Origin of the sequence: Paraburkholderia sp. 22099 (genome assembly GCF_052045835.1) — a bacterium.
Classification (GTDB): Bacteria; Pseudomonadota; Gammaproteobacteria; order Burkholderiales; family Burkholderiaceae; genus Paraburkholderia; species Paraburkholderia terricola.
Genome location: NZ_JBQEPU010000010.1, coordinates 1 through 55,690 on the forward strand (window position 1 = coordinate 1; position 55,690 = coordinate 55,690).

Annotated in this window: 55 protein-coding genes and 2 pseudogenes (1 of these 57 cut by a window edge); 27 read left to right on the forward strand and 30 right to left on the reverse strand. The window is 64.2% G+C overall.

Annotation, left to right across the window (positions count from 1 at the left end):
- The first annotated feature begins 467 nt into the window (after positions 1-467).
- A complete protein-coding gene (locus ACTJLC_RS11705; RefSeq protein WP_114164487.1) occupies positions 468-2,747 on the forward strand; it encodes an amylo-alpha-1,6-glucosidase in 2,280 nt (759 codons plus the stop codon).
- A 51-nt stretch (positions 2,748-2,798) separates the two neighbouring features.
- On the opposite strand, the gene ACTJLC_RS11710 is transcribed toward ACTJLC_RS11705, so the two are convergent.
- Positions 2,799-3,047: a hypothetical protein gene (locus tag ACTJLC_RS11710; protein ID WP_073430007.1), complete on the reverse strand. Its 249-nt coding sequence runs from the start codon at positions 3,045-3,047 to the stop codon at positions 2,799-2,801.
- A gap of 452 nt (positions 3,048-3,499) precedes the next feature.
- A complete protein-coding gene (locus tag ACTJLC_RS11715; RefSeq protein ID WP_244220073.1) occupies positions 3,500-4,900 on the reverse strand; it encodes a glycoside hydrolase family 28 protein in 1,401 nt (466 codons plus the stop codon).
- On the opposite strand from ACTJLC_RS11715, the gene ACTJLC_RS11720 reads away from it, so the two are divergent.
- The 3 genes from ACTJLC_RS11720 to ACTJLC_RS11730 all read left to right on the forward strand — a co-directional run bounded on the left by ACTJLC_RS11720 (position 4,899) and on the right by ACTJLC_RS11730 (position 7,566).
- Positions 4,899-5,213, forward strand: coding sequence for a hypothetical protein (locus ACTJLC_RS11720; protein ID WP_310135260.1), 315 nt, complete (start codon positions 4,899-4,901; stop codon positions 5,211-5,213). The two genes, ACTJLC_RS11715 and ACTJLC_RS11720, sit on opposite strands and share 2 nt — an antisense overlap.
- Positions 5,214-5,750: 537 nt before the next feature.
- A complete protein-coding gene (locus ACTJLC_RS11725) occupies positions 5,751-6,377 on the forward strand; it encodes a hypothetical protein (protein WP_114164489.1) in 627 nt (208 codons plus the stop codon).
- Positions 6,378-6,519: 142 nt separating this feature from the next.
- Complete coding sequence (locus ACTJLC_RS11730) at positions 6,520-7,566, forward strand: sulfonate ABC transporter substrate-binding protein (protein ID WP_440844047.1); 1,047 nt, start codon at positions 6,520-6,522, stop codon at positions 7,564-7,566.
- Between the two features lie 50 nt (positions 7,567-7,616).
- Here ACTJLC_RS11730 and ACTJLC_RS11735 read toward each other — a convergent pair whose 3' ends face one another.
- From ACTJLC_RS11735 to ACTJLC_RS11755, 5 genes are all read right to left on the reverse strand, one after another.
- Positions 7,617-7,913: a DUF971 domain-containing protein gene (locus tag ACTJLC_RS11735; protein WP_073430004.1), complete on the reverse strand. Its 297-nt coding sequence runs from the start codon at positions 7,911-7,913 to the stop codon at positions 7,617-7,619.
- The gene (locus tag ACTJLC_RS11740; protein WP_114164490.1) at positions 7,913-8,911 is read right to left on the reverse strand and encodes a HEAT repeat domain-containing protein; all 999 of its coding nucleotides are present in this window, start codon (positions 8,909-8,911) and stop codon (positions 7,913-7,915) included. Before ACTJLC_RS11740 ends, ACTJLC_RS11735 begins: the two co-directional genes overlap by 1 nt.
- A 103-nt stretch (positions 8,912-9,014) precedes the next feature.
- A complete protein-coding gene (locus ACTJLC_RS11745) occupies positions 9,015-9,260 on the reverse strand; it encodes a 4Fe-4S dicluster domain-containing protein (RefSeq protein ID WP_073430002.1) in 246 nt (81 codons plus the stop codon).
- A gap of 9 nt (positions 9,261-9,269) precedes the next feature.
- Positions 9,270-11,003 carry a fumarate reductase/succinate dehydrogenase flavoprotein subunit gene (locus ACTJLC_RS11750; RefSeq protein ID WP_310135256.1) on the reverse strand — a complete coding sequence of 578 codons (1,734 nt, stop codon included), beginning with the start codon at positions 11,001-11,003 and terminating at the stop codon, positions 9,270-9,272.
- Positions 11,000-11,779 (reverse strand): GntR family transcriptional regulator, encoded by a 780-nt coding sequence (locus tag ACTJLC_RS11755; RefSeq protein WP_310135254.1) that lies wholly within the window; start codon positions 11,777-11,779, stop codon positions 11,000-11,002. Before ACTJLC_RS11755 ends, ACTJLC_RS11750 begins: the two co-directional genes overlap by 4 nt.
- Positions 11,780-11,986: 207 nt before the next feature.
- On the opposite strand from ACTJLC_RS11755, the gene ACTJLC_RS11760 reads away from it, so the two are divergent.
- On the forward strand, positions 11,987-12,901 hold the full coding sequence (locus ACTJLC_RS11760; RefSeq protein ID WP_310135252.1) for a LysR substrate-binding domain-containing protein: 915 nt from the start codon (positions 11,987-11,989) through the stop codon (positions 12,899-12,901).
- Here the strand turns inward: ACTJLC_RS11760 and ACTJLC_RS11765 are convergent.
- A complete protein-coding gene (locus ACTJLC_RS11765) occupies positions 12,868-13,080 on the reverse strand; it encodes a hypothetical protein (RefSeq protein WP_310135250.1) in 213 nt (70 codons plus the stop codon). The two genes, ACTJLC_RS11760 and ACTJLC_RS11765, sit on opposite strands and share 34 nt — an antisense overlap.
- Between ACTJLC_RS11765 and ACTJLC_RS11770 the strand changes: the two genes are divergently transcribed.
- From ACTJLC_RS11770 to ACTJLC_RS11800, 7 genes and pseudogenes are all read left to right on the forward strand, one after another.
- Positions 13,079-14,356: a dicarboxylate/amino acid:cation symporter gene (locus ACTJLC_RS11770; protein ID WP_440844052.1), complete on the forward strand. Its 1,278-nt coding sequence runs from the start codon at positions 13,079-13,081 to the stop codon at positions 14,354-14,356. The genes ACTJLC_RS11765 and ACTJLC_RS11770 overlap by 2 nt on opposite strands.
- Positions 14,353-15,810: an aspartate/glutamate racemase family protein gene (locus tag ACTJLC_RS11775; RefSeq protein WP_440844054.1), complete on the forward strand. Its 1,458-nt coding sequence runs from the start codon at positions 14,353-14,355 to the stop codon at positions 15,808-15,810. The genes ACTJLC_RS11770 and ACTJLC_RS11775 overlap by 4 nt, the downstream gene beginning before the upstream one ends.
- A gap of 103 nt (positions 15,811-15,913) precedes the next feature.
- Positions 15,914-17,332, forward strand: a complete 1,419-nt coding sequence (aspA, locus tag ACTJLC_RS11780) for an aspartate ammonia-lyase (protein WP_083086341.1) — start codon at positions 15,914-15,916, stop codon at positions 17,330-17,332.
- Between the two features lie 156 nt (positions 17,333-17,488).
- Positions 17,489-18,343 carry a MurR/RpiR family transcriptional regulator gene (locus ACTJLC_RS11785; RefSeq protein WP_073429995.1) on the forward strand — a complete coding sequence of 285 codons (855 nt, stop codon included), beginning with the start codon at positions 17,489-17,491 and terminating at the stop codon, positions 18,341-18,343.
- A 109-nt stretch (positions 18,344-18,452) separates the two neighbouring features.
- Positions 18,453-18,909: pseudogene (locus ACTJLC_RS11790) on the forward strand (carboxymuconolactone decarboxylase family protein).
- A gap of 198 nt (positions 18,910-19,107) precedes the next feature.
- Positions 19,108-19,533, forward strand: coding sequence for an OsmC family protein (locus ACTJLC_RS11795; RefSeq protein ID WP_073429993.1), 426 nt, complete (start codon positions 19,108-19,110; stop codon positions 19,531-19,533).
- Positions 19,534-19,718: 185 nt separating this feature from the next.
- Positions 19,719-20,567: an isocitrate lyase/PEP mutase family protein gene (locus ACTJLC_RS11800; RefSeq protein ID WP_310135246.1), complete on the forward strand. Its 849-nt coding sequence runs from the start codon at positions 19,719-19,721 to the stop codon at positions 20,565-20,567.
- Positions 20,568-20,609: 42 nt separating this feature from the next.
- On the opposite strand, the gene ACTJLC_RS11805 is transcribed toward ACTJLC_RS11800, so the two are convergent.
- Positions 20,610-21,383 (reverse strand): SDR family oxidoreductase, encoded by a 774-nt coding sequence (locus ACTJLC_RS11805; protein ID WP_073429991.1) that lies wholly within the window; start codon positions 21,381-21,383, stop codon positions 20,610-20,612.
- Positions 21,384-21,633: 250 nt separating this feature from the next.
- Between ACTJLC_RS11805 and ACTJLC_RS11810 the strand changes: the two genes are divergently transcribed.
- Positions 21,634-22,554, forward strand: coding sequence for a LysR family transcriptional regulator (locus ACTJLC_RS11810; protein ID WP_073430022.1), 921 nt, complete (start codon positions 21,634-21,636; stop codon positions 22,552-22,554).
- A 116-nt stretch (positions 22,555-22,670) separates the two neighbouring features.
- On the opposite strand, the gene ACTJLC_RS11815 is transcribed toward ACTJLC_RS11810, so the two are convergent.
- The 12 genes from ACTJLC_RS11815 to ACTJLC_RS11870 all read right to left on the reverse strand — a co-directional run bounded on the left by ACTJLC_RS11815 (position 22,671) and on the right by ACTJLC_RS11870 (position 33,112).
- A complete protein-coding gene (locus ACTJLC_RS11815; RefSeq protein WP_161553737.1) occupies positions 22,671-23,666 on the reverse strand; it encodes an isopenicillin N synthase family dioxygenase in 996 nt (331 codons plus the stop codon).
- Positions 23,659-24,741, reverse strand: coding sequence for an MxaL protein (locus ACTJLC_RS11820; RefSeq protein WP_227470941.1), 1,083 nt, complete (start codon positions 24,739-24,741; stop codon positions 23,659-23,661). The genes ACTJLC_RS11815 and ACTJLC_RS11820 overlap by 8 nt, the downstream gene beginning before the upstream one ends.
- A gap of 8 nt (positions 24,742-24,749) precedes the next feature.
- Complete coding sequence (locus tag ACTJLC_RS11825) at positions 24,750-25,307, reverse strand: hypothetical protein (protein WP_073429989.1); 558 nt, start codon at positions 25,305-25,307, stop codon at positions 24,750-24,752.
- Positions 25,304-26,302: a vWA domain-containing protein gene (locus tag ACTJLC_RS11830; protein ID WP_440844059.1), complete on the reverse strand. Its 999-nt coding sequence runs from the start codon at positions 26,300-26,302 to the stop codon at positions 25,304-25,306. The genes ACTJLC_RS11825 and ACTJLC_RS11830 overlap by 4 nt, the downstream gene beginning before the upstream one ends.
- Positions 26,299-27,240 (reverse strand): calcium incorporation protein MxaA, encoded by a 942-nt coding sequence (locus ACTJLC_RS11835; RefSeq protein WP_143031982.1) that lies wholly within the window; start codon positions 27,238-27,240, stop codon positions 26,299-26,301. Before ACTJLC_RS11835 ends, ACTJLC_RS11830 begins: the two co-directional genes overlap by 4 nt.
- Positions 27,237-28,106, reverse strand: a complete 870-nt coding sequence (locus ACTJLC_RS11840) for a DUF58 domain-containing protein (RefSeq protein WP_310135243.1) — start codon at positions 28,104-28,106, stop codon at positions 27,237-27,239. The genes ACTJLC_RS11835 and ACTJLC_RS11840 overlap by 4 nt, the downstream gene beginning before the upstream one ends.
- A 28-nt stretch (positions 28,107-28,134) precedes the next feature.
- Positions 28,135-29,154, reverse strand: coding sequence for an AAA family ATPase (locus ACTJLC_RS11845; RefSeq protein WP_073429986.1), 1,020 nt, complete (start codon positions 29,152-29,154; stop codon positions 28,135-28,137).
- A 94-nt stretch (positions 29,155-29,248) separates the two neighbouring features.
- Positions 29,249-29,533 (reverse strand): hypothetical protein, encoded by a 285-nt coding sequence (locus tag ACTJLC_RS11850; RefSeq protein ID WP_440844062.1) that lies wholly within the window; start codon positions 29,531-29,533, stop codon positions 29,249-29,251.
- An 18-nt stretch (positions 29,534-29,551) separates the two neighbouring features.
- On the reverse strand, positions 29,552-30,436 hold the full coding sequence (locus ACTJLC_RS11855) for an NAD(P)-binding domain-containing protein (protein WP_440844064.1): 885 nt from the start codon (positions 30,434-30,436) through the stop codon (positions 29,552-29,554).
- A gap of 3 nt (positions 30,437-30,439) precedes the next feature.
- Positions 30,440-31,717: a hypothetical protein gene (locus ACTJLC_RS11860; RefSeq protein WP_073429984.1), complete on the reverse strand. Its 1,278-nt coding sequence runs from the start codon at positions 31,715-31,717 to the stop codon at positions 30,440-30,442.
- Positions 31,714-32,235 carry a GNAT family N-acetyltransferase gene (locus ACTJLC_RS11865; protein ID WP_159442575.1) on the reverse strand — a complete coding sequence of 174 codons (522 nt, stop codon included), beginning with the start codon at positions 32,233-32,235 and terminating at the stop codon, positions 31,714-31,716. The genes ACTJLC_RS11860 and ACTJLC_RS11865 overlap by 4 nt, the downstream gene beginning before the upstream one ends.
- Positions 32,236-32,278: 43 nt before the next feature.
- Positions 32,279-33,112, reverse strand: coding sequence for a HalD/BesD family halogenase (locus tag ACTJLC_RS11870; protein ID WP_310135240.1), 834 nt, complete (start codon positions 33,110-33,112; stop codon positions 32,279-32,281).
- Positions 33,113-33,668: 556 nt separating this feature from the next.
- On the opposite strand from ACTJLC_RS11870, the gene ACTJLC_RS11875 reads away from it, so the two are divergent.
- The 4 genes and pseudogenes from ACTJLC_RS11875 to ACTJLC_RS11890 all read left to right on the forward strand — a co-directional run bounded on the left by ACTJLC_RS11875 (position 33,669) and on the right by ACTJLC_RS11890 (position 35,375).
- Complete coding sequence (locus tag ACTJLC_RS11875; RefSeq protein ID WP_073429983.1) at positions 33,669-34,151, forward strand: cupin domain-containing protein; 483 nt, start codon at positions 33,669-33,671, stop codon at positions 34,149-34,151.
- Positions 34,152-34,222: 71 nt separating this feature from the next.
- Positions 34,223-34,429 (forward strand): annotated as a pseudogene (locus ACTJLC_RS11880) (TetR/AcrR family transcriptional regulator); the annotation flags it as partial.
- On the forward strand, positions 34,419-34,619 hold the full coding sequence (locus ACTJLC_RS11885; RefSeq protein WP_073429982.1) for a hypothetical protein: 201 nt from the start codon (positions 34,419-34,421) through the stop codon (positions 34,617-34,619). The pseudogene ACTJLC_RS11880 and the gene ACTJLC_RS11885, both read left to right, overlap by 11 nt.
- Before the next feature lie 483 nt (positions 34,620-35,102).
- The gene (locus ACTJLC_RS11890; RefSeq protein WP_440844067.1) at positions 35,103-35,375 is read left to right on the forward strand and encodes a YodC family protein; all 273 of its coding nucleotides are present in this window, start codon (positions 35,103-35,105) and stop codon (positions 35,373-35,375) included.
- A 73-nt stretch (positions 35,376-35,448) separates the two neighbouring features.
- Here the strand turns inward: ACTJLC_RS11890 and ACTJLC_RS11895 are convergent, their stop codons facing one another.
- Positions 35,449-35,760: a superinfection immunity protein gene (locus ACTJLC_RS11895; RefSeq protein ID WP_073429980.1), complete on the reverse strand. Its 312-nt coding sequence runs from the start codon at positions 35,758-35,760 to the stop codon at positions 35,449-35,451.
- 192 nt (positions 35,761-35,952) lie between these two features.
- Here ACTJLC_RS11895 and ACTJLC_RS11900 point away from each other — a divergent pair, with 192 nt between their 5' ends.
- The 3 genes from ACTJLC_RS11900 to ACTJLC_RS11910 all read left to right on the forward strand — a co-directional run bounded on the left by ACTJLC_RS11900 (position 35,953) and on the right by ACTJLC_RS11910 (position 39,897).
- On the forward strand, positions 35,953-37,416 hold the full coding sequence (locus ACTJLC_RS11900; RefSeq protein WP_310135239.1) for a M20 family metallopeptidase: 1,464 nt from the start codon (positions 35,953-35,955) through the stop codon (positions 37,414-37,416).
- 73 nt (positions 37,417-37,489) lie between these two features.
- Positions 37,490-38,593 carry a malate/lactate/ureidoglycolate dehydrogenase gene (locus ACTJLC_RS11905; RefSeq protein WP_310135238.1) on the forward strand — a complete coding sequence of 368 codons (1,104 nt, stop codon included), beginning with the start codon at positions 37,490-37,492 and terminating at the stop codon, positions 38,591-38,593.
- Positions 38,594-39,012: 419 nt separating this feature from the next.
- A complete protein-coding gene (locus ACTJLC_RS11910; RefSeq protein WP_073429977.1) occupies positions 39,013-39,897 on the forward strand; it encodes a crotonase/enoyl-CoA hydratase family protein in 885 nt (294 codons plus the stop codon).
- Positions 39,898-39,951: 54 nt separating this feature from the next.
- Here ACTJLC_RS11910 and pdeR read toward each other — a convergent pair whose 3' ends face one another.
- From pdeR to ACTJLC_RS11945, 7 genes are all read right to left on the reverse strand, one after another.
- Positions 39,952-41,955, reverse strand: coding sequence for a cyclic di-GMP phosphodiesterase (gene pdeR / locus ACTJLC_RS11915; protein WP_073429976.1), 2,004 nt, complete (start codon positions 41,953-41,955; stop codon positions 39,952-39,954).
- Positions 41,956-42,175: 220 nt separating this feature from the next.
- Complete coding sequence (locus ACTJLC_RS11920) at positions 42,176-46,879, reverse strand: DEAD/DEAH box helicase (RefSeq protein WP_374710321.1); 4,704 nt, start codon at positions 46,877-46,879, stop codon at positions 42,176-42,178.
- A gap of 97 nt (positions 46,880-46,976) precedes the next feature.
- Positions 46,977-47,555, reverse strand: coding sequence for an FUSC family protein (locus tag ACTJLC_RS11925; protein WP_073429974.1), 579 nt, complete (start codon positions 47,553-47,555; stop codon positions 46,977-46,979).
- Between the two features lie 87 nt (positions 47,556-47,642).
- Positions 47,643-48,962 carry a cation:proton antiporter gene (locus ACTJLC_RS11930; protein ID WP_073429973.1) on the reverse strand — a complete coding sequence of 440 codons (1,320 nt, stop codon included), beginning with the start codon at positions 48,960-48,962 and terminating at the stop codon, positions 47,643-47,645.
- Positions 48,963-49,128: 166 nt separating this feature from the next.
- Positions 49,129-49,539, reverse strand: a complete 411-nt coding sequence (locus ACTJLC_RS11935; RefSeq protein WP_073429972.1) for a DUF3175 domain-containing protein — start codon at positions 49,537-49,539, stop codon at positions 49,129-49,131.
- A gap of 178 nt (positions 49,540-49,717) precedes the next feature.
- Positions 49,718-50,245: a PRC-barrel domain-containing protein gene (locus ACTJLC_RS11940; protein ID WP_073429971.1), complete on the reverse strand. Its 528-nt coding sequence runs from the start codon at positions 50,243-50,245 to the stop codon at positions 49,718-49,720.
- Between the two features lie 264 nt (positions 50,246-50,509).
- Complete coding sequence (locus ACTJLC_RS11945) at positions 50,510-50,647, reverse strand: hypothetical protein (RefSeq protein WP_167363305.1); 138 nt, start codon at positions 50,645-50,647, stop codon at positions 50,510-50,512.
- A 290-nt stretch (positions 50,648-50,937) separates the two neighbouring features.
- Between ACTJLC_RS11945 and ACTJLC_RS11950 the strand changes: the two genes are divergently transcribed.
- Positions 50,938-51,234, forward strand: coding sequence for a hypothetical protein (locus ACTJLC_RS11950; RefSeq protein WP_073429969.1), 297 nt, complete (start codon positions 50,938-50,940; stop codon positions 51,232-51,234).
- Here ACTJLC_RS11950 and ACTJLC_RS11955 read toward each other — a convergent pair.
- Positions 51,177-52,472 (reverse strand): DNA topoisomerase IB, encoded by a 1,296-nt coding sequence (locus ACTJLC_RS11955; RefSeq protein WP_310319069.1) that lies wholly within the window; start codon positions 52,470-52,472, stop codon positions 51,177-51,179. The two genes, ACTJLC_RS11950 and ACTJLC_RS11955, sit on opposite strands and share 58 nt — an antisense overlap.
- A 160-nt stretch (positions 52,473-52,632) precedes the next feature.
- Here ACTJLC_RS11955 and ACTJLC_RS11960 point away from each other — a divergent pair, with 160 nt between their 5' ends.
- From ACTJLC_RS11960 to ACTJLC_RS11985, 6 genes are all read left to right on the forward strand, one after another.
- The gene (locus tag ACTJLC_RS11960) at positions 52,633-52,983 is read left to right on the forward strand and encodes a chemotaxis protein (protein WP_310135233.1); all 351 of its coding nucleotides are present in this window, start codon (positions 52,633-52,635) and stop codon (positions 52,981-52,983) included.
- A gap of 222 nt (positions 52,984-53,205) precedes the next feature.
- Complete coding sequence (locus ACTJLC_RS11965) at positions 53,206-53,757, forward strand: type 1 glutamine amidotransferase domain-containing protein (RefSeq protein WP_154873160.1); 552 nt, start codon at positions 53,206-53,208, stop codon at positions 53,755-53,757.
- A gap of 96 nt (positions 53,758-53,853) precedes the next feature.
- Positions 53,854-54,417, forward strand: coding sequence for a DUF4142 domain-containing protein (locus ACTJLC_RS11970; RefSeq protein WP_310135232.1), 564 nt, complete (start codon positions 53,854-53,856; stop codon positions 54,415-54,417).
- Positions 54,414-54,758 carry a DUF1488 domain-containing protein gene (locus tag ACTJLC_RS11975; protein ID WP_310135231.1) on the forward strand — a complete coding sequence of 115 codons (345 nt, stop codon included), beginning with the start codon at positions 54,414-54,416 and terminating at the stop codon, positions 54,756-54,758. Before ACTJLC_RS11970 ends, ACTJLC_RS11975 begins: the two co-directional genes overlap by 4 nt.
- 89 nt (positions 54,759-54,847) lie before the next feature.
- Complete coding sequence (locus tag ACTJLC_RS11980; RefSeq protein WP_073429963.1) at positions 54,848-55,429, forward strand: hypothetical protein; 582 nt, start codon at positions 54,848-54,850, stop codon at positions 55,427-55,429.
- A gap of 147 nt (positions 55,430-55,576) precedes the next feature.
- Positions 55,577-55,690, forward strand: partial view of a PA2169 family four-helix-bundle protein gene (locus ACTJLC_RS11985; protein ID WP_073429962.1) — the beginning only. 339 nt of this gene lie beyond the right edge of the window; 114 of the gene's 453 nt are visible here — the first part of the coding sequence; the start codon lies at positions 55,577-55,579; its stop codon lies off the right edge, out of view.

The following is a 55,690-nucleotide window of genomic DNA, read 5'->3' on the forward strand; positions in this document are numbered from 1 at the left end:
GGCCCTGAATTCGTCGGTTATGTTCCGTCTGCTCATTTCTCACCTCGGTTGGAGATTATCCCCTTTAGAGGTGTCCAGAGTCATTGGACCACTACAGTGCCGCCCCGCACAGGGGCAACACTAATAGACCACTAACAAATCAAGGAAAGGCCAAAGCCCAAAGCCCAAAGCCCAAAGCCCAAAGCCCAAAGCCCAAAGCCCAAAGCCCAAAGCCCAAAGCCCAAAGCCCAAAGCCCAAAGCCCAGCAACAAAAACCCAACCCCCTAACACCACAAAAAAAAACCGCGCCGCCAGGCAAAAAAACCAAAACCGCACATCCCGTGCCACAAAAAACCCGAAACTCCGCCCTGATAACGTCGTCTGACGCGAACGGACCCTCTACAATCGGAAGCGACCGCACCACGCCTCATCACCGGCAGTAAAAAGTGAAAGCGAACCGCGCAAGCGAACCCATAGGAGCGACCCTGATGCAGCAGCCAGAAGCCCTCGGCGGCCTATCCCACTCGGGCGGAATCGACCACCGCGAACCCGAGCCCGACGGCGCATTCATCCCGACGGAAAACCTCAACGTCGCCGCGGCCACCCAGCACGTGCTGAAGTCGGGCGACACTTTCATCGTCAACGATCCCCTCGGCGATATCACCGGCCGCGACGACGGCCTGTTCGTCAACGACACCCGCGTCCTCTCGCAACTCCGCCTCACCTTCGGCGGCCGTGCGCCGTCGCTGCTGTCGGGCAGCGTCAGCAGCGACAACACCTCGTTCACCGCGCACCTGACCAACCGTCCGTTGCCGCCGCTCGGCGGCGACAGCACGCCGGAAGGCGTGATCCACGTCGAGCGCATACGCGTGCTCTCGGGCACCGTGCTCAACGAAGCCATCGAACTCACCAACTACGGCACGAGCGATGCCGTGGTGCCGCTGTCCATCTCCTTCGCCAGCGACTTCCGCGACATGTTCGAAGTGCGCGGCCTGACGCGCGACAAGCAGGGCCGCATCCAGCCGGCGCGGGTCGAGAACCGCGAGGTGCTGCTCGGCTATCTCGGCCTCGACGACGTGGCGCGCAACGTCCAGATCGCCTTCTCGCCGGAGCCGGACAAGCTCTTTGCCGATCGCGCCGACTACACGGTGAAACTGCCGGCGCAGGCGTGCGTGTCGATTTATCTGTCGGTTGCCGTGCAGGTCGTCGCGAAGTCGGACAGGCCGAGCGCCGATGTCTCCCAACCCTTGCATCCGTTGAGCGAGGCCCATCTGTCGCAAATCGACGCGGAGCGTCCACGCGTGGGCCGCGCCGCGGTGCGCGCGGCGCTGGTCGACGCCCACCTCGTCATGCGCGAACGGCGCCGCGTCACCGCGCGCGTGCGTTCGAGCAATCCGCTCTTCAACGCATGGATCGACCGCTCGTTCGCCGACCTCGGCCTCCTGACCACCGACCTAGCCACCGGCCCGTATCCGTACGCCGGCATCCCGTGGTTCTCGACGCCGTTCGGCCGCGACGCGGTCATCACGTCGCTGCAGACACTGTGGCTTCAACCGCAGCTGGCGGCCGGCGTGCTGCGCTTTCTCGCCGAGCATCAGGCGCGTGAGAATTCGCCGTTTCGCGACGCCGCGCCGGGCAAGATCATGCACGAGATGCGCAAGGGCGAAATGGCCGCCACCGGCGAGGTGCCGTTCGCGCTCTACTACGGCGGCGTCGACAGCACGCCGCTCTTTATCGTGCTGGCCGGCGCCTACGCGGCGCGCACCGGCGACCTCGCGCTGGTCGACGAGTTGTGGCCGGCGCTGGAGCGCGCGGCGCATTGGGTCGCGGGCGTGTGCGACAAGAACCGCCATGGCTTGCTGGACTACCAGCGCGAGTCGGCCGGCGGGCTCGCGAATCAGGGCTGGAAGGACAGCCACGATTCGGTGTTTCACGCCGACGGCCGTTTTCCCGACGGCCCCATTGCGCTCGTCGAAGTGCAGGCGTATGCGAGCGCCGCGTTCGACACGATGGCGCACTTCGCGAAGCTGCGCGGCCTGCATGAACCGGCAAAGCACTATAAGGCGCGCGCCACGCGCATCCGCGAGTGCGTCGAGCAAAAGTACTGGATGGAGGAATCGGGTTTTTACGGCATCGCGCTCGACGGCCACGGCGAACTGTGCCGCGTGATGGGCTCGAACGCGGGGCACCTGCTCGCCTTCGGTCTGCCGACGCGCGAGCGCGGCGAGTCGGTGGTGCGCGCGCTCGACTCCGCGCTGTTCCACACCGGCTGGGGCGTGCGCACGCTGGCCGCCAGCCAGTCGCGTTTCAACCCGATGGCGTATCACAACGGCTCGGTCTGGCCGCACGACAACGCGATCTGCGCGCGCGGCCTGTCGCGCTACGGCGGCAAGGCGTCGGCGGTGCGGTTGCTGCAGGCGTTGTTCGAGGCCGCGGTCAACTTCGACATGCGCTTGCCGGAACTCTTCTGCGGTTTCCCGCGGCGCCGTGGCGAGCCGCCCACCGCTTATCCGGTCGCCTGTTTGCCGCAGGCATGGGCTGCGGGTTCGCCGTTCATGATGCTCGAAGCATGCCTTGGCATCACCATCGACGCGGAGCGCCGCGAAGTGCTGATCGAGCAGCCCATGCTTCCCGAAGGTATCGACTGGCTCGAACTCGGCGACTTGCGAGTGGGCGATGCGTCGGTGTCGATCACGTTCCGGCGCATCGGCGAGAAGGTGGTCGCCTCGGCCGAGCAGGGCGATGTGCGAGTGGTCGCGCTGCTATAGCGCGGGCGTCCGGTGTTTTCCGTCGTCGTGCCGGACGCCGTCAGTGTGTGTCTAGCTCCCGCCGAAAAAGAGGTCGCATTGCGGGCCCGTGCCACAGGGTCTTGCACGTTTGGCGCCGGCTTGCATTTTCGTATCGGGCATGCCGCCGTATGCCTGGGTCGCCGCGCCGGGGGCGGCATCCTGGGTCGTGGCGTTTTGCTGCGCGGCAGGCTGCGGCGTATCGGGCATCCCTTGCGAATGCGCGAAGCCGGCGAGGACAAACAAGCCTGCTGCGGAAGCAATCATCAATCGTGTTTTCATGTTGGCTCCTGGAAAACATCGGGTTTTCGATCCATGCGCATGGACATTCGCGAGCGCCGAAATCGTCGTCTACCTGGGATCGTCGGACGCGCGCGTCCTTCGGGTCTGCGGGGCTGATGCCCGAGACCCAGGTTCAGGTTGTCGGAAAAGAGAAGTGCAGTGCGCCGAGCGGAGTTGCCGGACGGAGAGTGGCGTGCGAACTGGCAGTGTCGACGAATTTTGTGGACCGCCGACACGTAATAATCGCCCTGCATCTACGTTATAGGGCGCGCGCTGCGCAAGCGGTAGTGAATCTTCGCGTGGCGGTCCGCCAGCGAGCACGCAAGCGGCTTTTTACGCCAGCCCGGGTTCAATAGCCGGCCGGCTGGCGGATTTGGCCAGCGGCCGGGGTAACGGGAAGGGCATCCGCCAGGTCGAACCGCGCGCGGCTCGATCCTCATCGAAGCCGCTGCTCAGATAGGCGAAGCCGGCAGCACGTAGTTGAGCGGAACGAACGCGCTGCTGCAATCGACGGGCGTCGCATTGCCCGGCGAACCCGACACCGTCACGTCATTCGAGGTCGACGTCACGATCTCATTCGAAAAGCTCACGGGACCCGGACCGAGCGTATAGTGCGTCGCGATGTCCTTGTCGAAAAGCGGCTGCGTGCCGTCGAACACGACATTGTTCAATGCAATGACGAGCGGATTCTTTTGACCGTTTTGCTCGTAGCCCTGGAACGTGATACGGCCTCCACCGTATTGCGTGCTGCCCAGATAGTGCAAGCCGCTGATCGTGATGCCGGTGAAGTTGGGATACAGCGTGCCCGTCGACGAACTGTAGAACGGATCGAATACCAGCGGCCGGGCAACGTTGCGCATGCACACCTGGCTGTAGGCGACGTTGCTCACCTTGCCGCCACGCGATGAATCCGACTTGATACGCAAGCCGTTTCCACTGGGACTATCGTTGCCGTCGATCGTCATGTCGGTGACGGAAACATGGCTCACGCCGGCATTCGTCTCGCTTCCGATCGACATGCCGTGTCCATAGTAGAAGTGGTTGTGCGCGAATGTCAGATTGTTGCTGCCGGGCGATTTGCTCGCCTTGATCGCCACATGGTCGTCCCCCGTGCTGATGTACGAGTAGGCGAGCAGCACATTGCTCGACTGGCCGGGGTCGAAACCATCGGTGTTCTTCGCGGTCTCCGGCGTGAAACAGGTGGCGGGCGTGATCGCGTCCGGCGTGGTGCCGGCCGGACAGGCGTAACCGCTCACGCTATATGCGAGGCTCGGAGTAAGGATCTTGATGTTCCATGCCGTCACGCCGGCGACGCCATCGGTGACCACGTGAAAGTTCGGCGAATTCTGCAACGTAACGCGATAGAGCGTAAATGCGGAGCCGCCGGTTATCTGCACGAGCCGCGGGTTCTGCTGGTAGAGCCCCGCCGTCTTGTTCTGGTACGCGACGTCCCACCAGGTACGCGCGCCCGCATTCGGACCACGGGTGAGCAGGCTGCCGCCGCGGCCGTCGATGGTGCCGTCGCCCACGATCGAACTGCCCGCCGTGCTCTTCGCGAGAATGAGCGGATTGCACGATTTGATGTTCGACGCCGTCGCGGTGCCGCACGTTCCCACGCCATTGTCGAAGTCAGCGGGATTGCGCGACGCGAAGAGCGTCACCCCGCCGTCGATCCACAACGACACGCCCGACTTGAGCGTAAGCGGACCGCTGAGAAAGGCCGATTCGCCCGAGGCGCCCTTCGTGAGTTTGACGGCCTGGCCGGACGGGCATGCGTCGATCGCGGCCTGGATGCGCGCCGTATCCGGTTGGGAGAATGACGCGTTCGCATCCGCGAAATCGATCGAGCCCATGACGGGTGTCAGCGATGCGGCGATCGGTTTGCAAACGGCCGCGGGCAATGACGGCTCGTTGACTGTTCCCCATTGCGTCGTAACGGGCGCCGACGTGTCCGTCCACGTACTCGCCGCTGAAGCGGATTCAGCGGATAGCGCAGCCGACAGCACCAACGCGCAAATCGTGACGCGTGATACGGACGTCATGCAATACGATTCCCTGAATGGCGATTCGCGTTTTTTCAATTGTCTTTTCCTTTTTATGGATTCAGCTAATCAACGGCGATTGGCTCATGACGCGATATCGGCTCGCGGCGCTAGAACGTCGTGAGTTCCATATTGACCGGAGCGCACGGCGCATCGTTTATCGTGCGAAAAGCTTTGCGCAAGCGGCGCGCCGTATATCCATCGAGTACGCGATCTTACCGTGCCAATATTTCAAAAAAGCCATCTGCTTTCGCTCAGGATTTCCTTATTGTCTTGTGAGGGAATGTTGATGCAACGCGTGGCGGGACCATTCGAGAGCGGGCCTAATCGGCAAAAAAAGCAGCCACGTAAATGACGAGCTTTCGCCTGTGTACAACATATTGCGGTCATTGACCTCCGCGGCCTTATGGGATTGCTCAAGATGATCGTTTCAAATGGCACCGAATGATTGCCGGGGATACCCATGGGGATTTGCATATCCACGAACCGCTCCAGCAGCGCTGGAGATGAAACGCCGGGCACGACGACCCATGCCGCGACAGCTAGTCCGGAGCAGCGGCGAAGTCGCTCGCTGGGGGCGCGGCCAACAGGCCTATCGTCCCGTCCCCCGAGTCCACCCGAGGCAATCGAGCGTGAGCTTCCTCATGGGGTAGGCACCGCGTTGAGTGCCTATGTGGATGCCACGAGCCTTGGCCGGCTCGCAATGACCAGCCGCTCGGCGACAGTCTGGTTGCCCGAAGCGCTGGGGCGCATCGAATCGATTGCCGCAGCCGTCGTCAGCGAGATCGAGGCGTTTTCCAACCCGGCTGCCCAAGGATTAAGCGGGACCTCGCCAGCGCTTCGCCGCATCGGCGAACTCCCTCCCGATCGTCGTGCCCAGCTTCTCGAAACTGCCGTGTCCAGGTATGTGCTGCAATTCGGCGGCGACGGCGACGAGGGGATCGTTGCTTCGCGCAGCCGGTTCGGGGAGCTGTGCAATCAGGTCCAGGCACTCCCTCGCGACGAGCGCTTCACTCAATTGGTATCCGGGTTGGCGAGAGACGCGTTGGCGGAAACCTACCATACCGGACAGCAGTGGAACATGCTCAATACGATCGAACCGTTGCGGCAGGTTCTGCCGCTCATTGCCGCTTTGCCGAAGAGAGAGCGGCACTCGCTCGCCAGTTACCTCAGAAGCAATGTCGTTCATCTGATCCGCCCAGCGGACCGGAATGACGCCGTCATCGCGATCAATCGCGCGGTCGGGCATCGCCGCCGCGGCAATCTCTGTGGCGCGGTAGAAGATTGATCGGACCGTTGCGAATCGTTTGCGTGAATTCGGGAAGCCGCTCATAACCTTATGAACTTTGCTTGGTTGCCGTGCGCCGCGCGGCCCGCTAACGTCGAATCATTTGGCAAGCGGCTCACTCAACCTCTCATCTGGCAAGCTTATGGATTCTCGCGATACATCGGGCTCTTCTATTTCAACGGACGCTTCGGACACACCGGCAGCCTTCGACTCGCTCGATCCACGCCGGCGCACGCTGCTGAAAGCCGCTGCCGCAAGCGCGGCAGCCCTGGCCGCTGGGGCGCCCTGGTCCGTGCAACGGGCTCTGGCTCAGACGCCGTCCAAGGGTAAAACCTTGCGGATCGGCTTTCAGAAATACGGCAACTTCGTGGTGTTGAAAGCGCGTGGCACGTTGGAGAAGCGGCTGGCCGCCCAGGGCGTGTCCGTGCAATGGCTCGAATTTCCCGCGGGGCCTCAGCTTCTCGAAGGCTTGAATGCGGGCGCGGTGGATGTCGGCTCGGTCGGAGAGACACCGCCGATTTTTGCTCAGGCCGGCGGGGTCGAATTCGCGTATATCGGCCACGAGCCGCCGGCGCCCAAGGGCGAGGCGATCGTCGTGCCGCATGATTCGCCGATTCGCTCGGTGAAGGATTTGCGCGGCAAGAAAGTCGCGCTGAACCGCGGATCGAACGTGCACTTTCTGCTGGTCAAGGCCTTGCAGAATGCGGGGCTTTCATACAGCGACATTCAGCCCGCGTTTCTGACACCGGCCGACGCGCGCGCGGCCTTCGTGCAAAACAGTGTCGACGCATGGGTGATCTGGGACCCGTACCTGGCCGCTGTCGAGCGGCAGGCGAACGCGCGGGTGATCGCCAATGGCGAAGGTCTCGTGCGCAATACGCAGTACTACGCCGCCGCGCGCAAGTTCGCCGACACGCAGCCGCAGTTGCTGCGCGAACTCCTCGCCGAACTCGATCAGGTGGATCGATGGAGCCGCGACAATATTCCAGCCGTCGCCAGCCAGTTAGCGCCGCTCGTCGGTCTCGACGCGGCCACGCTCGAGGTGGCGCTGCAGCGCACGAGCTACGGCGTGCAGCCGGTCGATGCGGCGACGCTCGACTACCAGCAACAGATCGCCGACACGTTCACCAGTTTGAAGCTGATCCCGAAGAAGCTGGTGGTGGCGGATGCGAAATGGCGTGCCGCCTAGATGTCACCGGACCTCGCGCAACAGCGGGGTCCGCCTGGCCGACGTAACGATCATGGCCCAACAGGCGTGTGCGCGATGCCGGCCAGATATTCCCACGGATAAATGCCTTGCGCGTGCCCATCGCTGAACACGATCCGCACGCCGTAGCCCATCGGCTGAATCTCGACAATCGCGATATGCGGCCCGCTTCGCGGCGCCGCGCCCGATTGTGCCATGCGGCGACAGGTCGAGCAGGGGCACCGCTCCCTGAGCGTCGCGTTGTCGATCCATTGAGTCTGTCCTTCATGCCACGTCAGCGAAAGTCGCGCTGTCGCGGCATGAAGGGTGACGCGTTCGGGCGCATGCATCAGTCAGTGTCCTTGTCGATCTGCGCCAGCGCGATGCGCACGGCTTTGCGCACTTCCGGATCGGGATCGGTCGCGGCGGCCTGCAAGAGCGGCAGCGACGCGCGGTCGCGGAGTTCGCCGAGCGACAAGGCGGCTTCCTTGCGCAGATTGCTGATGGCATGCGTGAGCAGCACGGCGATCACGGCGCCAGTCGTCGCATCGCGGAGCTTGCCTAGCGCCCGGACCGCCTGCAAACGCACTTGCCAGTAGTCGTCATCGAGAGCCGTGATCAGCGGGTCGCGTGCCTCCGCCGCGCGCAGTTTGCCGAGCGTGGCCGCGGCTTCCTCGCGGACCTGCCAGGCGGAGTCGCGCAGTGCGCGAAGCAGCGTGACGATGGTTTGCTCCGTGTCCGCCGCTTCGACACCCAACGCGCCGATCGCCGCGCGACGCACGGCGGCGTTCGGATCGTCCGTCGCAATGACGGTAAGGGGGCCGAGCGCGCGCTCGCTCTTCAACCAGCCGAGCACGCTCACTGCTTCCAGCCGCACACCGTCTTCGCTCGCCGTCAGCGCGGCCAGCGCGGGGGCGAGCGCACCCGCATGGCGCAGTTCGCGCAAACCGCGCAGCGCCGCCTGGCGCACGAACGGATCGCGATGGCCGGCCCACGGCGCGAGCAGCGGCCCCGAGCGCGGGTCCTTCAGATTCGACAGACTCTGCGCGGCGGCCGCGCGCACGTCGTCGGCACGATCGGTCAACGTTTCGCAGAGCGCCTGAACCACGTCGGCGCGTTCCCACGCGCCGAGCACCTGGGCGGCCTGCGCGCGCACTTGCGGCGACGCGTCGTGGCGCAACGCGGCGACGATCGGCCCGAGCACCGCTTCGTCCTCGAGGTCGGCGAGCGCCAGCAGGGCGATGCGGCGCACCGCGGCGTCCGCGGACGCGAGGCGCGGCAGTAGTTCGGCGGCTTCGGGATCGAGCGAATCGGGGTCGAACGTAAGCGGAAGCGAAATATCGGTCATGAGCTGAAAGAGGTCTGAAGTGAGCCGATGCAGCAGGTGCGTTCAATGCGCGAGTCGATCGTGCGTTGCATGCGTGGCGTGCGTTGCATGCGTTCCTTCGCGGCTAGCGCAGCAGATACGGAATATCGACCCTGACCGCCCCGGTCGGGCAATCTTTCTCGCATGGCATGCAGTACCAGCATTCGTCGAACTTCATGTACGCCTTGCCCTTGCTCAGATCGATCGCAAGCAGATCGAGCGGGCAGACGTCGACGCAAACGGTGCAGCCTTTGTCGGCGATGCATTTGTCTTCATCGATCGTGACGGGCGCGGCGCTGCGCTGAAAAATGTCGTGCGGTGTGGTGGACATGGTCGCTCCTCAAGCGTCGGCAAGCGCGGGTTCGCCGATGCGCAGGTTCTGATAGGCGTGGCTCTCGCGATCGTCGAGCGGCACCACGTACGGTTGCACGGCGCGTTTCTCGCTGACCATGCGGCCCGTTGCGTCCTTTTTTAAATGTGTATGGCAAAACCACTCCGCGTCGTTGCGCTGCGGATAATCGACGCGATGGTGGTACAAGCCCCAGCGGCTTTCCGTGCGATACAGCGATGCATGCGCCGCCATTTCCGCGCAGTCGCGAATCGCCCGAACCTCGGCGGCGCGCATCAGTTCGTGCGGGTTGTCGGCCTTGATCTGCTCGATGTCGGCGGCGATTTCGGCGAAGCGTTGCAGGCCGATTTCCATCTTGCGCGTGACCTTCGGCGGTTGAAGATAGTCGTTCACCATGCGGCGCAGCTTGTATTCGACCTGCGCCGGAGCGAGCCCCGTCTCCCGTTCGAGCGGCGCGTAGATGCGTGTCCGCTCGGCGTCGATCTGCTCGCTATCGAGGGCCGCATGTTCACGGCGTTCGACGTATTGCGCGGCGTTGCGGCCCGCGAACCAGCCATAGGTGAACGCGCCGAGCATATAGTTGTGCGGCACCGCGGCCATGTCGCCGGCCGCGTAGAGACCGGCAACCGTGGTCTCGGCGCGCTCGTTCACATAGACGCCGGAGGCGCTATGGCCGCTGCAAAAGCCGATCTCGGAGATGTGCATTTCGATCATCTGCTGGCGGTAATCGGTGCCGCGTCCCGCATGAAAGCGTCCGCGGCTCGGGCGCTCGTTGGTGTGCAGGATCTGCTCGATCGTTTGAATGGTTTCCTCGGCGAGATGGTCGAGTTTCAGAAACACCGGACCATTGCCGCTCTGCAACTCCTGATAGAACTCCCACATCATCTGACCGCTCCAGTAATCGCACTCGATGAAGCGTTCGCCCTTGCCGTTCGCCGTGAAACCGCCGAGCGGGCCGGTCACGTAAGCGCAGGCGGGGCCGTTGTAGTCCTTGATGAGCGGGTTGATCTGGAAACACTCGAGGTTGGCTAACGCAGCGCCGGCGTGATAAGCCATCGCGTAACCGTCGCCGGCGTTGGTGGGATTTTCATAGGTGCCCATCAGGTAGCCGGACGCGGGCAAACCCAATCGTCCCGCGGCGCCGCAACTGAGAATGACCGCCTTGGCGCGCACCACGTAAAAATCCGCCGTGCGGCAATCGAAACCCAGCACGCCGCACGCGCGTCCTTGCGCATCGGTCAGCACGCGCGTAACGACAATGCGATTGGTGATCGCAACGCGCGCGCGTTTGAGCTGCCTGTAGAGCACTTTCTTGATGTCGTGACCTTCCGGCATGGGCAGAACATACGAGCCCATGTGGTGCACTTTCTTCACCGCGTAGTCGCCGGTGCCGTCTTTCTCGAACTTCACGCCCCAGCGGTCGAGTTCCTCGATCGTCTTGAAGCTGTGCCGGGCGTAGGCGTACACGGCCGCCTGATCGACGATACCGTCGTTGGCGATGGTGATTTCCTTCGTGTATTGCTCGGGCGTCGCATGGCCGGGGATAACCGCGTTGTTCAGGCCGTCCATGCCCATCGAAATCGCGCCGCTGCGCTTGACGTTGGCCTTTTCGAGCAGTAGTACCTTGAGATCGGGGTTCTGCTCTTTCGCCTTGACGGCGGCCATCGGACCGGCGGTCCCGCCGCCCACCACCACCACGTCGTACTCGATCACGTGTGTGTTCATTGCGTGTTCCTTGTGCTGTTCGGTTCTTTTTGACGGTCGACGCGCAAACGGTAGCGAAACGCATCGCCGCGAAAATAGAGGTATTCGTAATCGATCGGCGTGCCGTCCGCGGCGTGCGTGAGGCGTTCGATCCGAAGTACCGGGCTGCCTTCGTCCACGCTCAATGCTGCGGCGATTTCGTCGTCGGCCAGAATGGCGTCGATCGAGACGTCGGCGTGGCCGAGCGGCACGCCGCAATCGTTCTCCAGAATCAGAAAGATGTCGCGCGTGACGAGGTCGGCGTTGGCTAGGCGCTTGCCCAATGCTTCCGGCACCCACGTGATTTCGAGCGAGACCGGTTCGCGATCGAGCAGCCGCACACGACGGATTTCGGCGACCTTTGCGCCTTCCGGCAGATCGAGGCGACCGGCGATTCGCGCGTTGGCGGCGATGAAGCGGATCTGTCTGACCTGGTTGACGATTTCGTATCCCATCGACGACATCGCTTCGGCGAAGCCTTGCAACGCGCTGACGTTCTGAAAGGCTTTCGGTTTGGAGACGAAGGTGCCCTTGCCGTGAAGCTTGAAGACAAGGCCTTCTTTCTGCAGATCGCCGAGCGCCTGGCGCACGGTGATGCGGCTGACGTTGAACATCGCGCACAGTTCGTTTTCAGACGGCATCCGCGCGTGCGCGGCATAACTGCCGTTCAGGATGCGCAGTCGCAGTTCCGTCTTGATCCGCTCGTAGAGCGGCGGCGCGGGAAGGGGCAGCACGATGGCCGGGGTGGGTTGTTGCATGGTGTCGTCGGGTTGCCTGTACTTGTTATGACAAGTTGCTTCACAGTCTAGTGACGGAGCGTTGGCGGGCGAACCAAGAATTTGTGGTTTGCTTTTCTGCGGTGACGCGTTGGAGTCGCTGTCCGCTTTCAAATCGATTGCATGACTTCGCGGACTCGCGCACCGGCTACAATCGGGCCTCCGTCAAAGGCTGACCCGAAGGCTCAAATGGAAATCAAATGGATAGAAGATTTCATCGCCCTTGCTCAGTACCAAAGCTTTTCGCGGGCAGCGGAGTTTCGCAATGTCACTCAGTCGGGCTTTAGTCGCAGGATTCAGTCGCTTGAACAATGGGTCGGCGCCGAGCTGATCGACCGCAGCAGCTTTCCGCCGGTCCTCACACCAGCCGGCCAACTGTTTCGCGAAGTCGCCGAAGACATTCTGGCCCGGCTATTCGATACGCGGGCCATCATCCGTACCGAGCAGCGCATCGCGGGCAAGAGCCTGCAGATTTGCGCGGGGCACACCATCGCTCTGAACTTCCTGCCGACATGGCTCAAGGCGCTCGCTCCTCAATTCGGCGAAGTGCGTGCTCGTGTGATCCCGACAAACGTTCACGACTCGATTCTCATGCTCGTGAACGGCAACTGCGAGCTGATGTTCGCCTATCATCATCCTGAACTGCCTCTGCACCTGGATCCCGCCAGGTATGAGCATGTCACGGTCGGTCTCGATACCCTGATGCCGGCCAGCCGACCCAACGAGCGGGCCGGCCCGAAGTTCCGCCTGCCGGGGACGAAGCAACGTCCGCTACCGCTTATCTCCTACACCGAGACCAGCTACTTTGGACGGTGCCAGGCCTTGCTGTTGAAGCGGACCTCGGACGCGTTGTCATTGCGTCTGCACTACGAGTCCGACATGGCGGAGGTTCTCAAGAAGCTGGTAATGGAAGGAGAGGGGGTGGCGTGGCTGCCGAGGAGCACCATTGCAAGGGAACTTGCCGATGGTGAACTCGTTCCGGCGGGACCCGCGAGCTGGCAGTTGCAGATGGAACTGCGCGCCTACCGCGACTCGACCAATCGCAGCCAATTTCTCGACACGCTCTGGCATCATCTCGGCGCCGGCGCGGCGGCGCTGGAATAGGGTTTTCCCACGTTATGCGAAACGCGCATGAGCGCATGCCGCAACAGCATTAGCGTTTTTTTTGACCTCTCTACCATCCGTTCCACGATGAAAGCGGCGCTGCCCGCGTCGCTCTCATCCCTTCTTTTGCGCGTGGCGGTCACTTCGGCCGCCGGCGCCGCCACAGGACGGATGAACATGAAGAATCGCCTTACTCTGAGCATCGCAGCCGCGATGCTTCTCGGGATCCTGGCCGGCTACGTGTGCCACACGTCCGTCACCGACCCCGCTACCCTTAAAGCAGTGGCCGGTTACTTTTCCATCGTCACGGATATTTTCCTGCGACTGATCAAGATGGTCATCGCGCCGCTCGTTTTCGCCACGCTCGTCTCGGGCCTCGCGGGGATGGATAGCAACGGCGACGTCGGCCGTATCGGACTGCGCTCGGTTGCATGGTTCGTCAGCGCGTCGATCGTCTCGCTCGGCATCGGCCTCGTCATGGCCAATGCGTTGCAACCCGGCGCCGGACTGCATCTGACGGTGGGTGCCGGCGAGGTGAGCACAGGGCTCAACACCTCGGCGCTGAACGTCAAGGACGTCGTCACGCACGCGTTTCCGACCAGCCTGTTCGATGCGATGGCGCGCAACGACATTCTGCAGATCCTGGTCTTTTCGCTTTTCCTTGGCGTCGGTCTCAGCGCGCTCAAGCGTGACTCGCGTGTCGGCATCGTCATTCAGGCGATCGACGGAATGGTCCCGGTCATGCTGCGGCTGACGAACTACGTGATGCGCGCGGCGCCGCTCGGGGTGTTCGGTGCGATCGCGTCGACGGTGACGTTGCGCGGCCTCGACGTGATCTACACGTACGGCAAGCTGATCGGCTCGTTCTATCTTGGGCTGTTCGTACTGTGGGCCATTCTCATCGCCATCGGATATGCGTTTCTCGGTCGCAAAGTGGTGAGTCTGCTGAAGGCTGTGCGCGAGCCGGCGATGATCGCCTTCTCCACCGCCAGCAGCGAGGCGGCCTATCCGCGTCTTACCGAGCAACTGGAGAAGTTCGGCGTCGACAAGAAAGTCGTCGGCTTCACGCTGCCACTGGGTTACGCATTCAACCTCGATGGTTCGATGATGTGCCAGGCATTCGCGGCGATTTTCATCGCCCAGGCCTTCGGTGTCGATATGCCCGTTTCGCAGCAGATATTCATGCTGCTGATTCTCATGTTGAGCAGCAAGGGAATGGCAAGCGTGCCGCGCGGATCGGTGGTGGTGGTCGCGGCTGTCGCGCCGATGTTTCATCTGCCCGCTGCCGGCGTCGCGTTGGTTCTCGCCATCGACCAGGTTCTCGACATGGGCCGCACGATGACCAACGTGATCGGCAACAGCGTCGCCACCGCCGTGATCGCGAAATGGGAGGCCGCGCGCGAACCGGCGCCGGGCGACATGGCGTTCGAGCCGGCGGAGGTCGAGGCTCGATGAGCGCCGCCCCGATGAAGAGCAGGCGCAAGCTGGGCGTGGTGGGCGGCTTGGGTCCACTGGCCAGTGCCGACGTATTTTTCAAACTGGTGAAGGCGACGCCGGCCTTGTCCGACGCCGAACATGCCGACATCATTTTCGAGCAGCGTCCGTTCAGGGGTTCGGGTTCCGGCAGCGCCGCCACCACGGAGCGCAAGCTTTATATCTTCGACATGATCCGCGATTTCGAGAAGCGCGGCGTGAGCACGATCGTGCTGCCATGCTTTCTCAGTCATACCTTCATCGACGAGTTGAAGGCAAATACGAGTCCGCCGATCGCGAACATTGTCGACGCGGTTCGCAGCCATGTTCAGCGCAAGTTTCCCGACGCGAAACGTATCGGCGTGCTCGCATCCGACTACGTGCGCGAAATGCGGCTCTTTGAACGGTACTTTCCCGCTCCGCGATTCGAGGTGGTGCATCCCCGCGCACTCGGCGATACCGACCTCGTGACGCAAGCCGTCTATGGTGCCGACGGCATCAAAAGCGGCAATCTGGGCGGCCGTGCCGTCGCGCTGCTGCGTGCCGCCTGCGATGACCTGACCGATCAGGGCGTCGATGTGATCGTGCCGGGCATGACGGAGATTGCGCTCGTGGCCGAGGAAACGGGTCCGCTGAAAGTCCCGCTCGTCGACTCGAACATGGCGTATGCGCAATATGTCGTCTCAGACCGACCCGGCTCGCCCGATAGGGTTTTCAAGGTCGGCGTGGTGGGCGGTGTCGGCCCCGCTGCGACCGTCGATTTCCTCAACAAGATCGTCCGCAATACCCCGGCTTCGCGCGACCAGGATCACATCAAATTGCTGGTCGAACAGAACCCCCAGATTCCCGACCGAACGGAGAACCTTGTAGGCAACGGCGCGGACCCGACCATTTCACTCTACGCGACCTGCAAGAGGCTCGAAGACGGTGAAGCGGACCTCATCGCCATTCCATGCAACACGGCCCATGCGTTCGTCGACCGGATTCAGCCGTATCTCGGCATACCCATCGTCAACATGCTCACTGTCACCGTTGGCTATCTGCGCGAGGCGTTTCCCGGTTTGCGCGATGTCGGCGTGCTGGCGACGTCGGGCACGATCGACAGCGGCGTGTACAGAAAGGCGCTCGAATCGCGGGGACTGCGGCACGTGGCGCCAGGCCCCGCACTGCAGGCGCGCGTGATGGACGCCATCTACGGAAAGAAGGGCGTTAAAGCCGGCTTCACGACCGGCGAGTGTCAGGAGGATCTTGCCGCGGCCGTCGAAGGACTGATTGCCGAGGGCGTCGAGGTCATCGTCCTGGGATGCACCGAGCTTCCAATGCTTCTTCCGGACGGTGAATTCATCAGCGGCAATGGCGTGCGCGTGCGGCTCGTCGACCCCACCGAAGTGCTCGCGCGGCAGTGCGTCGCGCACGCGATGGGCGCCGCCGACTGAGCGCGCATCAGCCCTCGGGCCCCTGAAAAACAGCGATTTCTCCGCTCGGTTCGTGAACTGGGCGGCGCGCCCGGTTCGTCCTTTTTTTGCATCGGAGCATCACATGTCAACCCGCACTGAACGTATCGAACACGACCTCCTTGGCGATCTACCCGTCCCCGACGAGGCCTATTACGGCGTGCATACCCTGCGCGCGCTGCAGAACTTCCCGATCACGGGTATTCCCATCTCGACGTACCCGAATCTGGTGAATGCGCTCGCCAGCGTGAAGGAAGCAGCCGCGTTGGCCAATCACGATCTAGGTTTGCTGCCGGACCACAAGATGAAGGCCATCGTGCAAGCATGCCACGCGATTCGTAGCGGCGTCGCACATGACCAGTTCGTGGTCGATGTCATTCAGGGCGGTGCAGGCACATCCACGAACATGAATGCCAACGAGGTCATTGCCAATCTCGCGCTCGAGTACCTGGGCTATGGACGCGGCGACTACGCGGCGCTACACCCCAACGAGGACGTCAATCTTGGGCAAAGCACCAACGATGTCTACCCGACTGCACTGAAAATCGCGGCTTACATGGGCATTGTCCAACTCGTTCACGCGATGGCTGTGCTGCGTGCTTCATTCGAGCGCAAGGCGGAGGAATTCAAAAACGACCTGAAGATGGGGCGGACCCAGTTGCAGGACGCCGTGCCCATGACGCTGGGTCAAGAATTCAGCACGTTCGCCGTGATGCTCGGCGAGGACGAAGCGCGCTTGATGGAGGCTTCGACGCTGATCTGCGAAATCAATCTGGGGGCAACGGCAATTGGCACCGGCATTAACACGTCGCCCGACTACGCGCCGCTCGTGTGTCGCCATCTTGCCGGCATCACGGGAATTCCGGTCACCACTTCGCCGAATCTCGTCGAGGCCACGCAAGACGTCGGCTCCTTCGTGCAATTGTCGGGCGTGCTGAAGCGCGTGGCGGTCAAGCTCTCGAAGATATGCAATGACCTCCGGCTGCTTTCGAGCGGTCCTCGTGCGGGCTTTGGAGAAATCAACCTGCCTGCCGTTCAGGCGGGCTCGAGCATCATGCCCGGCAAGGTGAACCCGGTTATTCCCGAAGTGGTGAACCAGATTGCATTCGAAGTCATCGGCAACGACGTGACCGTCACCTTCGCGGCGGAAGCGGGGCAGTTGCAACTGAATGCGTTCGAGCCGGTGATCGCACACAGCCTCTTCAAGAGCGTTGCGCATTTGCGGGCGGGCTGTCTCACGCTGGCATCGAAGTGCGTGGACGGCATTACCGCGAACCGCGAACGACTGCAGGCGCTCGTCGAGAACTCCATCGGCATCGTGACCGCGCTCAACCCGTACATCGGCTATGTGAATGCGACCCAGGTCGCGCAGCAGGCACTCATCTCTGGCAGAGGCGTCGCGGAAATCGTTGTCGAGCGCGGCCTTCTCACGCGAGCGCAACTCGACGAGATCCTGCAACCCGCCATGCTGACCCAGCCGCGCCAGGCGATCGCATTCGACTGATCCGGTGATTCACACGCCGGGGCTGGGCGGGTTCCGCTTCGGTTGCCGGCATGCCGTGCCGACGAGCCCACATCCCGGTGACAGCGCTGTTGGATGCGATGCACCGGGTGGTAACATTTGTTGTCAACTTTCTCGGCCGCTTGCCCGGACCATCGCATGCCAGACAGCTTCGACCAGCTTGCCGTCCTGATCCGCGCGCGCTTCTCCGAACTGAGTCCGCAGTTTCAGATGGGGGCGGCCTTCCTGCTCGATCATCCCGACGAAGTCGCGGTCTCGTCGATGCGCAAGGTGGCCGAGCGCGCCCAGGTGCAACCGGCGTCGCTGGTGCGTTTGTCGCAGCAACTCGGTTTCCCCGGCTGGAATGAATTGCGCAACCTGTTCGTCGCGCGCGTGCGCACGCGGCCCGAGCCGCTCACCAGCCGCGCACGTTCGCTCGTCAAGTCCAAAGACGCGCTGGCGAACGATCTGCTGGTCGCGCAGCAGCACAATCTCGAAGTCACCGCCGCGCACAATGGTCGCGTGATCGTGGAAGCGGCACGGCTGTTGCGGCGCGCGCCGCATGTGCACGTGGCGGGGTTTCGCTCGTGTTACGCGGTGGCGTTCGGTCTCGTGTACGGCTACCGGTTGTTCCGTTCGTCGGTGTCGCTGCTCAACGGCGAGGCCGGCACGCTGGAAATGCAATTGCGCACGGTCGAACGCGACAGCGCGACCATCGTCATCAGCTTCGCGCCGTATTCGGTGGAGGCCGCGCGCGTGGCGGAAGCCGCACTGGAAAAGGGCAGCAAGCTGATTGCGATCACCGACAGCGCGGTCTCCCCCATCGCGCTCAATGCGGACAAGGTGCTGATTTTTTCGCACGAGAGTCCGTCGTTCTTTCCGTCACTGGTCGCGGCCACGGCGATTGCCGAGTCGCTGGTCGCGCATCTGCTCGCGCTCGAAGGCACGGATGCGGTCGAACAACTCGCCATCGCCGAACAGTCGCTGCATGCCAAGGGCGCCTACGTCCCCTGAGTTTCGCGTCTGAAACTGTTGATCTTCGCTGTCAGGCAGCGTTGCTCGATGCCATCGACAGCGCACTTGCCGCCGTTTGAAAACAACTCTGCAACTTGCGAGACCGACGATGACCGAACGTTTGCCTCATTTCGAACCGTCCGATGCCACGCCCGAACAGAAGGCGGTTCTGGACGAGATTTTGTCCGGGCCGCGCGGCAATCTGAACGGTCCGTTTCTCGGCTGGATTCATAGTCCCGAACTCGCGCAACACGCGCAGCGCCTGGGCGCGTTCTGCCGCTATCGGACAGGCTTGCCGCTGCGCCTGTCGGAACTGGCGATTCTGGTCACGGCGGCGCCCGGTTTTCGCTGATGCCGACGACGCGTTGATCCACGACTTCGCGAGCGAACTGTACGACACTCAACGCGTATCGGATGCGACCTATGCGAAGGCCGTCGAGCGCTTCGGGCATCAGGTGGTGATCAACCTGGTGGGTCTGCTCGGCTACTACGCGCTGGTCGCGATGACGCTCAACGTGTTCGACATGCGGGCGGCCGGGCAGGACAGCTTGCCCTTCGCCGGGTAGCGCAGTGCAGCATGCCGCCCGTCATGACGCCGACGCACGGAAGCGCCTATGATGAAGTCCGGTCCACGCCCGCGCCCACCGCGCCGCGCGAGACTCGCGACCCATGCCGACACCGCGGAACATTCGGGCGGGACCGTTGCGGCGGGCATCAGCTCAGGTCGTGGAGCGCGCGAAGCAGGGCACAAACAGGAGAGAGCGATGAAGCGCAAGGCATCAGCAGTCTGGCAAGGCGGCCTGCAAGACGGCAAGGGCTCGATTTCCACCGACAGCGGCGTACTCAAGGAGACCCAGTACTCGTTTTCCACGCGCTTCGCGGACGGCATCGGCACGAATCCCGAAGAACTGATCGCGGCTGCGCACGCGGGGTGTTTCTCGATGGCGCTATCGGCGGAACTGGGCAAGGCCGGCATCACGCCCGAACGTATCGGCACGACGGCCACCGTCACGCTCGATAAGGAGGGCGGCGGTTTTGCCATCACCGCCGTGCATCTGGACGTGGCGGTCAAGATTCCCGGCGGCGACAAAACCGCGTTCGACAAGGCCACCGCGGACGCCAAGGCGGGTTGTCCGGTGTCCAAGGTTCTGAACGCCACGATCACGATGGACGCCAAACTCGAAACCTGAGTTCGCGCCTGGGTGCGTACCCGGGTTCTTGCTGTTCCCAGGCTTTCTCAGGCCGTCGACGCAATGCGGCCGGCGCGCGGGGCGAAACCCGCCGCCGGCTTTTACCCGTTGACCGGCAATCTCAACGATCCGCCAGTGCGCCGCGATCATGCGCCGGGCCGGGTCGGTCTTTCATGGAACCGCAGATGACAACGCAATCAGAAAAAGCTCAGCTCTTCCGTTCGTATCACACAGCCGGCGAAGCCTTCATCATCCCGAACCCGTGGGACATCGGTAGCGCGCGGCTGCTCGCGCTGGCCGGCTTCAAGGCGCTCGCCACCAGCAGCGCGGGCTATGCGTTTTCGCGCGGCTTGCCGGATAACGCCATCGGCCGCGCGCAGATGATGGTGCACCTCGGCGAAATCGCCGGCGCCACCGATCTGCCGGTCAGCGCCGATCTGGAAAACGGTTTCGGCGACGCCCCCGAGGACTGCGCCGAAACCATCGCGCAAGCGGCGGCGGCAGGGGTGGTCGGCGGCTCGATCGAGGACGCGACCGGCCGAGCCGACGAACCGGTCTACCCGTTCGAGGCCGCCGTGGAGCGCGTGCGCGCCGCGGTGGTCGCGGCTCGCGCGCTGCCGTTTCCGTTCACGCTCACGGCCCGCTCGGAAAACTATCTGGTGGGCCGCCCCGACCTCGACGATACGATCCGGCGTTTGCAGGCTTACCAGCAAGCCGGCGCGGACGTGCTTTACGCGCCGGGTCTGAAGACGCGCGAAGAGATCGCCGCCGTGGTGGGCGCGCTCGAGCGGCCGGTGAATGTGTTGATGGGACTGCAAGGCGTGCTGCTCAGTTTCGACGAGTTGCGGGCGCTAGGCGTGCGCCGCGTGAGCGTCGGCGGCTCGCTCGCTCGTGCCGCGCTGGGCGCGTTTCTGCGCGCGGCGCACGAGATGCGCGATCACGGCACGTTCAGTTACACGAAAGACGCGGTGAGCGGCAACGAAATCAACCAGCTCTTCAGCACGGCCGCGCGGAAGTGGCAGAAGCCGGGCTGAGACGGCGTCAGAAAGAGAGGGTGAGGGATTCCATTCGCCCACTTACTTGGTCGTGTAACCGCCGTTGATCAGAATGGTTTGCCCGTTGATCCACCACCCGTCGCTGACCAGATGGCGGATGAAGGGCACCACATCCCCGATGTCGGTCAAACCAGTCGAGGAGAACGGCGAGAGTGCGGCGGCCGACTTGTGGTAAGCCACCGCGTCCGCACCTTCGGCGGGATAGAAGAACGGCGTGTCCATGGGCCCGGGGCCGACGGCCGTTACGGAGATACCGCGCGCGCCGAATTCCTTGGCCGCCGCGCGTGTGAAATGTTCGACCGGCGCCTTGGTGCCCGCATAGGCCGCGTAAAACGGGGTGAACGCGCCAAGCAGCGACGTGACGAGCGTGACGATCTTGCCATTATCGTTGACGTGCTTGCCTGCCTCTCTGAGAAAGAAGAACGCAGACTTGGAATTCACCGCCGTCATTTCATCGTATTCGGCCTCGGTGATATCGACGAACGGCTTTTTCAACACCTTGCCTACCGTGTTGATTGCAATATCGGGGCGGCCGACGGCGGCGACGACATCCGAAAACAGCTTCTCGACCGCGCCGGCCGAGGTCAGATCGGCCTGGAAAGCGACTGCCGTGGCACCCGCCGACTCGATCGCGGCAAGTGTCTCGTCCGCCGCGGCTTTCGAGCTCGCGCTGTTGTAGTGGATCGCCACTGCCCTGGCGCCCTGCGCGGCGAGATTCCGTGCAATCAGCCCACCGAGATTTTTCGCCCCGCCCGCAATGACGACGGTTTTGCCTTTGATGCTGTGGTCTGCCATGTTTCATCCCCCAGTGCCGAAGCCGCCCTATGCAGCCTCTCATCCTGCTCGATGATATATTCCAGGAAAATCATTTAAACCTACTGTTTCTGACATCACTGGTCAGAAAAGTCGAACAGTGGAAGGGCGTGCCTGCACATGACGATGAGTGAGACCGGCGGCGCGCGCGCGTGCCGGACCGATGGACTGCATCCCCTGCGGAAAGCTCGATACGACGGCGAGCCGCGCGCTCGCGAAGGTGGGAGCGAACGTGGATCGTATTGACCTGTTTCGCGTCTTCGCGCGCGTCGTCGAATGTGCGAACTTCACGCGCGCGGCGGACACGCTCGGCTTGCCCCGCTCGTCGGTTTCCGCGGCGATCCAGGAACTGGAAGGACGGATCGGCGCCCGCTTGCTGCATCGGACAACGCGCAAGGTGTCGCCGACACAGGACGGCGCGGCGCTCTATGAACGCTGTCTTCGCCTGATCGCCGATGTAGAGGAGACCGAGAACCTGTTTCGGCAGACATCGGTGGGGCCGGGCGGCGTCTTGCGCATCGACGTGCCAGGCCGTATAGGCCGGTTGATCATCGCACCCGCACTGCCGGGATTCCTCGTCTCCTATCCGAAAATCGACATCACGCTCAGCCTGACCGATCGCACGATCGACCTCATCGAAGAACGCGTCGACTGCGTGCTGCGCGTGGGCAAGCCGCACGAGTCCGGCATGATCGCGCGTCCGATGGGCGATCTGCCACTCATCAATGTTGCGAGCCCCCTCTATCTGTCCCAGCACGGTACGCCTTGCACCCCCGGCGACATGACAACCCAACAGGTCGTTCACTATGCGTCGCCAACGAGCGGGCGTATCGCGCCCTGGGAATGGCTCGATGGCGAGACTGTCAGAACGTTGACAACCCAGGGCCGCGTGACCGTCAACAGCGCGGAGGCGTATATCGCATGCTGCCTTGCAGGACTTGGCTTGATCCAGATTCCTGCCTATGACGTGCAACAGCATCTGCGTGCGGGCGAACTGATCGAGGTGATGCCCGAATACCGGGCTGCGCCAATGCCGATGAACCTGCTCTATCCGCATCGGCAACATCTGTCGCGCAGGGTTCAGGTGTTCGCCGACTGGCTCGATGCGCTCTTGAAAGCGCAACTCGTTTGCGATTCGGGTGCGGGCGAATGAAGCCGGTCGATCAGGGCGTCGGTCTTTCGTCGCACAGCGGCGACCGATGCGGTTCGAGATAACCGAACGGACGCGGGAAAGCGTGGAGACCGGGATAAAGGCGGCCGCACAGCCAGCTACCGGAGTCTCGCCCCCGGATAAATCTCCTGGTATTTCCGGAAGGCATAGGGCCCATATTGCAGCGGCGCGGAAGCATTATTGGAAGCGCCCCTAACCTGGCCGAGCGGTACGACGAGGGTCTCGTAGTCGGGCTGGAAGAAGAACGGCAGTGAGAGGCGCTCGCATGCGGTATTCACACGATGGCGCGTCGCCACATAACGGCCTCCGGTCCAATACTGGAGCATGTCGCCGATATTGCAAACATATGCGCCGGGCAGTGTCGGTGCGCTGGTCCAGCACCCATCGCGCGTCTGAATTTCGAGCCCTGGGCTGTCTGCAAGCAACATCGTCAGACAGCCGTAGTCGGTATGCGCACCGCAGCTATAGTCCCCAATCTCTGTTTGTGCGAGCTTTTCTGCTGACGCAGGAATCGAAGCTATTTGCGGCAGATCCTTGGGGGCCGGGTAATGCGCGGTGCGAAACTGCCAGAAGGGGCGGTCATTGAACGCGAGCCGGAAAAAATCTTCCTGCAAATCGAGGCTCAACGCGATGCCTCGCATCAGATCGAAACCGAGCCCGACCATATGGCCGATATAGCATGTCAACGCCTCGCGATAGCCGGGGAGCGCCGGCCAGAGGTTCGGTCCATGCATTGGCTTGCCGGACACGACATCGGGATGGTTTGGCGCGAATTCGACACTGAACTCCATCAGCTCATACGCATTGCGTTTGCCGTCCGCCAGTTCCGACAGCAGCGGGGCATAGCCGCGGAAGCACCGGCTATGCCGTTCAAGCGACAGTTTCATTTTTTCTTCGACCGATAGGGCAAAGAAAGTCTCCGCGTGCTCGAACACGGCATCGATCGCGGCCTCCGGCACGCCGTGATTGACGATACAGAAGAACCCGGTCTCACGGCACGCGCGTCCCAGTTGCGCGGCAATCCGCCGGCTGCCGGCTGGGTCCAGGCGCCGCAGCGCACCGATATCGATAACGGGGATGGCGGTGTCATTCATCGTGTCTTTCCTCGATGAAACCGGACTGGAACGGCCGGTGTACGGCTGAATAGGCATCGTTGCGTGAAACCATGACCGCTCGTCCGGTCTTCGAAGCGGTGACCGCTGTCGCGAGTCGGCGGGCGCCGGCTTGCCCGATCCTCGCCGCGCGCGGCACGCGAATCTCCGGCATGAACGTGATCGCCAGCATCAGCAACGCGGCCACGGCGGCGCACCAGCGCAGATCAACGGCGATCGGCGCGCGTTGCGCAAAGCGCGAGTCGAGCAGGGCGTCGCCGAGCGCGGCGGGCGTCCACAGCCGGCGATAGCCGAAGCCAATCTGGCCGGACAGTGTTTGCAGATACGCTTCGCGCACCTGCGACAACTCTTCCCGGCTCACGGCAGCGGGCGCGCCAGGCCGTGCGGGGGACACCGCCGTCGTTTGGACTACCTCGCTGGCGAGCCAGAAGCCCGCCGGGCGACCGTCGTTGCCGGTTCTGGGAATCGGTGCGGGCCGCTCGCCGCCGACACCGATCAGCCAGCCGCCCACGTCGCCCGTCGTGATGCCCGGCAGCGATGTTTCGGACGGCGGACGCGGCGGCGCCTCCTGACCGTCGGTTACGAACACCACCGCTGTGTGGTCGCCGATCTGCTTCGCCTGCCGTATCGCCGAATAAAGGCCGCCATTGGCGATGCGGCTCGCGTTCGCCCAGCGCATGCGGCCGTCGATGCCGTCGAGGGACGCGAGCAGCGCGTCGTAGTGTTCGCATACCTCGACCGGCGGCAACAGCAGCAGCGCGCGCGCATCCGTGAACACGCTCCAGCCGATGCGCGATCCGCACGGCATCCGCCGCAGCGCATCGCGCATCGCCGCGCGCGCATACGCAAGACGGCTCGTACGCACACCGTTTAGCGTCACATCTTCGACGTTCATGCTTTGCGTGATGTCGAACGTGACGACGTAGTCGAAGCGTTCGCGCATCAACGTAATCTTCGGCATCCACAACGCGGCGGCGAGCAGGGCAAGCGCGGCAACCAGTGCGTATTGCCGGTAGCCGAACACGCGCGGCACGGCCGGCTTTATCGCTTTCCCCATCGCGTCTTTCACGGCAGATCCCCCAACACGACGTCCGGCACGGTCAGCGCGCGCCGATACGCCGGGGGCTCATGGCCGTCGCCGAACGCTTCGGTGGTCTCCGGTTGCAGCCAGAGCGCGCGCTCGAGGTTGTAGCGCGCGTCCCAGTCCGCCGGATAGGCGCGCAGCAGTTCGCGATAACGGTTCTTGGCGAGTTCGATCAGCGGCGCGGAAGCGAGCGGGTTCGCGGTCCCCGCCGCGATCGCCTCACGCAGGTACATGTTGGCGAGATCGAACAACGCCGTGCGCCCGGTCTCGTCGAGATGCGCGCGATCGATCAGACCGTTGTAGAGCTTCGACGCCGCATCGTGTTCTCCCGTTTTCGACAACGCGACGGCCTGTGCGAGCCGCACTCGCGCGGTCCGGTCGATTCCCGCGCCGGTGACGCTGCGCGCAGCCGTCGCGGCGCGCAACACCGCCGCGTTGCCGCGCAGCGCATCCACGAGACGCCAGCCCTGATAGCCGGCCAACGCCGCGCAGCACAGCGCAAGCGCCGCAAAGCCCGCATGAACCGTGCGTCGCTTCATGACCAGCTCCTCAATACCGCGAAGCGCAACCCGACCAGCAAGGCACAGCCCGCGAGCGCGACCCCGAAGCACAGCGAGCCATGACTGCCAGCGGGCACGCGCTCCAGATACGACACGGGGAAGTGCTGCTGCGCGTCGATGTCGGCCATCGCAGCCGCCAACGCGCCGGAGTCATCCGTCTGATAGAGGCGGTACGGCGTTTTCAGCGACTGGAAGTACCGATGCAGTGCGGCCTCCTCGGACGACTCGTCGCCCGGCTTGATCGCATTCAGATCCGCGCTGTTCGCGCTGCTGCGAATGTAAATGAAATAAAGCGTGATGCGATTGCGCGTGAGACTCGCCGCGATGCGTTCGCGCATCGCGGCGTCGAGTCGCGCACCGCCGTCGGAGACCAGCACGATCACGCGATTGCCGTTGTAATCGCGCTGGTCGAACTGACCGACGGCCGCCAGCAGCCCACGGTCGAGCCGCGTATCCGGCATGCCCCGGCCGATGCCGGTACTCGCCACCGCACTCTCGATCGCCTGTTTGTCGCGAGTGAGCGGCATGACGAGCAATGGGCTCGTGCCGAACATCATGAACGCAACGCGGTCGTCGTTGCGTTTGTCGATGAACTTCGTCAGCACCTCACGCGCGGCGTGGTTCTTCGACATGCCTTCCGATAATGCACCTGTGGCCTTGACGCCGGCAGGCGGGATGATCGCGTCCATGCTCGAACTGCGGTCCATCAGCACGACGATTTCCGCGCCGCGCGCAATCCGCGCCACTTGCCGCTCCGGCCGCTGTGGATCGGCAAGTCCGATCACGATCAGCGCCATCGTCGCGACCGCAATCGCCTTCAGTGCGATGCCGGCGGCATGCCCGAGCCGGTCGCGCGGCAGCCAGTCGACGTGCGAAAACATCAGTGTGTCGCTGCGCCGGGGCCATAACGGCAGCAGCGCGAGCGGCAGCAACGCCAGCATCCACGGCGACGAAAATGCGAGCATGGCGGTCATCGGTGATGACGCCTTTCGGCAAGCCGAAGCTCCCGGGCCAGTTCGAGAAGCCGATACGGCTCGTGCGTCGGCGAAACTGCGAAGAACCGCTCGCCCGACTGTGCGTAGAAGCGTTCGAGCCGCTCGCGCAATGGGCTCAAATACGGTGCGCGGACGAACAGCGCGCCCAACGTTCCTGCGTGAAGCGCCTGTCCGGCGGCCTCGTTCAGTGCGCGATGCACGGACACCCACGCGTCGGGTTCGCGGTCGACCTGCACCGCGTCGAGGCGCTCCAGCGCGCGGCACGCGCGGGCGAACGGCAAGCGGCCCGCATCGCGGCGATTGCGCCACAGCCACCACCCAAGCCACGCACATGCAACGAAAGCCAACACCGCCAGCGACGCGATCAGGCGCTGGCGCAGCGGGGCGATCGGCAACGGTGAGGGTTGACGGTCGGGCTGCATGTCCTGCAGCGAACCCTGCGCGAACGCGCTGCGCGGCGTCAGCGGCGCGACGCTGACCGGCCACGCGGCGACCGCCAACGCCGGGCTCGAAGCGACGGGGGCTCGCAGCATCAAGGCAGGCAGAGTGATCGCGGTGAGGGTCTGCGGCGCGTTGATGACTTGATACTCAAGCACCAGCCAGCGCTCGCCGCCGGCATCCGTTTCGACCTTCGCCGCGCGCCGCTCGAGCCACGCGCCGGTGCGTTCGAGCGGCGGCAGTGTCGCCGGTTCAAACGGACGGTCGTTCGCGCGAAGCAGGACACGCTGCGAAATCACATCGCCGAGCAGATAACCGAAGCTGCGCGGCTGAGCTGTTGCCGCGATTACGTTTTGCTGGGCAAGGGCGCCGTATGAAAAGCACGCTGAGGCGAACATACAGAGAAGCGCGGCGACGCGCGTCGTCAGCGACACGCGGTCGCCCACCTGTGGCCGCAAGAAGGAAACTCGCCGCGTCATGCCGTCAACTCCAGAAAGTAACGCGACAGCGCCTGCGGATCGAACGGACCGGTCAGGTAAAAAGGCCGCACGCCATGCGCGGTGCACAGCGCATCGATCCGCGCGCGTCGCTGTGCGACCGCATTACGCCACTGTGCACGTAGCGCCGGGCGCATCCATAACGTGCGCCGCCCGTTCGATTCGGCGTCGCGCATCATGATTAGCGCGTTCTCTTGCGGTGCTTCGAGTTCGAACGGATCCCACACGACGATCGGTACCAGCAGGGCCGGCATCAATAGATCGAACGATGCGCGCAGCGTGTCGAGTGGCCAGTGGAAATCCGATACGACAAACACGAGTCCCTGGTGTCCGCTGAGCCTTTCGGCCGCGCGACGCAAACCGGTCGCGCCGTCGCCCTCGCGGCGCAGTGCCGGCCGGCCGCCTTCGGACAGCATCGCACGCATCGCGGCGCCGGCGCCGCGATGATGGCGCGCGGGCAACATCAGGTCGTCGCGCAAACCGGTATCGAACGCAAGCAGGCCGACCGCATCGCCGACCCGAAACGCGCTGCGTCCCAGTGAATCGACAAAGTCGCCGACGACCTCGAGCTTCGCCCGGCGCGAACCGAACGACATCGATGCCGATACGTCGACGACCGCATGCACGGTGACGGCCGTGCGTTGCCGCTGCATCCGAACCAGCCAGTCGCGGCCAACGTGCCGCAGACTCGCGCGCAGATCGAGACGCCGCGGATCGGGATGGTCGAAAAGCCGCGCGTGCGTGGCAAAAGCCTGGCCGCCGCCCACGCTCGAACCGTGATGCGAGCCGGGGCGATATCCGCCTGTCCGGGATGGCATCCGGTAATGGAATTCGTGGATCGCACTCATCGCGTCGCTCGCGCCGTGTCGATCGGCATCATGGCGCGGCGACGCGGCGCATGATCGCCTGCACCAACGCGTCGGCCAGTTCCGCACGGCGCAGTTCGTAGATCGGTGTAAAAAACACGCGATGGCCGAGCGCGGCCGGCAGCACCGCATGGATGTCCTCGGGAATCAGATAGGCGCGTTCGGCCAGCCACGCGACCACGCGCGCCGCGCGCAGCAGCGCGCTCATTCCGCGCGGACTGGCGCCTGCGAGTATCAGCCGGTCGATATCGACGTCGCCGAGCCGGATGTCGTATTGCGCGGGTTTTTCGGTGGCCTCCCAGAGTTGCAGCACGTATCGCTCGATCGTCTCGCTTGCGCGCACATGACGCTGGATCGACGCGGCCACCGCATTCAGCTCACGCCACGACAGCATGCCGGCGGGCAACTGTTCAAGCACCGTGTCGACGTCGTGAAACAGCGGGTCGAAAACGAGCCGGCTGCGAATGGCGGGGTCCGCGGGCGTCGGCATGTTCAGTTCGAACATGAAGCGGTCGCGCGCGGCGGACGCCAGTTCGAAGGTTTCCTCCTTTTCGACCTTGTTGCGATCGGCGAATACCGTCATGTGCGGAAAGTGATGTTCGCGATTGAATGCGGATACCGACCGCTCGGCCATCGCGCGCAGCAGCAGCGATTGCACCTGCGGCCGCGCGCGGTTGATCTCGTTGAAGAAGAACGTCGTGAGCCGCTCGCCATGACGCAGCAACGGGCCGGGGTCGATGCGCGGCGCGCCTTCGGCGTCCACGTAGGTGTGGTAGACGAGATCGCCAGGCATCAGGTCGATCGTTCCCTCGACGCGTTCGAACTCGCCGCCGATCGCCCGCGCAAAAGCACGCAGCAGCGTGGTCTTGCCGACGCCCACGTCGCCTTCGAGCAGCACATGTCCGCGCGCGAACAACGCGACGGTGATCAGGCGTATCACCTGCTGCTGCCCGATGACCGCCTGCGCGACGGCCGCTTCCAGTTGCAGCGCGTCGCTGCGCCAGTCCTGCAACGCTTCTTCAGAGAGCATCCGGTTTCTCCGTTCTGGACGTCGGTTGAGTGGTTGCTGCACGCTGGCTGTGTATCTGATACCTGCTGTTTATCGCTACCTCTCGGCGCGGGCATCAGGCGGCGAGATGCCGCGCAATTCTCGGCGACGTGAAGACGGCGCCGAAGGCGAAGCGCATGACCGGGCCGAAGCTGGTCGCCGACACCGGCCCGACGAAATACAGACCGCGCACGGACGATTCGAAATGCGCGGAGAGACGAGGCGTCGATCCAATTAATGCGAGCCGGTCGACGATCCGTGGCGCGAGAAACTGCAGGCGGCGCGCATCGCTGCGGTAGCCGGTCGCCGCGATCAGGTGGTCGCCGCTTACGACGCGGCGCTTGCCATCCTGGCCTCGCAATTCCAACTCCACCTGGTTTCAGTCAGCGCGAGCCGCTTCGATTTCAAAGCCAAGCAGTTGGGAGACGGCCTCCGCCCGTTCGCGCATGAACCATCCGACCGAGGGGCCGAGAAATTCCCGCACGGTCCGCAGCCGGCGCTCGTCAGGGAAATAGCGGTATAGCCACGGCCATATGTCGGTGCAAGTACGCTGCTTCCAGCCCGGACCGACGCCGGACATCGGCATCGAAACGCGCTTGAGCAAGGGACGGTTTAGCGGCTCGTCGTAGTTGAATCTGACGGCTGAACGCCGCGCGATCAGCTGGACCGTCGCACCGGCATCCTCTAGCAATACCGCGAGATCGAATGCTGACGCGCCCGCGCCAAGTACGAGCACGCGCTGTCCGCGAAACCGCTCCAGTTCGCGATGCTCGCCGCTGTGTGACAGGCGCTCGGACGGCAGATGCGCGAGCACATCGGGAATATGACGGAAATGGTCGATGCCTACGGCCAGCACGACCTTGCGCGCGCTGAATGAGCCGCCGTTCGCCAGTTGCAGCGCAAAACCCTCCGCGCACGCGTCGATCGTTTCGACCGGCACATCTTCCAGACCGGGCGCGAAACGTTGCTGGAACGCCAGCCCATATGCCGAGAACGTATCTAATTGCACTGGTAGTCCGACTTCGTGATATGGAATGCCCTGTTGTTCGCAGTAGTGGCGCAGCGTGAAGGTTCGGCCCGGATCGCAGATCGTCGACGAAAAACCAGCGGACTTGAGCATCATCCCCTTGGGCATGTGTCTGCGCCAGATCTGCATTGGCGTGCCGAATATCCGCAACGACTTGCCGCTGCCGCGCAGGTGAGCGGCGATCGACAGCCCGAACGGGCCGGCTCCTACGATGGCGATATCAACATTGGCTTGCATGCGTCACTCCATCGTGGTAGATGCGGCGGGACAATCGCCTGTCACACGGACATCGCGATCCGGATTGCGGACGTGCTCGAAGCAATATCCGGATGCGAACACGAAGTCCTGTCCGGAGCCAGTCGCGACAAGAAACCGCTCGACTGTTTCCGAGGTCAGGCCCGTCGCGCCGCTGCGAATCGCTGTGGCCGACACGCCGTCGGTGCGCACGACTGCGCACGGAAAGACCCAGCCGCAATCGTCGAACAGGTTCCTGACCCACATGCCGCCCGTATCGCTGCCATGCAAGCCATGCAACGGCTGACCCCGATGCCGTCTGCGGACCTCGCGCAACACGCCGACGAAACCTTCCTTGTCGTAGATGTCCGGCAGATCCAGCACTTCGACGCGTTGCGCGAGGCCGGCATCGCCGCATGCCGCCCTGAGCAGTTCCCTGCGGACTTCGTAATCGTAAAAGCGATTGCCCGTCGGAAAGTAGTTCTTGCCAGGATCCGCAGACGAGGTTTTCGAATAGATGCGCATGCCGGCCTCGCGCGACATCGCTATCTCTCCGCGTTCGAGCGCCTGCCGATGCAGTTTCGGCACGGTCGTGCAATGCACATAGATCGTGTCCAAACGACGCCCGTCCAGTGCGTCGCGGATCATCCGCAGATGCGAGTTGTGCACGGGATTAAACGAGCCGAAAAACACGCCGACGCCTGCGCGTGGAAACCAGAACGAACGAAGATCGGCGAGCGCGCCGACGAGCAGGTCCGCTAAATAGACGGCCGCACCGGTCACCGCGAGATATCGCACGGCCGGTTCGACGACGACGCTGGCGACGAGCCATGCCGCCACGGCAAGCGCAAGAACGAGGTTGCTCGTCCGCTCGCCGCGTCCGTGGTACGCAAACCGGAATGCAAGAGATTGCAGAGCCGCCGAAGCGGCGGTCGCGATGACGAAGGTCATGGCGTCGAGTAAGCGCTGCCCCGTCGCTGTGCCAACCAGGGTCGCCACGACCAGTACGACAGGCGCGTGCAGCGCCAGCCTCGCGAGCCGGCCAGGCGTGACGCGCGCGAAACGTAACCCGATAGCGTCCTCGGTGCGAATCATTTTGACTGCAACAGCCGGCAGTAGTGACGCGCTAGCGGCAAGGCCGAAGCTTGCCGCTAGCGCGGCCTCGGCGGACGCGGCCGCGCGCGACCAGACGATCGCGATGGGCCAGGCTGCGGCAAGCCAGGGATAGACCCGCGAGCTGACGCGCAGCCGCGCTCTACCAAGCATAGCGGCCACCGTTTTCATGGACGCCCTCCGGGAGAAGAGTGCCCGCGAACCATTCCAATGTGCAGGATCCGGTCTTCGATGTACGGTTCGCCCTGCGGCGCGAAACCGAACGACTGATAAAACTCCCTCAGATAGAATTGCGACGATATCTTGACAGGGGTATTGCCGCGAACTTCATCAAGATGTGCGAGCGCGAGCGTGACAAGTTCGCGGCCGATACCGGCATGACGATGCTCCGGATGTACCACGACTCTGCCGAAGCTAAAAAAGCCCGGCTCGAACAGATCCTTCGGCAACACGCGCGCGTACGCAACGAGCCGGCCATCGACGAAGCCGGTTAAATGACGGCAATGCGGGTCGCGTCCGTCCGCGTCGAGATAAGGCACATTCTGTTCGACGACAAAGATGCTTTCCCGCAGGCTGATCGCCGCGTAGAGGTGCGCGACTGGCAGTTGCTCGAAGCTGGACCAGCGCCACGCGACTGCGTCGGCGCGCGCGTTGACGGAGTGCGAAGCCGATGCCGCCACTGCTTCCACTCTCGACGCCAGATTGCGGATGTGGCCGGTGGCTCCGTCATCGTCACGAGCGCGCTGCATGATCGCTCTCCGTGCCATACAGCATGTCAGCTGTCGAGCCGTATTCCATGACGGCGGTGCATTGAAACGCAAGGTTGACGACGGCTCGCCGCTCGCCGGCGCGCACGAGCGGTGCGACGCGATGCAGATTCATGTCGGCGCGCAGCAGATAGGCGTCGCCGGCCTGATGGCGATGGCGGTCAACGAGACCGTTTTCCTCCGCCCACGCGACAAGGTCGCCGATCGCTTCGTCCTGCCTGCGATGCTTGCGACGGCACAGGTCGGTCCAGTTCGGCACGACCTCGAGCTCGCCGCCGCCATTTTCACTAGGCAGTTCGGCAAATATCACGAGCGCATAGGGCGGGTCGTCCAGATGCCAGCCGTGCGTATCACCGCGTTGATGGAGAAAATTCGCGACCATGAATTCTTCGGGATGCGTGCACGAATAGACCGTGCGGCCGACGATATTTTCCACGCAGTTGCGCAATGCGTAATGGTGATAAAGGCTATAGAGAAACGGTGAATGAGCCTTGATAATCGATCCGCCGAGCGCCGAGAGACTTCGCGGCGTCGCATAGCCTGGCATTTCAAAACTCTTGCGTATCGCGAGTTGAGCAAGTTCATCAAGCTCGTTCTTTATCAGCTTCAACCCAGCAGGCGAGATAAATTCGAATAACCGAATATACCCAAATCGCATAAATTGCTCGCGCATTTGCTGGAGTATGTTCCAGTCGTATTGCTGCGGCATAACGATACTGTACAAGTCGGCAGCCCAGTTGTCCGCTGTGCGCTGCTGTACGCCATGGTCACGTGCTCCGTCAATTTCGGGTGCGTCCATGGACTCGCTCCATGTCATTAGTGAATATGCAAATTTCCTGTCGCGACATCGGACAAGACCCAGCTGGTGCCTGAAGGGCGCTTTTCGGGGCCAAGCATAAGCAACTTACGAGCCAAAAGCGGAACGCTTTAAGAAAGGGTGTGAAACCGGGTGCCAAATGTTTCCGGATCGGCACGAGAACCTGACAAGGATCGCATCGATAACCGTACTCCCAATCACTGAAACACAAAGTGTCACGAATACACCGCACAGTGTGCGAAAAGGCCCGTGACAAACTGGATCTCTATAATGGAACGCTTAATATTGCTTTGCAGCGCAATTGGCGATTTCGGCGTTGCGTCGAACTTCTTTTGTGCATATACGATCCACTTGGTAGTCGCCCACTTGATAGTCGCGTGGAATCGATAAACGCTAACCGCATTTCGTTGTCGCTAGTCGGCCAAAATGGCCGTTCGCCACGGTTGCTGCCCACATTCAAAATGCCGCGCGCCGCGAACTAATTTTGTCCTTTCCGGGAGCCGCTATCATCGACGTTCGTCCTGAAGGAGATCAACCGATGAGCCGACCCGATTTCATCAAACACTGGACCGAACTCGAAGAACCGGATCCACACTCCTATCGCGGCGATACCGAGCCAATGGCGCTGGACGCGCCGCTTTCCGCCGCACTCGGCATTACGCGTATCGGCATTCATCATGTCAGGCTTCTGCCCGGACGGCGGACCTCCTATCCGCACGCCGAAAGCACCGAGCAGGAGTTCGTGTACGTGCTCGAAGGCAAGCCCGATGTGTGGATCGACGGCGTGCTTCACCGCATTGCCGAAGGCGATTCCGTCGCGTTTCCGGCAGGCACTGGAATCTGCCACACCTTCATCAACAATACGAAGGACGAAGTCAGGCTGATGGTGATCGGCGAACGTCCGCGCGACGACAACCGTATTCGCTACCCGCTCAATGAGGCGCACGAACTGACTCGCGCGGACCGCTGGATGGACTGGCCCACCAGACCCCTCGGGGACCATGATGGGATGCCGGACTGAGGCTTACGCGGACGATTATTTGGGCCGATATCGAGGCGTCTGATACCGGTGTTGCAGTGAGTGACGCATCGCTGGCCGCGCTCGATCACTACGCCGAAGGCTGGGTGGCGCGCCTCACCGAGCGCCCCGACCCGCCGACCGCGCCGGAAGAGGCGCTACGCAACGCCTTGCTGCATTACGCGCGGCTCGCGTGCGCGCTGACCGGCAAGCGCAGTTGCTTCATTACCAATACCACGCTGGAGATGCAACCCGGCGACGAGGCATTGCGTGCCCGCGTTCGGCACCGCGGCGATCAGCGGCGCGTTCTTCGGCGCGATCGACGGCCGCGCGACGGCGGATGCCTACGCGCATGCGTTCCAGCTCAGCCTCGCGATCAATGCGTTGCTCATGCTGGCGTGGCATCGGTTCAAGCGTGCTGCTGGTGCTCATCCGCAATTTGTACTGCGCCGCGCCGCACGCCCGGCTTAAAAATACCGAATGCGTAATCGTTTTCAACGGTGCAGTGCGGGATAATCACGCGTCTTAAACAAAGTGCATTTATCCACGGCGCATTTACCGGTGATCGGGGCGTTCACAGGTAATTGCGCTTTGCGCCGCGAACGGGAATAAACCCGTGGCGCGGATCGATCATGCTTTTGATATGACGAAACACGCATCGCATTTTTTACTCGCGGCGTCATACGGCCGCAGTAAATCCTGCGACCGTGCGGTGCCGCACAGAGCGCGCCCAGTGGCGCATTGAAGGGTTTTCCCCGTTTCATCCGACGAGCCTTCGCATGCGATACTCCTTGTACTGCCGATGAAAACGATGTGATTAAAAAGCACTTGCGGTGATTAAATTCGATTGTTAATCTTGGCAAACTTTTTAGAGTTTCCATCAGCAACCTTTAATGTCGAAAAGCCCAGCGCAATGACTTAATACCGCTCGACGGTTTCCCAGGGGATTGAAATATGCCAACCGCCACCATTGACGCACTCCAGATTCCAGCAGCCGCACGCTTTAACGTGGGCGACGTTGTCACGCTGAAGGAAGGCGGCCCGCGCATGACGGTCACCTATGCGGGTGCGGTGGCGCTCAATCCCGGCGAATGGCTGATGTGCGAGTGGTTCGACGAAGAGGGCGAACTGCGCCGCGAGATGTTCTCGCCCGCGAGCGTACGCACTGAGCCGCGCTCGATCCCCGCCGCCTCGGTCATGTGGAACCGGGTAGGCCGGGCCGCCTGATCGGCCGGATATTTTCCGGCTTTCGCCTGGCGCGCGATCGGCCGATCGGCGCGCCCGATTACTTCCTTCTGATCTACTTCTCCGAGCGCTCTCGCGCCGTCGCGCGTCGTTGCACGCGCATTAGAAGCGCCGATGAAAACGCGCGCATCCGCACGATCTTTCGCGTCTCCACGATCTGTCCGGCGAGATTCTTCGGCGGGTTGGGTTGCAACGACCAGTAGAGCGCGAGCAGCCAGCCGAAACCCGTCCAGCCGAGGCACGCATTGAAGAGCGCGAGCGTGAGCACGTCATGACGCTTGCGCCGGTCGGCCAGAATCGCCGGCAGAAAATACAGCGCGAGAACGAGCGCCGCCGCGATGGCCTGAACCAATAGATTGCCGTCCATGAAACCGGCTCCCAATAGGCGAGCTATGCGTTGATTGTCGCGCGATTGCGCGACTCACGCAGCTTCATGCGAACCCCAGGGCGCGGCTCGCCATGCGGCAGGCGCGGGCATTCAGTCAGCGGGACTGCAGCCTGCCTGGCATCGGGACTATCATGGGCGTTTCATCGAAACGAACCGCAACGGACCGCCACCATGATCTCCGACGATACGACCCAGCAGACCCAGCGCATCAACCCCGACACGCTACGCGAATTCGTCGACCGCAAATGGAACGACGAGATCGTGCCCGCGCTGACGGACTACATCGCGGTGCCGGCCAAGAGCCCGGCGTTCGACCCAAAGTGGGTCGAGCACGGCTATCTGGAGCGCGTGGTCACCGACGCGGCGCAATGGGCCGAACAGCAGCCGGTGAAGGGCCTGAAGCTCGAAGTGATCCGCCTGCCGGGCCGCACGCCGGTGATTTTCTTCGAGACCGCCGCGACGCGTTCGGGCAGCGAGGAAACCATCGTGCTGTACGGCCACCTCGACAAGCAGCCTGAATTCGACGGCTGGCGCAACGACCTCGGCCCGTGGACCCCCAAGCTCGAAAACGACAAGCTGTACGGCCGCGGCGGCGCCGACGACGGCTACGCGATCTACGCGAGCCTCACCGCGCTCGCCGCGCTGGACGCGCAAGGCGTCGAGCGGCCGCGCTGCGTCGGCCTGATCGAAACCTGCGAGGAGTCCGGCAGCTACGATCTGCTGCCCTACGTCGACGTGCTGCGCGAACGGCTCGGCAAGGTCGGGCTCGTCGTGTGTCTCGATTCGGGCGCGGGTAACTACGATCAACTGTGGCTCACCACCTCGCTGCGCGGCCTCGTCGCCGGCGACCTCGAGGTTCAGGTGCTCGACGAAGGCATTCACTCGGGCGGTTACGGCGGCATCGCGCCGTCGAGCTTCCGCGTCATGCGGCAACTGTTCGACCGGCTGGAGGATGCCGCCAACGGCACGCTGCTGCCGAAGGGTTTTCACTGCCCGATCCCGGCAGACCGTCTGCGTGAAGCGGAAGCCACCGCGCGGATTCTCGGCGACGACGTCTGGAAAAAACTGCCGTGGGCCTGCGGCCAGGACGGCCGCCAGGTGCTGCCCACCACCACCGATCCGCAAGAAGCCTTGCTCAATTCGACGTGGCGTCCGTCGCTCTCCGTGACCGGTGCGGCCGGCTTGCCCGCGCTCGCGGACGCCGGCAACGTGCTGCGTCCGCGCACGGCGTTCAAGCTGTCGCTGCGGCTGCCGCCGCTGATCGAAGCGGACAAGGCCGTCGCGGAGTTGAAGGCGCTGCTCGAAATCGATCCGCCGTACAACGCCCGGGTGACGTTCAAACCGGACGCGGGCGCGGCGAGCGGCTGGAGCGCACCCGATCTCGCGCCGTGGCTCGCCACGGCGTTGAATGACGCATCGCGCGAACACTACGGCGCGGACGTCGCCTTTATGGGTCAGGGCGGCACGATTCCGTTGATGAACGTGCTGAAGGCGGGCTTCCCGAAATCGCAGTTCATGGTGTGCGGCGTGCTCGGGCCGAAGTCGAACGCGCATGGACCCAACGAGTTTTTGCACGTGCCGTACGGCAAGAAGCTCACGGCCGCGGTGGCCGAGGTGATCGCCGCCGCGCCTTGAGCGCTCATGCGGATTCTTGCCGATCCGCGCTTTGATCCTTGTTTCGATCCTGCCACTCACACCATCGATCTGAATGAACGAAAACCAGAATGCCCGACTTGCCACGCCCCGGATTCCGGCCGATCAATTGCACGCCTACGTGAAGGCGATCTGGGCGCGGGCGGGCAGTGCGCCGCGCGAGGCGGAACTGGTCGCGGATCATCTGGTGGCGGCGAACCTGACCGGCCACGACTCGCATGGCGTGGGCATGATCCCGCGTTACGTGGCGTCGCTCGCCGACGCGCAACTGCAACTGAACCGGCATGCCGAGGTGGTGAAGGACGTGGGCGCCGTGCTGACGGTTGAAGGCGGCAAGGGCTTCGGCCAGGTGGTGGCGTTCGAGGCCATGGAGCAGGGCATCGCGCGTGCACGGCGCCTCGGCATCTGCGCGGTCGGCTTGCGCGGCGCGCACCACATCGGGCGCATCGGCCACTGGGCCGAGCAATGCGCGCGCGCCGGGCTGGTGTCGTTCCACTTCGTCAACGTGGCGGGCGATCCGCTCGTCGCGCCGTTCGGCGGCGCGGATCGCCGCATCGGCACCAATCCGTTTTGCGCGGCGTATCCGCGGCCCGGCAAGCCGCCGCTCGTGCTCGACTTCGCGACCAGCACGGTGGCGTACGGCAAGACGCGGGTCGCCTATAACCAGGGCAAAGCGGTGCCGCCCGGCGCGCTGATCGATCACGAAGGCCGGCCGACACTCGAACCCAAGGTCATGCACGAGGCGCCGTTCGGTTCGCTCACGCCATTCGGCGGCCACAAGGGATTCGGGCTCGCGGCGATGTGCGAGATTTTCGGCGGCGCGCTCTCGGGCGGCTTCACCACGCACACGGAAACGCTCGGCACGACCAACGCGATCATCAACTGCATGCTGTCGGTGATCGTCGATCCCGCCGCGTTCGACGCACCCGATGCGCAAGCCGAGGCCGATGCATTCATCGACTGGGTGAAGGCTTCGCCGCTCGCGACCGGCGTCGATCGTCTCTACGAGCCGGGCGAACCGGAGCGCATCATGCGCGCTCAACGCGAGGCCGAAGGCATTCCGGTGGACCCCGCGACGTGGGCGCAGATTCGCGCGGCGGCGCTGACCGTCGGCATGAGCGAGCAGGACGCCGAGGGCTGGTCCGCGCGCTTGCGGTAACGCCGTCTCGGGCACGCGCGGGCGCGGCGGAGCGCCCGCGTCCGCTTATCGGGGTCGAATAGTCCGTCTGTTGGACCACAAATAAAAGTTAAACCCCACAAGCTTTATTTTCGATTGCATTACCTAAACCGCGCGTATTTCGTTTTCTTTCGAATCGGCAACAAATTCCGCTTACGCGCGTTCACTAATCCGATTGCGGTCATGCGCCTATTGACCGTCTAATTTCGCTCATCTTCGGTGCGCAAGCGTTTGCGTCCCGTATCGCTTGCCCAGCTTGCCGCCAGCGCTGAGAGCCCCGCCCGACGCGGCTTGCGGCACTGCTTGCAATCATCTGTTGGTTACCCCGCTCCCAATCGATTCCGGTCTGATTTAGGCTCGCATGGCAATGCCGTTGTTTTAACTTTAAAGGACCGTTCAAAATGAATCTGCATAACCACCACGCCTGCCGCCCGTTCCTCGAAGCCGGCAATCTGTCGCAAATCTCCGCTTATTACGAAGAAGGCCGTAACGTGATGTGGATGATGTTGCGGGCGCAGCCGCGCCCCTGTTTCAACCTCGATCTGGTGCACGATATTCTGGGACTCGCGCAGGCGGCACGAGACTCGGGCTTGCCGATCGACTTCTGGGTCACCGGCTCGCTGATTCCCACCATGTTCAACGTCGGCGGCGACCTCGATTTCTTCGCCGACACGATCCGCTCCGGCAAGCGCCAGGCGCTGCTTTCGTACGCGCGGGCTTGCGTGGATTGCGTCCACGCGGCGGCGCGCGGCTTCGACACCGGCGCGATTTCGATCGCGATGGTGGAGGGCACCGCGCTCGGCGGCGGATTCGAGGCGGCGCTCGCCCATCATTTCCTGCTCGCGCAGAACGACGCGCGCATGGGCTTTCCCGAAATCGCCTTCAACCTGTTCCCCGGCATGGGCGGCTATTCGCTGGTGGCGCGCAAGGCCGGCATGCGGCTCGCGGAGGAGCTGATCGGCGTGGGCGAATCGCATACGGCGGAATGGCACTTCGGCAAGGGGCTGGTCGATCAGCTATTCGAGCCGGGCGACGCTTATATGGCGACGCGCACGTTCATCGATACGCTCAAGCCGAAGATGAACGGCATCCGCGCGATGCTGCGCGCACGTCAGCGCGTGCTGCAACTGTCGCGCGCGGAACTGATGGAAATTACCGAGGACTGGGTGGACGCCGCGTTCACGATCGAAGAGAAGGATCTCGCCTTCATGGAGCGGCTGGTGATGCTGCAAAACCGCCGCAGCGCGAATCTGCGGCAGACGGCCAGCACCGCCAGTTTCGCGTGAGCGGCGTTCGCTCGTAGCGACAGCGAGCCGCGCAAGGGGGCGCGGCGCGGAAGCTCAGGCGATCAGCCTGAGCTTCTGCCTGTCCTGCAACCAGCGCTCGAATTCGGCGGCGGGCATGGCTTGCCCGTACAGGAAGCCCTGCACGTAATCCACGCCCAGGCCCTTCATGAACGTTTCCTCGGATTCCGTCTCGATGCCTTCGGCGACCACCTTGAAATCCAGTTCCTGCGCGACGGCCACCATCGAACGCACGAGCGCTTGCGCCTTGGTGTCGGCGTTGATCGAGCGCACGAAGCTGCGGTCGAGCTTGATTACGTCGAGCGGAATGCGGCCCAGTTGCGACAGCGAGGAATAACCGGTGCCGAAGTCGTCCAGATGAACCTGGGCGCCGATTTGCCGGAACTGCGTGATCAGATCGATGGCCGCCGCTTCGTCCTCGATCAGGCAACTCTCGGTGAGTTCCAGGTCGATCAGGCAGGGGTCGAGGTTCGCGTGCTGCAGCGCCTCGCTGAAATGCCGCACCACCGCCGTATCGACCAGTTGCCGCGCCGACACGTTGATCGCGATGCGCAGGTTGTAGCCGGCGGCTTTCCATTTGGCCGCCTGTTTCGCGGCCGTTTCCATGACCCAGCGGCCCAGCACGCCGATCAAACCGGATTCTTCCGCGTAACGGATGAATTCGGCCGGCATGATCTGCCCGCGCTCCGGCGAATTCCAGCGCACCAGCGCCTCGGCGCCCTGCACCGCGCCGGTGGTGAGCGACAGCTTGGGCTGGTAGTGCAGCGACAGTTGACCTTCCTCGATGCCGCGCCGCAGATTGGTGTCGAGCCACATGTACTCCGCCACCTTGCGGTTCATGACCGGCGAAAACACGCGGTAGGTGCGCTTGCCTTCGTCCTTGGCGACGTACATGGCGGTGTCCGCCGCGCGAATCAACGATTCGAGGCTCTCGCCGTGTTCCGGATAGCGCGCGATGCCGATCGAGCAGCCTGTGTAGACCTCGACGAGTCCGAGACTGAACGCGGTGCGCAGGCGTTCGAGAATGCGCTGCGCGGTGACTTCGAGCAGGTTCGCGGTGCCCTTGGCGGCGAGCACGATGAACTCGTCGCCGCCCAGGCGCGCGAGCGCGTCGCCCTCGTTCAGACAGGTCTTGATGGCCGCCGACACGTCGCGGATCAACTGGTCGCCGAACACGTGGCCGTAGTGATCGTTGACGCGCTTGAAGTTGTCGAGATCGAGAAACAGCACGCCGACCGCCTCGCCGGGGGCCGCTTGCTCGATGGCGGCGCGGATCTTGTCCTGGATCGCATTGCGGTTGGCGAGGCCGGTGAGTGAATCCGTATTCGCCAGTTCGATGAGCCGTTCCTGGGCGAGCCGTTCGTCGGTGATGTCGGTGCCCGAGCAGATCAGGAATTGTTCGTCCACGCCGCTGCCGCTGTGAACGAACTTGTTGCGAAACAGAAAGAGCCGCTCGCCGCGCACCGTCTTGACGCGCCGCTCCACTTCGTAGGACACGCCGCGATTGAAAAAGCCGGCGATGTTCTGGCTCGACGCCGCGCCGTCTTCGGTGGACATGAAAAGCGCCCACACGTTGCGGCCGACGATGTTCTCTTCCTTCACGCCGGTGAGTTCCTCGGCGAGCCGGTTAAAGCGCTGAATGCGCCCATGCCGGTCGACGATCACCACGACGGAATTGACTTCGGAAACGACCTGTTCGGCGAACGAAAGACCGTGCACCAGATCGCGCGCGACCGATTCGGTGTCGTCGTAAGCCGACGCCGTGCCCGCCCAGGTGTTGCCATTGAGCTTCTTGCCGACGAGATGCAGACGCAGCGGCTCGCCGAACAGACGCACGTCGAGCACGAGGTGGGAAGTGACGCCGGTGAGGCAGCGGACTTGCGAAGCCTGCTGGGGATTCAGCGGAATGGCGACATGGGCGGGCACGTCCCCGGTGACCGGCGCGAGTTCCAGTGCGTTGCTGTCGCTCGACAGACGCCAGCAAGGACTGCTCGTACCGAACTGGGCGAATAGCACCTGGTCGTGTTGGTCGTCGTTCATGAGAATCCCCGGGCGGTGTATGCCGGCGGCCGTTGATCAAGGCCGGTTGGCGGCAAACAGTCTCTTCATCATACTTAATTGAGACTGGTCTCATTGTAGCGAAGCGGCAGCATTCAGGCTTATAAAGATTTGACGATTGCGCGGCCGCGCGCTTTGGCGCGCTTTGGCTCACTTCACGGCACGATTCCGGTGCAATCGTCGTGGCGTCGCGGGAAAAACCCTAAAACCTGCGCGCCAGCCACCCGCGCGCCCGTTCGCGCTCCGCCGGAAGCGCCTCGACCGAAGCTTCGAACCAGAAAACCCCGCCGACGAGCGTGCCGATAACGACACCGTCGCGATACAAAATACGATTTCCCGTAACCGCCGGCACCCGTTCGCCCACCAGCAGCGTTCCCGTGAGATTCAGCGGATCGGTCGCGGCGACACAGACAAACGCACCGTCGTTCGCGTGCCGCCGCACCTCGCGCAGCAAGGGAATCGCCTCGGGCAGCGCGAATTGCTCGCCGGCGAGGCCGTTCACGAAGCGCCCGCCGCGAATCACGCCGCGCGCTTCGAGCCGTTGAAAAACGCGCAGCAGATCGCGCCACGGCGGCAGCCATTCCGCCTCGCGTTCGAGCAGGCGCCAGAACACCACGCCATAGCGGCGCAGCAACGTCATCGCGACGTGTTCGAGTACTTCCGGCGGCAACTGCCGGCGCCGCTCCGGCGTGCTTTCCGCAGACGCGGCGGCGGCGCTGCCGCGCCTGAGCAGCGCCCAGCGTCCCGCGTCGTCCATGCCGCCGATGAGCGCGCTCGCGCGCGCGCGCCGGCTGCCGGAAAAAGCGTTGCGTTTGGCGACCGGCTTCAGCAACGCGCGCAAGCCCGCGAAACTGTCGGAATTCACGAGGCCGGCGGCCACGAGTTCGCCCAGCGCGTTTTCCAGTTCCATACGCAGGACGCGAACTTCACTCAGCAGTTCGTCGAAGAACATCGCGCCGTGTTGCGACAGCGCGTCGTACACGCTTTGCGCGCGCGCCGATAACTCCGGTTGCCTCGACGGGTCGATCAGCGCGCTCCACACGCGGATGTGCGCTCGCGGCAGCAGCACGATCGGCGTGCCGCGCACGGGTCCGGCGGCGCTGCGCGCGCGCTCGGTGAGCCGGGTCCAGACGATCTTGCCGGCGCGGCATAGTTCGTCAAGCGAAGTACTGGAGTAGGCCTTCACGCGCGCGGGCAGGATGTCTTCTTCCCATGCGCCCGCCGCGGCCTGGAAGCCTTCCAGTTGTTCGAGCACCGCGGCGAGCGCGTCGCGTCCCTCGCTGCGCGTGTCCGGCGTCAAGTGCTGCCATTCGAACAGGAAGCGCATGAAGTCGTGCCGTTCCACCGGTTCGATCTCGCGCCGCAAGCGTTTGACGGTGTAGCGGTGAATCCGCGCGAGCAGGTGACGCTCGCACCATTCTTCTTCCGTCGCCCGGGGCGTGAAGCGGCCGCGCATCACGTAGCCTTCCGCTTCGAGACGCGTCAAGGTCCGTTCGACCGATGCCGCGGGCAACCCCAGCGCCTGCGCGATGGTGTTCACCGGCAGCGGGCCGAAGCCGGTGAGCCGCGCGCGTAACACGTCGAGCAGGGCGTCGTCGGCGTTCCATGCGTCGGCGTAGCCCTTCGGCGCGGTGAGCGGCGGCGCGAACGCGGCGTCGGGATAGAGCGCTTCGAAGCAGGTCAGGCGCTCGGCGCTCAGCCATAGCGTCGTGTGCGTGCCGGCGATGTTCAGGCGCGTGGCGCGGCCGGATTCGGCCAGCGACGCGAGCCAAGCCGGCCACCCTTCGTTGCGATGCGCTTCGGCCTCGGTGATGCAGGCGAGGCCCGTCAGCGCTTCGTGCATCTCGTCGGCGTTGCGCGCCTGCGGCCAGGCTTCGTCGCGCACGCTGTCGATCGCGGCGGCGTCGAGCGCGCCGAGGTCGTCGGCACTGGCGGGATCGGTCCAGCGGCGGTTCAGCACGGCTTGCGTGCGGCGCTCCTCGATCGGCGCGTCGTCGAGATAGGCGTACGGCTTGGCGGTGAGGATTTCGGCGGCCAGCGGCGAGGGCGCCGGCAGATCGCGGGCGACGAGCCGCACGTCGCCCTGTTCGATACGGCGCAGCAGCGCGATCCAGTGTTCGCTGTCCATGGCGTCGTGCAGACAGTCGTCGACGGTCTGATCCACCAGCGGATGACGCGGCAGTTCGCGCTCGCCGACGATGTTCTCCAGACACGCGGCCTGCTCGGGGAACACGCTCGCGAGCAGGTCCTCGCTGCGCATGCGCTGCAATTGCGGCGCGGTTTTGCGGCCGCCGGTGTAACGCGGCAAGCCGAGCGCGATGGTCGCGTTCCAGCGCCAGCGCACGCCGAACAGCGGCGCGTCGAGCAGCGCCTGGATCAGCAGATGCTCGGCGCTGTTCGAATGCAGATAGCGCCACACTTCGTCGAGCACGAACGAATGGCTGCCGGTGAGCGAGAGCACGATCGCGTCTTCGGTCGCGGCGGCTTGCAATTCGAAGTTGAAGTTGCGGCAAAACCGCTTCCTCAGCGCGAGACCCCACGCGCGGTTCACGCGGCTGCCGAACGGGGAGTGGATCACGAGCTGCGTGCCGCCGGATTCGTCGAAGAAGCGCTCCATGACGAGCGTGTCTTGCGTCGGCAGCACGCCGAGCGCGGCGCGCGCCCGCGCGAGATAGTCGACGATCTGGCGCGCGGCGGCTTCGTCGAGGCCGAGCGAATCGACGAGCCAGTCGATCGCGCGTTCGATGCGGGCGGTCATCGTTGGGTCGGTTGCGGCAATTGCGGCAGTTGCGGCGGGCGGCGCGTCGGCGGCGATTGCCGCCGACGATGCCGATTCCGCCGATCCCCCATCCCGCGTTTCGACAACAGCCGAGGCCGCCTTTGCGCGCGTTTTCGCCGTCGCCGACAACGCCGGCCGCTTCGCGTTCCGGCGCGTCGACGACGGCTCGCCGTGCGAAACCGTCGCGGGCTCCTCCTCTCCATCGAGCCAGCGCCCGATCTGCTCGCGCAAGCGCGCCACGCCGAGCGAGAGTTCATCGCTGCGCCCCGGCGCCTCGCCCAGCCAGAACGGAATGTTCGGCGGCTGGCCCTGCGCGTCCTCGACTCGCACGCGGCCGCTCTCGATCCGCAGAATCCGGTATGACGCATTGCCGAGTTGAAACACGTCGCCGGCAAGACTTTCGACCGCGAAATCCTCGTTGACGGTGCCGATATTGATCGCCTGCGGTTCGAGCACGACCGCATAGTCGGCGTTCTCGGGAATCGTGCCGCCCGAGGTCACCGCGACCAGCTTGCCGCCGCGCCGGCCGCGCAAGGTGCCGCTCACGACGTCGCGATGGATGTACGCGCCGCGCGGGCCGTTGCGGCTCGTATAGCCTTCGACGAGCATGCGCAGCACCGCGTCGTATTGCTCGCGCTCCAGCTCCGCGTAGGGCGCGGCGCGCCGCATCATCTCGAACAGCGCATCCTCGTTCCACTCGGCGCTCGACACTTCCGCGACGATCTGTTGCGCGAGCACGTCGAGCGGCGCGCGCGGAATCCGCAGCGCGTCGAGTTCGCCGCGCCGCACGCAATCGAGCAGCGCCGCGCATTCGATCAGATCGTCGCGCGAAACCGGAAAAAGCCGCCCCTTCGGCATGCCGCCCACGTGATGCCCCGACCGACCGACGCGTTGCAGGAACGGCGCGATCGCGCGCGGCGAACCCATCTGGCAGACCAGATCGACGTCGCCGATATCGATGCCGAGTTCCAGCGAAGCCGTGGCGATCAGCACGCGCAACTCGCCGCGTTTCAGGCGCTGCTCGGCATCGAAACGATGTTCCCTGGCGAGGCTTCCGTGATGCGCGGCCACCGCTTCCTTGCCGAGCCGCTCGGTCAGATGACGCGCGGCGCGCTCGGCCATGCGGCGCGTGTTGACGAAAATCAGCGTGGTGCGGTGCATCGCGACGAGTTCGGCGAGGCGGTCGTAGACGCGCTCCCAGACTTCGTTCGGCATGACCGCTTCGAGCGGCACCGGGGGAATGTCCAGCGCGAGGTCGCGCGCGCGAATATGGCCCACGTCGACGATCGCGCAGTCGGCGGGCAGCCCGCTGTCGATGCTCGCGCCGCCCACCAGAAAGCGCGCCACCGCGCTCACGGGTTTTTGCGTGGCCGACAGGCCGATGCGCGGCAGGCGCCGCGCGCACAGCGCGTCGAGCCGTTCGAGACTGAGCGCGAGATGGCTGCCGCGCTTGCTGCCGGCCAGCGCATGAATTTCATCGACGATCACGGTGCGCACCGTCGACAGCATGCGGCGGCCCGAGTCCGAACCGAGCAGCACGTAGAGCGATTCGGGCGTGGTGACGAGAATATGCGGCGCGCGCTTTCTGAGCGCGCTGCGTTCCTGCTGCGTGGTGTCGCCGGTGCGCACGGCGGTGCGGATGTCCAGCGGCGGCAGGCCGCGCGCGTCGAGTTCCGCGGCGATGCCTTGCAACGGCATTTGCAGATTGAGGCGAATGTCGTTCGAGAGCGCCTTGAGCGGCGACACGTAGACCACCAGCGTTTCGTCCGGCAACGCGCCGCCGTTGGCGAGACCCTGATGGACGAGATCGTCGAGCGCCGAGAGGAACGCGGTGAGGGTCTTGCCGGAACCGGTCGGCGCGGCGACCAGCGTCGAGCGGCCTCGGCGAATCTGCGGCCAGGCGGCGGCCTGCGCGTCGGTGGGGCCGGGGAACGTGTTCAGAAACCAGCCGGCGACCGCGGGATGGAAGTCGTCGAGCGCGCGGGCCGTGGCGGCGCTGATGGGGGAATCCACCGCGTCAGCCTGGGCAGGGCCCGCGGTCGCGGGTCCCGCGGAAGCCGCGCGCAAGGCGGCGGCGGAGGTCGAAGCCGAAGTCATGCCTGCGTAGTTGGGGGCGCGACGTGCCATATCCAGAGAGCCGCGAAAAAACGGCGTAGTGCGAGATCCAGAACCGAGTCTCGCAGGTTTTGCGGGCTTTGCCGAGAGCGCACCGGCGCAAGCGTAATCAGGGCTCAGTTTGCTTGCCCGTTCCGCCGAACCAGCGCTGCTCGATCGACGACATCAGCCAGGCCACCAGCAGCGCGCAGACGGTGCCGAGCGTCACTTCGCCGAGGCGCAGCAGCGCGATGTCCCACGCGGGACCGATGCCCGGCACCAGCAGCATGATGGTCGCGGTGATGCCGCCCAGACGCGCCGCGCTGCCCACGTTGACGACCCAGCAAATCACGATCGCCACCGCCACGGTGGCCGCATAGGCCGCGAAATGACCGCCGCCCAGCGCGGCGCCGAGCAGCCCGCATACACCGCCCGCCATCGCGCCGATGAACTGATCGCGCGACAGCTTGCGGGTGTCGATATAACTATGCTGGCTGACCGCGATCGCGGTGATCGCGGCCCAGAAAGCCTGTTCGGTGTGCAGCGCGCGGCCGATCGCGAAGGCGAGACTGGCGCCCGCAACGGCTTGCACGGCCATCACGCAGCCTTCGGTCAGCCGCTCGTTGAGCGGCAGCGACTTCAGAAACGCAAACAGCGAGTTGGCCTCGGACGCGCGCGCGCCGCGTGTGGGCTTGTCGGTTGAGCTCATCGGATGGGTCGGGACGCGTGATCGCAGCGGGAAGGTTCCGTATTCTAGTGACTGCGCGCCCGCTCACTGTCGCCGCTCACTGTCCCCCTAACCGTCCCCGCTGCGCAGCCGGTGATACCAGTTCATCAGCGGCGTGGCGGAGACGCCGTGAATCACCACCGAAGCGGCGACCACCGACAACGTGAGCGGCGCCAGCGGAACGACGTCCGCCGCCGCGCCGTGTTCGAGCGCATACGCGAGGTAGTAGAACGAGCCGATGCCGCGTATGCCGAACCAGCTCATCAAACGCCGCTGCGCGGGCGTCGCGCTCGATCCGATCAGCGACAGCTCCACCGCTACCGGCCGCACGAGCAGAAACAGCGCGGCGCCGAGCGCCACCGTCCGCCACGTGACGAGCGGCGCTTGCAGCGTGGCGAGCACGTTGCCGACCATCGCCATGACCGCGACTTCGGCGATGCGTTCGAGTTCGATCGTGAAGCCGAGCACCGACTCCGCCATATACGCGTGCGCCTTGCTCGGGTTGGCCGCGGTTGCGTCGACGTCCTCGGAATCCACAGTGCCGATCGCCCGGCGAGGCGAGACCGCGCCGCTCGCGCGATGCTCGACGCGGCGCATCGCGACGCCTGCCGCGAACACGGCCAGAAAGCCATAGGTATGCGCGAGTTGTGCCGTACCGAACGAAAGCTCGATCAGACCGAGCGCGAAAAAGCCTTCGAGACCGAGCGCCTGCGCATGGCGCGTGCGCAGCCAGGCGACCGCGTGCGTCGTGGCCCAGCCGAGCAGGGCGCCGATCGCGATCGCGCCCGCCACGCCCCATGCGATGCGGCCCGCGAGTTCGAGGTTCAGCACCTCGGACGCATCGGCGCCTGGCGCCGCGCATAGAGCGAGGCCGAGCAGCGCGAAGGGCAGCGCGATGCCGTCGTTGAGGCCGCCTTCGCCGGAGAGCGCGAAACGCAGCAGGTCGTGATCGCCGGGGTCGCGCACCTGCACGTCGTGTGCGAGCACGGGATCGGTCGGCGCGAGGATCGCCGCGAGCAGCAGCGAGGGGCCCCAACCGAGTTGCAGGACGTACACGCCGAAGAGCGTCAGCAGCGGAATGGTGGCGAGCATCGCGAGGAAGCCGAGGCGCAGCGGCACGGTCCAGAGTTTTTCCAGCACGCCCAGGCGCAAGCGCAGGCCGATGGCGAACAGCGACACCAGCAGCGCGACTTCGGTGATCGTGCGCAGCAGATGCGCGTCGGCCACCATATCGAGGTGCAACAGGCCGAGGCCGGGCGATGCGAGCGCGTAGCCGATCGCGAGGTAGAACATGGCGGCGCTGACGGGCAGGCGCCGCAGTGTCGTCGCCGCCACGCCCATGAAGACGAGCACCGCGCCGACGATGAGAAACCACAACGTTTCGTGCATGAGGATCCGGTGAGAGCCGGCGTGCGGATGACGCATGCCTGGCCGATTGAAAGACGCGCGCGGAAAACGCGCCGCGCCAGCGCGCGTCGGGGCATTCTTCAGGACACGCGTCGCACTCGCTGCGCATTAAACCGCATCAAGCCGCATCAAGCCGCATCAAGCCGCATCAAGGCGCGCGTCCGAACGCCTCGCGCAACTTGCGCTTCGCCTGTTGCAAGGTACTGCGGCGCGTCTTGGGCAAATTCCTGCCCGCGCGATTGATATAGAAGTTCAGCATCGACATCGCCGACTGGAACGGCGTGCCCTTGCGACGGCGGCTTTTCGTCGACGACTGCTTGAGCGATTGCGCAATCTCCTGGGCATTGCCGGTTTTGAAAATATTGTGTTCGAGGTCCATCGCGTCGCTGGTTTCCATCACGTGATGCGACCACTTGCGCGGACTCTTCGCGCCGCCTCCGTTGGCTGTTTTGGCGCGATGCGCCGCGTGCGCATGCGCATGGCGTTGGCGTGGCGGTCGTCCTGACTTGCCGCGCGCAACCGGGCGTTTCGATTTGCCGGTGGCTTTCCGGGTGGCCATGATTTCGCCTCCTTGTCAGGCTGGCTTCGCGCTCGTCTACCGTCGATCGCCGATGCGGCGATTCGCTAAGGCGAAGTGAAATGCGCCGGCTGCCGCCCAGGCGGCGAGCCGGCGCATGAAAAGCGGACGGGTGCCGAAACTCGACTTTCGTCGCACCCGTCCGCGATTGGCGTGCGGGTTACAGCTTCACCCCGCCGGCCTCCGGCGCATCCGACGCTCCGGGAGGAATGTCGCCGACGCCCACGTCGTCGCGTCGCGTGAACCGGTCGCGGCCCCAATAAGGTTCGGTGCCGTAGTACTGGTGCACGCTCGTGGCCCAGCTCTGATCCGCCATCGAGGGCCAGTGATCCTTGTCGAAGCCCGGTGCGGTCTTCACGCGTTCAGCCGTCATGTTGAGCACGAAGCATTTCTGGTCCGTGTCGAGCGTCAACGCGCTCCAGGGAATCGCCAGCAGCTTGTCGCCGATGCCGAGGAAACCGCCGCTCGACATCACCGCGTAGGCGATGCGGCCCGAGCGCACGTCGAGCATGATGTCCTTGATGTTGCCGATGTCCTCGCCGTCGCTGCTGAGCACGGTGTTGTCGTCGAGGGTATCCGCCGCCATCACGTCGGGGCCCGGACCTTCCGCGGTCGCGGCGCCCTTGCCGACGATACGCGCGCCCTGGCTTTGCCCTGCGCCGCCTTGCGTCTGTGTTTGATGGACCATGATGAGCCTCCTCTAAGGGTTGATGATGTATGCGGGACCCAGCAACGCGCGTTCCTTCCAGGCGGCTTGTCCCACAGACCGCCCATGACGAAAGTGAGTTGCGCCGCGTATGAGAACGTCTGAAATCCAGGCAGGGCGAACGCGTAAAGCATGCTGACGCGTTTGCAATTATTTCGTCGGAATGGACGGACTGAACTGATGATTGCACCGCTACCGCAAGGCTTCATTGCGTGGTTCATTGCGTGGTTCATTGCGGTGAAACGTTCAGCCGTCTTCTCCCACTTCGGCGGGGTCCGGCAGTTCGGGCAGATCGCGATCGTCGGTCGGCGGGGCGGGTTGGCCGTGATCGTTTTCCGATGCCGGTGCGTTGGCTGCGTCGTCGGGTGTCGGCTTGGCTTGCATTGTTTTCTCCGTGAGGAACGTGGCGACGAAGATCACGCACGCCGCATGCCAAAGCCATTCGCGCCGCCGCCGCGTTCGTGCGAGGCATACCCCTTGCTGAATGTTGGACACACAGTGCGAGCCGCCGCGGTGGCGGTACACAAGGTTCATTCGCGCATGGAGGCAAGTGGCAACAACCGGTATTGCTCCGGCTGTATCGATGCAAGCGATGCATGCAGTGTGACTTTCGTCATGAAGTCATGAAGTCATGAAGCGAACGCGCATGCAGGGCGGCATCGGGGAGAACGATCATGGTCCAACGAATTCATTACCAGATGAATATCTGCGGTGGCGATTTCAGTCACGTGCGCGAATGCTTTCGCAACTGGAAGTCCGAGACGCTCATATATCGCAGGAACCAGCGGATGTTCGAGGGGAAACAGGAAGTGCGGCCGTTGTCGGAACGCGTGTTCGATAACGGCGAAGTCGCGCACGAGGCGCTCGAACGCGTGTGCGGGCCGCGCGATCCTTACGCGCTAGCCGCCGAGATTCACGATGGCGAGCGCGACGTGTGGCTCGTGATGGCCGCGTTCGAAGAAGAGGCTTGATGCGCTTTCGCGCCGGGTGACGCGCCGGCGTCTTTACGCTTGCGTGCGACGCGCGACTTCTTCAGCAACGCGGTGAGCGAACCGTTGACGCTGTCGGCCACTTCCGCCTCGCGCGCCTTGCGGCCTTTCGCGCCCGACTGACGCGCCCGTTTCGCCGCGCGCTTCTCCGCCCGCGCGAGCAATGCGGCGAACGCCGCTTCATCCACTCTCAATCCCCGGCGCGTCTTGCCCTCCGGCAAGCAGCGCAATTCGTCGGCTTCGAACGCGCTGATCACGGCCGGGTGAATGTAGCAGCGCCGGCATACGGACGGTGTATTGCGCAGCAAGTCCGCGACGTCCTTGACGGTGGCGACGAGGTGGCGGCGCGCTTCCGCCGCGCTGCTGCATACCAGCCGTCGCAGCGCGGCCATCGCGTAGACGCTGCCGGCCCACGTTCGATAGTCCTTCGCGGTGAAGTCCGCGCCGCTCGCCCGGCGCAGATAGTCGTTGATATCGGTGGAGCCTACCGTGCGGCGCGTGCCGTCATCGTCGAGATACTGGAACAGGTCATGTCCCGGCAGTTCGGCGCAGCGCCGAACGATGCGCTTGACGCGCGGATTGTTCACCGTGACCTCGTGTTCGATGCCGCTCTTGCCGCGAAACTTGAAGCGCAAATGGCCCGCTTCGATCTTCACGTGCTTTTTACGCAGCGTCGTCAAACCGTACGACTGGTTCTCGCGTGCGTACTCCACGCTGCCGATGCGAATCAGCGTCGTGTCGAGCAACTGCACGATCGCCGCGATGACCTTGTCGCTCGGCATGCCGGGGCGTTTCAGATCGCGTGCGACGCGCGCGCGGATGCGCGGCAACGCGCGGCCGAACTCGGCCATGCGCTCGTATTTGTCGGCATCGCGCGTCTCGCGCCAGCGCGGGTGATAGCGATACTGCTTGCGTCCGCGCGCGTCGCGCCCGGTCGCCTGGATATGGCCGCGCGGGTCGGGACAAATCCACACGTTCTCGTAAGCCGGTGGAATCGCGAGCGCATTGATGCGTTGGATTTCGTCTTTGTCCTCGATGCGTTGGCCGTCGACGTCGAAATACGCGAAGCCGTCCTTTTCACGCTGGCGCGTATAGCCGGGCCGGCTGTCGTCCGCGTGCCGCAAGCCCGGCGGCATGGCGGCCGCCGTCGCTTGCCGCGCGCTGTCGGCGGCGCGTTCGCGCTCGGGGTGTCGTTGCATCGGCTTGATGGTGGCGGCCATGGTCGCGGGTAGAAGTTTCAAGCGTGAGGCGCGCTGTGCGCCGGTGAATGGCTAGAGCAAGGTCGATGCCTGCCGCCCGTTTCGCGCGCCGCGGCACGAGCGGGCGGAACGGTCCTTGCGAACCCTTGCTACGCGTCATCAACAGACCAAGGAGATCGTCATGAGCAGCACGCTGAATCCCGATGAAGAGCCGCAAAACGTCGTCAAGCCCACCGCGGGCACGACGGGCGAACGCGGCCCGAGCGATTCGTCCGACAGCGGCAGCGATATCGCCGGCGCCAAGCGTCATGAATTCGATGTCGACACCGAGCTGGACAACCATGCGCTCGAGACCGGCGAGGCCGAACTCGGCAGCGACACCGACCGCGCCGGCACCGGCGAGCGGGCGGCCGCCGACGGTGACTCCACGCTGGAGGCCGACCGCGACATCGAGCCCGACCGCATCATCGGCCCGGCCGACCCGCAGCTTACCGACGACGACGGCCTCGACGAAGACCCGAGCGGCGTCTAGCCGTCGACAAGAACGAGCGGTTCCCGCGTGTTGCGACCAGCGGCAACGCGAGCGTCGCGTCGAACCGCGCCGCGCCAGCAAGGGCGGCCCGCCGCCAGCGGCGCTGCGGTCGAACGCATGGGGTTAGCACGTCGACAAGGCACATCTTTTGCTGATCCAGCAGCAAGCAGGGGACCACGCCGCGCGCTACGCCTGGTCCCGCACTAACGAAGGAGAGCATGCATGGCAAACACGTTGAATGGTTACAAGGTAGCGGTACTCGCCGTGGACGGTTTCGAACAGGCCGAGTTGATCGAGCCGAAACGCGCGCTCGCCGAGGCGGGCGCGACGGTGCACGTCATTTCCGCGAAGCCCGGCAAGATCCAGGGATTCAGACACGTCGACAAGGGCGACACCGTGGACGTGGATGCAACGTTCGACAAGGCGAGCGCGGACGACTACGACGCCGTGGTGCTGCCAGGCGGTGTGGTCAACGGCGACGCGATTCGTTCGCTGCCGCAGGCGCAGGCTTTCGTGAAGGCCGCCGACAGCGCGAAGAAGCCCATCGCGGTGATCTGCCACGGCACGTGGTTGCCGGTCTCGGCGGGGATCATCAAGGGCCGCACGGTGACGAGCTGGCCGAGCCTGCAGGACGATATTCGCAACGCCGGCGGCACGTGGGTGGACAAGGAGGTCGTGGAGGACGGCAATCTGATCAGCAGCCGCAAACCCGACGACATTCCCGCTTTCAACAAGACGCTGATCGCGCAATTGGCGAAGCGGCACGCTGCCTAGGCGAGCTGCGATGCGCGAGGCGCGCGCCGGTTGCCATGCCGCGCCCCGTCGACCATCGAGCTTGCGCGCCGGCTCCGTCGAACAGGGAGAAAATGCATGAAACCCAAGTATTCCCTACAAGTGATGACCGTGGCGCTCGGCCTCGCCGCGGCATCGATCGGCACCGCGCATGCGCAGGCGAGCGACGCCCCGGCCAGTGAAGCGCCGGCCGGCGGCACCGTGCTTTCGCCGGCGGATCAGCAGTTCATGCAGAACGCCGGCCAGGCCGACGCCACCGAAATCGCGGCCAGCAAGATGGCGCTGAAGAATTCAAGCGATCCGAAGGTGAAGCAATTCGCGCAGCAGATGATCGACGAGCACATGAGACTCTCGCGCAGCATGGCGGTGCTCGCCGCGAAGAAGCGGCTCCCCGCGGCGCCGGCCGCCGACTCCGCGCTGGTCGGCAAACTGCAGACGCTCAAGGGCAAGGAGTTCGATCAGGCCTACGTCGAGCAGATCGGACTGGAAGCGCATCAGAGAGCGGTCGACCTCTTCGAGCAGGAAGGCCGCAGCGGCACCGACGCGCAATTGAAGGCCGCGGCGCAGCACGCGCTGCCCACCATCAAGCATCATCTTGCGATGGCGCAGCAACTCGCCGGCGCCATGAAGGGTTCGCCATGAGCGCAATCCTGCCGCGGCCGGCCTATGAGGATTCCCTTATGCAGATCACCTTTCCCGACGACGAACCGACCTTCGACGGAGCGAATCTGAGGGTGCGCTTCACCGCGCGTGTCGAAGGCGAGCCGGTTGTATGCGAGATCACCGCTGAGGCGCTGGAAGATCATTTCGGCGCCGAGTCCTTGCTGGAAGGCGCGCTGATGGCCGCCTTCGAGCAGGGCCGCAATCGCATCCGTTCGGTCTGCGCGGAAGCGCTCGACCAGAACGGCGGCGAAAGCGTAGTGTTGCATAGCGGACTGTTCAGGGTGGAAGGCATGGACCCCGATTGCGGCACCGCGGGGTAGTCCCCGGTGCATGCCGGCCGCGCGCTGGGCGGAGCAACACAGCGCGGCGGCATGGTCCGCAGACGCCATTAACGATGCAAGGAGGCCTCATGTCACTCATCGTCGCAGCGCGCTTCACGACTTTCCCCGCCGCCGAGGAAGCGGCGCAAAAGCTCTTCAACGCAGGTTTCGTCGAAGAAGACGTCACCCTGTTTTTCGTCAATCCGCGCGGCCAGCACGCGCGCTATCCGATCGGCGGCGATAGCGCCACCGATCCGGGCGCGAAGGGGGCGCCCAAGGGCGCGGGTCTGGGCGTCACCATTGGCGCCGTGGTCGGCGCGGTGGTGGGCGTCGGCATTTTCGCGGCGTTTTCCGCGCCGTTCATCGTCTCGCTGATCGCGGCCGGCGTCGGTGCGTACGTCGGATCATTGATGGGCGCGATGGCGCGCACCGCCCTCGACGGCGAGAAAAACGGCTTTCCACCCGTCCACCATGAGTTGCGCGATTCGGGCGTGCTCGTCGCCGTGCATGTTTCGCCCGACAATCAGCTCGACGCCGCGCGCGTCTTGCGCGAAGCGGGGGGCGCGGCGATCGAGCGGGCAAGCGGGCGCTGGCAGCAGGGGCGCTGGGCCGATTTCGATCCGCTCAAGGAACCCGTGCCGCTCGACGAGTACAGCGAGAAGCGCGCCTGATCGGGACTGCGCAGACCGGAAGTTCGCGCGCGTCAGCTTGCGGGCAAGCGCAGGCACGTCTGATGCGGGTAGCAACAGCGAACGCCGTTGCCGCACGCAAGTGCCTGGCTGCGGATTCGACGATCAACGAAACCCAGGAGGTATTGAATGGCTACGAACGTTGTTTCCGTGCTGAACGATCTGATCGAAACGTCGAAGGACGGCGAGAAGGGTTTCCGCAAGGCCGCCGAGGATGCGCACGATCCGCAATTGAAGACGGTC

Coding starts and splice junctions, on each gene's coding strand:
- ACTJLC_RS11765 (WP_310135250.1), bottom strand. CDS start 13,080: ATGTTCATCCGTCCTGTGGCGGCGCCGGCGGCCGAAGTGACCGCCACG.
- ACTJLC_RS11875 (WP_073429983.1), top strand. CDS start 33,669: ATGAGCCGACCCGATTTCATCAAACACTGGACCGAACTCGAAGAACCG.
- ACTJLC_RS11960 (WP_310135233.1), top strand. CDS start 52,633: ATGAGCAGCACGCTGAATCCCGATGAAGAGCCGCAAAACGTCGTCAAG.
- ACTJLC_RS11720 (WP_310135260.1), top strand. CDS start 4,899: ATGACGGGTGTCAGCGATGCGGCGATCGGTTTGCAAACGGCCGCGGGC.
- ACTJLC_RS11735 (WP_073430004.1), bottom strand. CDS start 7,913: ATGCATGCGCCCGAACGCGTCACCCTTCATGCCGCGACAGCGCGACTT.
- ACTJLC_RS11745 (WP_073430002.1), bottom strand. CDS start 9,260: ATGTCCACCACACCGCACGACATTTTTCAGCGCAGCGCCGCGCCCGTC.
- ACTJLC_RS11760 (WP_310135252.1), top strand. CDS start 11,987: ATGGAAATCAAATGGATAGAAGATTTCATCGCCCTTGCTCAGTACCAA.
- ACTJLC_RS11890 (WP_440844067.1), top strand. CDS start 35,103: ATGCCAACCGCCACCATTGACGCACTCCAGATTCCAGCAGCCGCACGC.
- ACTJLC_RS11795 (WP_073429993.1), top strand. CDS start 19,108: ATGAAGCGCAAGGCATCAGCAGTCTGGCAAGGCGGCCTGCAAGACGGC.
- ACTJLC_RS11840 (WP_310135243.1), bottom strand. CDS start 28,106: ATGAGTGCGATCCACGAATTCCATTACCGGATGCCATCCCGGACAGGC.
- ACTJLC_RS11905 (WP_310135238.1), top strand. CDS start 37,490: ATGAACGAAAACCAGAATGCCCGACTTGCCACGCCCCGGATTCCGGCC.
- ACTJLC_RS11705 (WP_114164487.1), top strand. CDS start 468: ATGCAGCAGCCAGAAGCCCTCGGCGGCCTATCCCACTCGGGCGGAATC.
- ACTJLC_RS11870 (WP_310135240.1), bottom strand. CDS start 33,112: ATGGACGCACCCGAAATTGACGGAGCACGTGACCATGGCGTACAGCAG.
- ACTJLC_RS11920 (WP_374710321.1), bottom strand. CDS start 46,879: ATGGCACGTCGCGCCCCCAACTACGCAGGCATGACTTCGGCTTCGACC.
- ACTJLC_RS11970 (WP_310135232.1), top strand. CDS start 53,854: ATGAAACCCAAGTATTCCCTACAAGTGATGACCGTGGCGCTCGGCCTC.
- ACTJLC_RS11820 (WP_227470941.1), bottom strand. CDS start 24,741: ATGGGGAAAGCGATAAAGCCGGCCGTGCCGCGCGTGTTCGGCTACCGG.
- ACTJLC_RS11860 (WP_073429984.1), bottom strand. CDS start 31,717: ATGAAAACGGTGGCCGCTATGCTTGGTAGAGCGCGGCTGCGCGTCAGC.
- ACTJLC_RS11835 (WP_143031982.1), bottom strand. CDS start 27,240: ATGACGCGGCGAGTTTCCTTCTTGCGGCCACAGGTGGGCGACCGCGTG.
- ACTJLC_RS11950 (WP_073429969.1), top strand. CDS start 50,938: ATGGTCCAACGAATTCATTACCAGATGAATATCTGCGGTGGCGATTTC.
- ACTJLC_RS11945 (WP_167363305.1), bottom strand. CDS start 50,647: ATGCAAGCCAAGCCGACACCCGACGACGCAGCCAACGCACCGGCATCG.
- aspA (WP_083086341.1), top strand. CDS start 15,914: ATGTCAACCCGCACTGAACGTATCGAACACGACCTCCTTGGCGATCTA.
- ACTJLC_RS11710 (WP_073430007.1), bottom strand. CDS start 3,047: ATGAAAACACGATTGATGATTGCTTCCGCAGCAGGCTTGTTTGTCCTC.
- ACTJLC_RS11910 (WP_073429977.1), top strand. CDS start 39,013: ATGAATCTGCATAACCACCACGCCTGCCGCCCGTTCCTCGAAGCCGGC.
- ACTJLC_RS11750 (WP_310135256.1), bottom strand. CDS start 11,003: ATGAACACACACGTGATCGAGTACGACGTGGTGGTGGTGGGCGGCGGG.
- ACTJLC_RS11845 (WP_073429986.1), bottom strand. CDS start 29,154: ATGCTCTCTGAAGAAGCGTTGCAGGACTGGCGCAGCGACGCGCTGCAA.
- ACTJLC_RS11785 (WP_073429995.1), top strand. CDS start 17,489: ATGCCAGACAGCTTCGACCAGCTTGCCGTCCTGATCCGCGCGCGCTTC.
- pdeR (WP_073429976.1), bottom strand. CDS start 41,955: ATGAACGACGACCAACACGACCAGGTGCTATTCGCCCAGTTCGGTACG.
- ACTJLC_RS11930 (WP_073429973.1), bottom strand. CDS start 48,962: ATGCACGAAACGTTGTGGTTTCTCATCGTCGGCGCGGTGCTCGTCTTC.
- ACTJLC_RS11925 (WP_073429974.1), bottom strand. CDS start 47,555: ATGAGCTCAACCGACAAGCCCACACGCGGCGCGCGCGCGTCCGAGGCC.
- ACTJLC_RS11895 (WP_073429980.1), bottom strand. CDS start 35,760: ATGGACGGCAATCTATTGGTTCAGGCCATCGCGGCGGCGCTCGTTCTC.
- ACTJLC_RS11825 (WP_073429989.1), bottom strand. CDS start 25,307: ATGAAGCGACGCACGGTTCATGCGGGCTTTGCGGCGCTTGCGCTGTGC.
- ACTJLC_RS11965 (WP_154873160.1), top strand. CDS start 53,206: ATGGCAAACACGTTGAATGGTTACAAGGTAGCGGTACTCGCCGTGGAC.
- ACTJLC_RS11815 (WP_161553737.1), bottom strand. CDS start 23,666: ATGAATGACACCGCCATCCCCGTTATCGATATCGGTGCGCTGCGGCGC.
- ACTJLC_RS11775 (WP_440844054.1), top strand. CDS start 14,353: ATGAGCGCCGCCCCGATGAAGAGCAGGCGCAAGCTGGGCGTGGTGGGC.
- ACTJLC_RS11830 (WP_440844059.1), bottom strand. CDS start 26,302: ATGACCGCCATGCTCGCATTTTCGTCGCCGTGGATGCTGGCGTTGCTG.
- ACTJLC_RS11900 (WP_310135239.1), top strand. CDS start 35,953: ATGATCTCCGACGATACGACCCAGCAGACCCAGCGCATCAACCCCGAC.
- ACTJLC_RS11770 (WP_440844052.1), top strand. CDS start 13,079: ATGAAGAATCGCCTTACTCTGAGCATCGCAGCCGCGATGCTTCTCGGG.
- ACTJLC_RS11715 (WP_244220073.1), bottom strand. CDS start 4,900: ATGGGCTCGATCGATTTCGCGGATGCGAACGCGTCATTCTCCCAACCG.
- ACTJLC_RS11755 (WP_310135254.1), bottom strand. CDS start 11,779: ATGCAACAACCCACCCCGGCCATCGTGCTGCCCCTTCCCGCGCCGCCG.
- ACTJLC_RS11940 (WP_073429971.1), bottom strand. CDS start 50,245: ATGGTCCATCAAACACAGACGCAAGGCGGCGCAGGGCAAAGCCAGGGC.
- ACTJLC_RS11805 (WP_073429991.1), bottom strand. CDS start 21,383: ATGGCAGACCACAGCATCAAAGGCAAAACCGTCGTCATTGCGGGCGGG.
- ACTJLC_RS11855 (WP_440844064.1), bottom strand. CDS start 30,436: ATGCAAGCCAATGTTGATATCGCCATCGTAGGAGCCGGCCCGTTCGGG.
- ACTJLC_RS11975 (WP_310135231.1), top strand. CDS start 54,414: ATGAGCGCAATCCTGCCGCGGCCGGCCTATGAGGATTCCCTTATGCAG.
- ACTJLC_RS11800 (WP_310135246.1), top strand. CDS start 19,719: ATGACAACGCAATCAGAAAAAGCTCAGCTCTTCCGTTCGTATCACACA.
- ACTJLC_RS11980 (WP_073429963.1), top strand. CDS start 54,848: ATGTCACTCATCGTCGCAGCGCGCTTCACGACTTTCCCCGCCGCCGAG.
- ACTJLC_RS11955 (WP_310319069.1), bottom strand. CDS start 52,472: ATGGCCGCCACCATCAAGCCGATGCAACGACACCCCGAGCGCGAACGC.
- ACTJLC_RS11730 (WP_440844047.1), top strand. CDS start 6,520: ATGGATTCTCGCGATACATCGGGCTCTTCTATTTCAACGGACGCTTCG.
- ACTJLC_RS11740 (WP_114164490.1), bottom strand. CDS start 8,911: ATGACCGATATTTCGCTTCCGCTTACGTTCGACCCCGATTCGCTCGAT.
- ACTJLC_RS11935 (WP_073429972.1), bottom strand. CDS start 49,539: ATGGCCACCCGGAAAGCCACCGGCAAATCGAAACGCCCGGTTGCGCGC.